Below are 57,671 nucleotides of genomic sequence, written 5' to 3' on the forward strand. Positions count from 1 at the left end.
CTCGCCTGAAATCTCGATCTCTTCCAGCGTCGTCGTGGTGAAGATCGCGGTGCGCGGGTCCTCGCCATAGGTCTGGGCAGCGAAGTCCTTGGCCTGCTTCAGCCACTCGTCGCGATAGGCGGGAAGATTGGGGAAGGCCAGCGTCCACTTGTCCGGATCTTCTTCGCGATTGCCGCTGATGCCGATGAAGCCGTCTTCGACAAAGTCCTGGGCAACCATGCTCCAGTCAGCGGCGAGAAAGGCATCGATATCGCGGGGGACAAGCATCTCCCAGATCGAGTGGCGGGTTTCGTCCGTTGCCGGAAACGGATTGTGGAATGGGTCGCGCATTTCTTCCCCGTTTTTAAATTCTTTTCATGAATGTCGATTTTGTCTGGTCAAAATCCGTTTTTTGTGGTCGCTTGTCAACGATCGAAGAAAATAATTTGCACGAGGGGTGTCCATGACGATCAAGCGTTACGGGGCCGAGAAGGCAGGTGCGGGTGGCCAGCGGCTGCCGTTCGCCCGCGCCGTCGAGGCCGATGGCTGGCTCTATGTCTCCGGCCAGGTGGCTATGGAAGATGGTGAGATCATCCCGGGCGGCATCATCGAGCAGACCCACAAGACGATCGCCAATGTCATCGCCATTCTTGAAGAGGCAGGTTACGGCCTCGAGCATGTCGTGCGCTGTGGTGTGTGGCTCGATGACCCCCGCGACTTCTGGACCTTCAACAAGATCTACCAGCAGTATTTCGGCGAGCACCCGCCGGCGCGGGCCTGTGTTCAGGCCTCGATGATGGTTGATTGCAAGGTTGAGATCGACTGCGTAGCCTTCAAGCCTTCGAAGTAACAGAGAGGGCAAGGCATTGGATATCTTCGCGCGCATTCAGGAAGAGGCAGGGCAGTTTTCGGCCTCCGAGCAACGCATCGCGGATATCCTGCTCAATTCCTTCGACTTTGCGGTCAATGCCTCGATCATCGAACTTGCCGAGAAGGCAGAGGTCTCACCGCCCACGGTGACGCGCTTCTGCCGACGTCTCGGCTGCCAGAACTTCGCCGATTTCAAGGTGAGCCTGGCGCGCACGGCCTATGTCGGGGTGCGCTATCTCAACCCGGAGGCCCAGAGCACTGAGCCGGCCGACGTGGCGAGTGATGTCATCACCAAGGCGCAGAACGCCATGTTCATGGTGCATCGGGCGCTCGATCCTGTCATCCTCGACAAGGTGGCGGACCGGCTGGCGCGGGCAGAGATGGTCTATGCCTTCGGCTCCGGGGGCAATTCCTCGATGATCTCGGGCGAGATCCAGAACCGGCTGTTTCGTCTGGGATCGCGGGTGACGGCTTCTGCCGACCACAACATGCAACTGATGCTGACGGCTGCTGCACGCTCCAACGATGTGCTGATCGGCTCATCGTTTTCGGGGCGCAATGCCGAGCTGGTGAAATGCTTCAAGCTTGCCCGCGAGAACGGCATCACCACGATCGCGCTCACCCAGAGCAACAGCCTGGTGGCCGAAGCGTCCGAACTCGTCATCGGTATCGACCTGCCGGAGGGTGAAAACATCTTCCGGCCGACCTCGACGCGCTTTGCCTATCTCGCGGTCGTCGACGTGATCGCGAGCCTGGTTGCCTATCGCAATCGCAAGCAGTCGCAAGTGACGCTGCGCCATATCAAGCAACAGCTGGTCGAACACCGCGATGGCGGGGACGACCGGCAACTTCTCGGAGACTGAGCCATGTCCGCATCGATGTCGGAGATCCGCCGTGACGCATAAGGTTGCCGTCGTAACGGGTGCTGCCGGAGATATTGGTCGGGCGATCGCCAAGCGTCTGGCCGACAGCCATGACGTCGTCGTGCTGCTCGATCTGGATTCGGCTGCATTGGACAAGGCAATCGTTGAGCTCGGAAGCGATCCGCGCTTCGTTCCGCTCACCTGCGATGTGACGGACGAGACGGATCTCGCCGAGACCGCTGCTCGCGTGGCCGGCCATGGCCTCGTCCATACGCTGGTCAACAATGCCGGTGCGGCGCGGGCCGTCAGCCTCGGCGATACCGATGGCGAGATCTGGCGCAAGGACAATGCGCTTAATCTCGAAGCGCCCTTCTTGTGCTTCCGCGCTTTTGAGGAGGCGCTGAAGGTGTCCAAAGGCGCTCTCGTCAACATTTCCTCGGTCAATGGGATGGCTGTCTTCGGTCACCCTGCCTATAGCGCGGCCAAGGCCGGGCTTATTCATCTGACCAGACTGATTGCCGTCGAATACGGCAAATACGGTATTCGCGCGAATGCGGTGGCACCCGGCACTGTGCGCACCCAGGCCTGGGAGGCGCGCGCTGCGGCCAATCCTCAAGTCTTCGAAGAGGCCAAGCGCTGGTATGCGCTGCGCCGGATCGCGACTGCGGAAGACATTGCCAATGCGGTGTTTTTCCTCTCGAGCGATCACGCGGCGGCCATCACGGGCGTGTGCCTGCCCGTCGATTGCGGGCTGACGGCCGGTCAGGCCGAACTCGCGCGAACCTTCTCGCAATCCGACAATTATTGATATCGTAAAGCCCGGAGCATTCCCCATGGCAACAGAAGTCCAGTTCCGCCTCGAAAACGCGTGGCATCCGGTGGAGGGCGACGCTTGCGGCGCCTTCGTCTTCACGCTGGTCAATCTCTCCGATGTCGCGCTTGCCGATTTCAAGCTCGCCTATACGTCGCTGACCCGCGTCAAGGACACCGAAGAGCCGATCCTCGAGAATGCCGTGTTCCTGAAGCGCAATGCCAATTTCCACCAGTTCGCGCCGCCGGCCGGCTTCGTACTGCAGCCGGGTGCCTCCTGGACGTTCCGGGTCGGTGGCCTCTGGCGCCCAGCCAAGCATCGGACGGATGGGGCGAAGTCCGCCTACATCACGCTCTCGACCGGCCAGCATGCGGCCGTTGCGGTCGCGGATTTGATGCTCGGCGGAGGCAACAGTGCCCCGCCGCCGGCCTTGTTGCCTGAGGGGAAGGTTTCCCAGCCCTTTGCCATGCTGCCCTGGCCGGCATCGGCCGAGCTGGTGGCCGGCGAAGGCTTCCCCGTCGCGCTTTATCCGACGGAAGGCGCCTCGCTGGTTGAACTGCGCACTGTCGAAAACGTGCTGCGTCTCTTCTGCCGCCTCTTCGCGGTCGGCCATGCGCCGCTGTCGCTGGCACCTGTGCATCAGGGGCGGGCGATCGTCCTCAAGTCCGACGAAGCGCTTGGCGCCTCCGCCTATCGGCTGGACTTTGCCGCTGATGGTATCACGCTCGCCTATGGCGATGTCGCTGGCCTGCAATATGCGCTGACCCTGCTCTCGCAGACGCTGCACGGTGCGCGCACGCAGCCGGAGACGTTCCGTTTCCCGATTTCCGGCACCATCACGGACAAGCCGCGCTACGACTGGCGTGGTTGCCATCTCGATGTCTCCCGCCAGTTCTTCCCCGTTGCCGACGTCAAACGTTTGATCGACATCCTCGCCTGGTTCCGGATGAATACCTTCCATTGGCATTTGTCCGACGACGAAGCCTGGCGCCTGGAAATCAAGGCCTTCCCGCAGCTCACGACCCTTGGCGTGTTGCGCGGCCCGGACGAACCGCTACTGCCGCAACTCGGCAATGGAGCCGAGCCGGTTGGCGGCTTTTACGCCCAGGACGAGGTGCGCGACATCGTTGCCCATGCCGCCGCCCTTCAGGTCGAGGTGGTGCCGGAGATCGATGTCCCCGGCCACAGCACCGCGATGCTGGTGGCCCTGCCTGAACTCGTCGACGGCCAGGAAGCGCCTGACAGCTATCGCTCGGTCCAGGGCTATCCGAACAATGCGCTGAACCCGGCGATCGAATACACCTACGAGGTGCTGGGCAAGGTCTTCGACGAAATGGTCGAGCTCTTCCCGTCGAAGCTTATCCATATCGGTGGTGATGAAGTGGCGGCCAATACCTGGATGGCTTCGCCACTTGCCCGTAAGCTGATGCAGCAGGAAGGCATCGAAGGCACCTTTGGGCTGCAGAGCTATTTCATGAAGCGGATCCAGAAGATGCTGGCCGAGCGCGGCCGCAAGCTCGCTGGCTGGGACGAGGTCAGCCATGGCGGCGGCGTCGATCCCGAGGGCACGTTGCTGATGGCCTGGCAGAAGCCGGAGGTCGGGCTGGAACTCGCCAAGGCAGGCTACGATGTCGTCATGACGCCGGGCCAAGCCTATTACCTTGATATGGTGCAGGACGAGGCCTTTCAGGAGCCGGGTGCAAGCTGGGCCGGCACCGTGCCGCCGCACCACACTTATACCTATGAGGCGGTCGCCGAGTTTCCCGCCGAACTTGCGGCCCGTATGCGCGGCGTGCAGGCCTGCATCTGGTGCGAACATTTCCTGACCCGCGACTACTTCAACCACCTCGTCTTCCCGCGTCTTCCGGCCATCGCCGAGGCCGCCTGGACGGCGAAGGAGAACAAGGACTGGCTGCGGTTTGCCGCCATCGTTCGTCTGAGCCCCCGTTACTGAGGATCTGAGGCCTATGAGTTTCCGCGTCGCCGTTGGCGGTATCCATACCGAATGCTCGACCTCGTCTCCCGTGCTGATGCAGCCCGAGGATTTTCGGGTGCTGCGCGGGGCGGAGCTGCTGGCGCATGAGTATTTCGACTTCCTCGATGCCGATGATATCGAGCATCTGCCGCTGCTGCATGCCCGTGCGGTTCCCGGTGGGCCCCTGGCGCGCGCTACCTATGAAGGTTTCAAGGCAGAGTTCCTTGAGCGGCTGAAGGCTGCACTGCCGATCGACGGGCTCTATCTCGCCATGCATGGCGCCATGAATGTCGAAGGCATTGATGATGCTGAGGGCGACTGGATTTCGGCAGCCCGTGCTGTTGTCGGATCGGATGTGCCGGTGGCGGCGAGCTACGACCTGCATGGCAATGTCACTCAGAAGATCGTCGATCAGCTCGATATCTTTGCCGGTTATCGGACGGCGCCGCATATCGATGTGCGGGAGACCATGGTCCGGGCCTGGTCGATGCTGGTTCGGGCGCTCAGGACCGGGGAGAAGCCGGGCGTCGCCTGGGCGCCGGTGCCGGTACTTCTGCCCGGTGAACGGACGTCAACCGAGGACGAGCCGGCAAAAAGCCTTTATCTGAAGCTTCCGGAACACGACGCCGTTCCCGGTGTCTGGGATGCCAATTTAATGGTGGGCTATGTCTGGGCTGACGAGCCGCGCGGCACGGCCTGCGCCGTCGTCACGGCCGTCGACAAGGCTGCGGCGGAAAAGGTTACGGCTGCCATTGCCCAATCCTACTGGGATGCACGCGAAGACTTCCGCTTCGGCCCGGTCACGGGACCGCTTGAGGACATGCTCGACATTGCCGAACGCACCGAGACACGGCCGATCATCCTCGCCGATTCCGGTGATAACCCGACCGGTGGCGGTGTCGGTGACCGGGCGGATGTGCTTGAGGCGCTTCTGGCGCGGTCGATCGATGATGTCCTGATTGCCGGCATTACCGATCGCCCCGCTGTCGAACGCTGCTTTGCAGCGGGTGCCGGCGCGCGGGTATCGCTCAAGGTCGGTGGTTCGCTTGATCCGTCAAGCCCCTCCGTCGAGGTGGAGGCGGATGTCGTCTTCCTCGACGATCCCGGCTCGGCGGGCGAGAGGCAGGCTGTCGTCAAGATCGGCGCCATCACGCTGGTGCTCGCAGCGCGGCGTCGGCCCTATCACAACATCGCGGATTTCACCCGGCTCGGTCTCGACCCGACCAAGGTGCGGCTGCTCGTCGTCAAGTCCGGCTATCTCTCGCCCGAGCTTGCGCCGATCGCCAATCCCAACCTGATGGCGCTGACGGACGGCGTGATCAACCAGGATATCGAGAACCTGCCCAGCCATCGTCGCCACCAGCCCAGCTATCCCTTCGTCAAGGATTTCAGCTATACGGCAAAGGTGTTCTTCTCGACGCGATTCCCTTGAGACATTGATGTCGGTGCCGCCCTTCCGGCGGCACGATCCCCAACCCGATTGTACCCTTGATGTTGTCCTCCTTTTCGGTGGTCTATCGCCACAAGCCGATCCGGGTCAGTGCGGCCGCGATCTTCTTCTTCGGCTTCTCTGGCGCTGCGACGTCACCCTACATGTCGCTGATCGGCATCCGTGAACTCGGACTGTCGGACGCCGTCTATTCGGTGCTGATCTTCCTGGCGGCGGTGGTGAATGTCAGCGCCAGCGTGACTGCCGGCATCGTGGCGGACCGGCTCGGACACTTCCGCTCGCCGATGATCCTGGCCGCCATCTTCGGCATTATCGGTTTTGGACTCGTTTATGTGGTGCCGACGCCGGTGATGTTTGCGATCGCGACGCTGGTGCTGATCCCGGTCTTCGGCACGATCAATTCGCTGATCTTCGCCAATATCCGCGCGGTTTCCTCCAGTATGGCAGTGCGCGAGTTGATGGCGGTGAACTCTGCTGTTCGTGCCATCCTATCCGCCTCCTGGGTGCTGGTGCCCGGGATCGTCGGTGCTCTTTTGATCGGACAGCCGAGCATGCTGCTGGCCTTCCTGCTGGCGAGCCTCGCCTGTGTCGTCTGCCTCCTGCTCTTTGTCTTCGGCCTGGATCGGCTGCCGCCGGTGCAGGAGGGGGAGCGGCAGCACTACTCCTTCTTTCGCTCCATCCGGCAGATCGGCTCGGCAAGCGTGTTGCCACGGCTTCTGGCGATTTCGCTGATCTCGGCGATGCTGCATGCCAATGGCACAGTCCTCCCCTTGATCGTCACCGGCAAGGCCGGCGGAACACCGGCGGATGTTGGCGTCATTGTCGGTATCGTCGCCTTCCTTGAGATCATCTTCATCCTCTTCTGGGGATGGGTCGAAGCCCGAACCTCCATCCTCTTCGCCATGGTGACGGCTGCGCTGATCTATTGCAGCTATCTCGTGTTCCTCGGTCTCGCCGACCGCCCGATGGACGTCTATCTTCTCACGATCGTTGCAGGCCTTGGAGCGGCCGGCATCATCGCGATCCCGATCACGTATCTGCAGAACCTGATCGCTGACCGGGCCGGTCTCGGCAGCTCGCTGATTGCGGTCAACATTTTCCTCAGCGGTGGAATGGCCTCGCTGATGTTTGCGCTGGGCACCAGCATAAGCGACTATGCGGGTACGGCGATCATCGCGTCGATTGCGGGCTTCGTGGGTGTCGGGCTCTTGTGGGTGCTCGACAGGACGCCTCGCGTAAAGATGGAAGGTTGAGGGAGGAGCATGGTGATATCTCGGCAGGAAGCCCCCGGACCGCTGCTCGAAATCTGCGTCGATGACGTTGCGGGTCTCGAGGCTGCCATTGTCGGTGGGGCAGACCGTATTGAGCTTTGCTCTGCGCTCGGCTCGGGCGGCCTGACACCGTCTCGTGGGTTCATGGCCATCGCTGCAAATGCACCGATCCCCGTCCATGCGCTGATCCGTCCGCGTGCCGGGCATTTCACCTATTCGAAGGATGAGATCGCCGTGATGGAGGCGGATATCCTGGCTGCGCGGGAGGCGGGGCTTGCCGGTGTGGTGATCGGCGCGACCACGATGGATGCCGCGCTGGATATCGACGCGATCCGTCGGTTGATCAAGGTCGCTGAATGCCTTGATCTGACCCTGCATCGGGCGATCGATGTGGTCGCCGACATGGAGGCCGCACTCGATCTTGCCATCGAACTCGGTTTTTCCCGCGTTCTCACCTCAGGCGGCGCGCGTCATGCGGAGGAGGGGCTGGCGGTGATCAAGCGCCTCGCCCGCCACGGCGCAGGTTGCATCTCGATCATGCCCGGTGGTGGCGTTCGGCCGGAAAATGCCGCCATTTTTCTCGCTGTCCCTGAAATCCGCGAACTGCATGCTTCGTGCAGCCAGGCTGACATGGGGCAGGATCGACTGGTCGAACTCGGTTTTGAGGATCAATCCGTCCGTCGCACGGATGCCGACACGGTTCGGAGGCTCAAGGTGTCGATGGGTATGCGCCCTTAGTGACGTCTTCAGGAAGCGAGGGCCTGGGCGTCCTGCAGGGCGAGCCGCTTCAACGTCTCCTCCGCTGTCATAGGTTTCCCAAAATAATACCCCTGGACCGCTCGGACACCGAGGTTTTCGAGGATGCGCAGTTCCTCTTCGGTTTCGACGCCCTCTACGATCGCTTCCAGCTCCATCTCGTAGCACAGCGCCAGCACCGACTTGACGATGTTGAAGCTTGTGCGGCGGGTGTGAATGTTGCGCACGAAGCTGCCGTCGATCTTGATCTTGGTGAGCGGCAGCTTGTGCACGTGGTTCAAGCTCGAATAACCGGTGCCGAAGTCATCCAGCGAGATGCCGGCGCCGAGCTCACGCAGCATCTGGATCGACGCGCTTGCCTGCTCGAAGTCATGCATGACGGCGGTTTCAGTGATTTCGAAATTGATGCGGCGTGGGTCGAAGCCGCTCTTCAGGACAATCGAGACGATCTTCAACGTGTTCTCCGGTGACGTCAGATCGTGCGGAGAAAGGTTGAAGGAGAGATAGACGTTGTCGGGCCAGAGTGAGGCGGTCTTCAGCGCCCGCTTCAGCAGCATGCGTGTCATCAGCGTGATGCGGCCGTTGTGCTCCGCAACGGGAATGAATTCCGCAGGTGATACCTGACCGATCCGCGGGCTTTCCCAGCGGGCAAGAGCTTCGAAGCCTATGCAGACGCGCCGATCGACGCAGGTGATCGGCTGGTAAACGAGCGAAAGTTCCTTGTCTAGGTCAGCAGAAACAAGGGCTTCCTCGACGATCTTCTGACGATTCAGTTCATTTGCCTGGATGGCATTGAAGATGACCGTGCCGGCACGATGACGTCGTTTGGCGGTATAGAGGGCGTAATCGGCGAGTTCGTAGATTTCCTGGCCGGTCGCGCCGACGTCAGGATAGAGCGCAAAGCCGACCGAGCCGGTCACCTGGACCATGCCGCTGCCAATATTGATGCGTTCGGCAATCAGTTCGCAGACCTTTTCTCCGAGCGCGACTGCATCGCTTTCGGCCACGCCGCCCTGCAGAAGCAGACCGAATTCGTCGCCGCCGAGACGGTAGACCGATAGCCGCTCGTCCGTGATCGTCGACAGGCGGTTGCTGATCTCGATCAGCACCTTGTCACCGGCCGAGTGACCGTAGAGATCGTTGACGGGCTTGAAACCGTCGAGATCGATAACACCCACAGCCAGCCTGCCATTGCTGCTGCTGGCGCGGCTGAAGGCCGTTTCGAGCATATGGAAGAAGCTGCGGCGGTTGGCGAGCAGGGTCAGGCTGTCGAGATTGGCAAGGCGCAGGTTCTCGTCCGAAAGCGCCTGCATCGCCTTGTTCTGCTCCTGGAGGGCGTGCTGCTGCAGCATCAGGACATTGCGGGATTCATGCAGTTGGCGAAAGTCGCGGTAATGCGAGACGAGGATCATGATCATCGCCATCGTCACCAGAATGACATTCACGCCGGTCGCAATGAAGGTCGGCTCGCCCGACAGGAGCATGACCACGAAAAAGGGCAGGTTGACCGTGACCGTGACTATCAGGGCTGCCGACCTCAGATGCATCAGGCAGAAGATGCAGCCGATGACGGTGATTGCCATGAAGAAGGCGACATGGGCCTTCTGGTATGGGTCGCCATAGGGCAGAAGCGAGACCGACCAAGCGGTGCAGAACACCGCGATCGGAAAGGACAGGATGTTCGTGGCCTTCAACTGTCGATAGGCCTGTTCTGGCGTGCGCTCACGTGTGCGCCCGCGCAGCCAGATCAGCGAGCGCAGTGCAAAGAGGCTCGCCATCACCACCGGCAGATAGACGACGAGATAGTCGGGCGCCGCACCCTGATGCGTCCAGGCCAGCGAGACCATGTTGGTCGCGAGAATAAAATACAGAAGCGGGACCTGCTTCGAAAAGGCTTCGAACTGAGCAGCGGTCAGCGCTGGATTGCCGTTCGGAACCTTGAGTAGGTCGAGCCAGCGTCCTGCATGTTTCCGGATGCCCTGTGTTGTCCCCTTGTCGTTCACGCTTGCAGCTTCTCCCCGTCGCTTCAAGTCGAATAACCTATATGAGATTCCGTTAAAATTACGGAAATTGCTGATTATCAAATTCCGGCGATGCGGCGCGCTTCAGGCCAGATGCTCGTTGCAGTTCCCATGTGCCGCAGATATCAGGATTGCTGATCCAGGGAGCTTTTTTGATCGTGACAGCAAGACTTCATGCGTTTGTTGGCCTTTTCGTGGTTCTCAGTGCAGCGATGCCGGCCGCCGCTCAGGAGTGGCAGGCGACGGAAAAGGTCGATCACTATAACGTCAATGGTGCATCGCCGATGGCGCTCTACCAGTCGATCGGCGAGCGTGGCCCGAAACTGAGCCTTGGTCGCGTAATTGCCCATACGACCTTCAAGCTCACCTGGCAGCGGGATTATCAGCAGCAGGGGCAGGCTTGCGTTCTGGCGTCTGCCAAGCCGAAGCTGATCATTACCTATACGCTGCCGAAGCCCGCTCAGAAGCTTTCTCCCGACGTGGCGGCAAAGTGGCAGGCCTTTTACGACGGCATCGTCGAGCACGAGAAACTGCATGGGCAGTTCATGAAGGACCTCACGCAAGCGATCCAGGATGTGTCCATCGGCCTGCGCAACGAGAACGATCCGGGCTGCAAGAAGGTCCGCGCGGCGCTGCAGGCCCAGCTGAAGCCGATATCGGATGCGCATGTGGCGCGCCATAGCGAATACGACCAGGTCGAGATGTCACCGGGAGGTGCTGTGCATCAGCTGATCCTGGCCTTCCTCAACCCTTGAAATGAAAAGGCGCCCACATGGGGCGCCTTCAATTCTCTATCAGACCCGTTCCAGGGCGATCGCGATGCCCTGGCCGACGCCGATGCACATGGTGGAGAGCGCATAGCGCCCGCCTGATACCTTCAGTTCCAGGGCTGCCGTTCCGGCGATGCGGGCGCCCGACATGCCGAGTGGATGGCCAAGCGCAATCGCGCCGCCATTGCGGTTGACGCGCGGGTCGTCGTCGGCGATGCCGAGATCGCGAAGCGTCGCAATGCCTTGGCTGGCAAAGGCCTCGTTCAGTTCGATCACGTCGATCTGCTGTTGAGTGAGACCCAGTCGGGTGAGGAGCTTTTTCGAGGCAGGGGCCGGGCCGAAGCCCATGATGCGCGGCGGGACGCCTGCTGTCGCTCCACCCAGGATGCGGGCGATGGGGTTGAGGCCGTATTTCTTCACGGCGGCTTCCGAGGCGATGATCAGGGCGGCGGCCCCGTCATTGACGCCCGACGCATTGCCGGCGGTGACGGTGGCACCTTCCATCTTGTTGACCGGCTTCAGCTTGGCGAGCGCCTCGACCGAGGTCGCGCGCGGATGTTCGTCACGGTCGACGATCACGGGATCGCCCTTGCGCTGCGGCACGGTGACGGCCACGATTTCCTTCGCCAGTCGGCCATTGGCTTGCGCTTCCGCCGCCTTGGCCTGGCTGCGAACGGCGAAGGCATCCTGGTCTTCGCGCCAGACCTTGAAGTCGATCGCCACGTTGTCGCCGGTCTCAGGCATGGAATCGACGCCGTATTGCTTCTTCATCAGTGGATTGACGAAGCGCCAGCCGATGGTGGTGTCGTAAATCTCGGCATTGCGGGAGAAGGCGGTTTCCGCCTTGGGCATGACGAAGGGCGCGCGGCTCATGCTTTCGACGCCGCCTGCAATCATCAGCTCGGCTTCCCCAGCCTTGATTGCACGCGCGGCGGTGATGACGGCATCCATGCCGGAGCCGCAGAGGCGGTTGATCGTGGTGCCGGTCACTGAGACGGGCAGGCCCGCGAGCAGGGCCGACATGCGGGCGACATTGCGGTTGTCTTCGCCGGCCTGGTTGGCGCAGCCGTAGATCACATCTTCCACGGCTTCCCAGTCGATGCCGGCATGGCGCTCCATCAGCGCCTTCAGCGGTACGGCGCCGAGATCATCAGCGCGGACGGAGGAGAGCGAACCGCCGAAACGGCCGATGGGCGTGCGGATATAGTCGCAGATAAAGGCTTCGGTCATCGGTTTTTCCTCACAGGGCCGGCACGACGAGGTCGGCGACCGGACCGTCGGTATGCAGCTTGCCGCCGGTCATGGCCTGCAGCTCGTCCATGGTCATTGCAGCCAGCTTTTCGCGCACGACGAAGCGGCCGTCGACGATGTCGATCACCGCATGGCTCGTATAGACGCGAGTGATGCAGCCGACGCCGGTCAGCGGGAAGGTGCAGCGCTCGACGAGCTTCGGCTTGCCATCTTTGGTCACGTGTTCGGTGATGACGACGACTTGTTTTGCGCCATGCACAAGATCCATTGCGCCGCCAACGGCAGGGACGCCCTTGGAGCCGACGCGCCAGTTGGCGAGGTCGCCATTTTCGGCAATCTGATAGGCCCCGAGAATTGCGACGTCGAGATGGCCGCCGCGGACCATGGCGAAGCTGTCTGCATGGTGGAAGAAGGCAGAACCCGGCTTCAGCGTGACCGCCTTCTTGCCGGCATTGATCAGGTCCCAGTCTTCCTCGCCCGCGGCTGGCGCTTCGCCGAAGTTCAGCACGCCGTTTTCCGTGTGGAAAATAGCTTCGCGTCCTTGAGGCTGGAACTTGGCCACCATTTCCGGGAAGCCGATGCCGAGGTTCACATAGGCGCCGTCTTCGATGTCCTGGGCCGCGCGCCAGGCGATCTGGGCGTTGGAGAGCTTGATGTCCTCGCGGGTGTCGATTGCAGCTGTCTCGGTCATGCGTATACCACTCCGGCCCGGATGAGCGCTTCTTCCTGTTGCGGGTTGGCGACTTCAACGACGCCATCGACAAAGATGCCGGGGGTGATCACCTGTTCCGGATCGATCTCGCCGGGCTTCACGATCTTCGAGACCTGGGCGATGGTCTTGGCGGCGGCCATGCACATCAGGGGATTGAAGTTGCGGCCGGCCATCCGGTAGGTCAGGTTGCCATGCGTGTCGCCGAGATGCGCCTTGACGATGGCGAAGTCGGCCTTCAACCAGCGCTCCTGCACGTATTTGCGGCCATCGAACTCGGCAATCACCTTGCCTTCGGCCAGTTCCGTGCCGAAGCTCGTGGGCGTGTAGAAGGCCGGGATGCCGGCACCGCCCGCGCGGATACGCTCGGCCAGAGTGCCCTGCGGCACCAGTTCCAGCTCGATCTGACCGGCGAGGTAACGGTCGGTAAAGGCGCGTGGATCGGAGGAGCGCGGGAAGGAGCAGATCATCTTCTTCACGAGACCCGCATCGATCATCGCGGCAATGCCGATGCGACCGTTGCCGGCATTGTTGTTGATGACCGTCAGGTTCTTCGGCCCCTTGTCGATCAGCGCGTGAATGAGCTCGATCGGTGCGCCGGAGCCGCCGAAGCCTCCGATCATGACGGTTGCGCCATCGCCGATCTCGGCCACGGCATCCGCCAGGCTAGCAATTCTCTTGTCCATGGGAACTCCCGTTTCCTCGAGCGCGGTCTGGCCGCTTTCTCCTGTCACCAAATATGATCGTGAAAACCTCGACAGCAAGCATTTTGTGCGATATTTGATATTTGTTCGATAATCGCACGAATATGGGTGGTGGGCTATGACGATCGGTGAGCGCGATCTGATGGGTGGTTTTGCCAAAGGCTTGAAGGTGCTGGAAGCTTTCGGGCCGGAGCGCCAGCGGCTCAGCATCACCGAGGCAGCCGAAACCAGCGGCCTCGACAGGGCGACGGCACGGCGTTGCCTGCTGACGCTCTCGGAGCTCGGCTATGCTGACTATGACGGCAAGTTCTTCTCGCTGACGCCGAAGATTCTCCGGATCGGTCATGCCTGGCTCTCCGCCACGCCGCTGCCGGTTCTGCTGCAGCCGCATCTCGACCAGTTGTCGGATCGTGTCGGGCATAGCGCCTCGGCCTCCATTCTCGACAATACCGAGATCGTCTACATCGCCCGCGCTGCACAGAAGCGGGTCATGTCGATCAACCTGATGCCGGGGTCGCGGCTGCCGGCCTATAGCGCTTCGATGGGGCGGGTGCTGCTGGCCGCGCTTTCGGATGCCGAGGTCGATGCCATCCTCGCCGCTTCGCAGATCAAGGCGCATACGCCCCGGACGTTGACCGATCCTCGTTTGCTGAAAGAGGAAATCGCCAAGGTGCGGCAGCAGGGATATGCAGTGATCGACCAGGAATTGGAGATCGGTCTCTGTTCGATTGCCGTTCCTGTCAGCAACGACCGGGGCCGTGTGGTGGCTGCCATCAATGTCGGCGCGCCGGCTGCAATTCTGCCCGCCGCCGATCTGGCCGCCCATTGCCTGGAGGCGATGCTGGAGATGCAGGCAAGGCTCAAGCCGCTGCTGCCCTGAGCGTCAGGCTTTTGCCGCTTCCGTTGCTGCCTCGCGGATCGTGCGCATCAGAAGCGCCAGCGGCATGGAGGGCACGGCATCTGCCCGAACCGTCAGACCGACCGGCCCCTTCGTTTCGCTGGTGTCGATCGGCAGGGCCGCCAGTGTGCCGTCGGCGAGGTCCGTTGCCACGACGCCAGCGGAGATGATCCAGACGGCATCCGTCTGGCGCACGAAGGCGCGGCCGAAGCTGTCGGACACCGTTTCGATCTGCGTGGGTATGCCGGAGATGCCGTTTGCGATCAGGAAGCGCTCGACGAAGGGGCGGATGATCGACGCCCGGGTCGGCATCAGCACGGGATAACGCTCAAGCTCGCCGAACAGGTCGGAGCCGGCCAAGAGGAGCGGATGACCAGCGCGGACGCAGAAGATCACCTGCTCGGAATAAAGATGCTCGAAGGAGAAGCCGGTCATCTGCTCCGGTGCCGCGAGACGGCCGACGACGAGGTCGAGATCGCCGACCCGCAACTGTTCGAGCAAAACGGCGTTTTCGCCGGTGACGATCTTGATGCGGGCGGGCACGTCCTCCTTGAGGAACAAGGTCATGGCCTGCGGCATGATGCGGGTGGAGACCGTCGGCAGGGCTCCGATCCGGATCGGCGGGGCGTCGGCATGCAGGGCATGGGAGACGGAATCGAAACCCTGGCGGAGCGCGGTGAGTGCTGCACCTGCGTGCTTCAGGAAGGCTTCGCCATAGCGGGTGATGCGGATGCCGCGTCCGTCCTTTTCGAACACCGCGACGCCCAGCACTTCCTCAAGTTCCCGGATGGTCTTGGTCACCGCAGGCTGGCTGACATGCAGGAGTTCCGCCGCCTTCATCACGCTCTTCTGGCGCGAAACCTCCACGAAGGTCTGCAGATGGCGAAACTTGATCCGGTTATCGATCATGGCAAAACATAACCCTATGGTTAGGTGTTTCGTGGAGAACATCATTTTACCTAACCAAATCGCGTGAGCAATATGGTGTCAACGGAGGAGGAACCCGTGCAGTTCGTTCAGGTCAACGGCGTCAGCCTGCATCACCAGATCATTGGTGGGCCGGGCAACAAGCCGGTCATCGTCTTCATCAATTCGCTCGGAACCGATTTCCGCATCTGGCGCGACGTGATCGTACGGCTTGCCGGCAGCTATCCGCTGCTGACCTATGACAAGCGCGGGCATGGGCTTTCGGATGTCGGGCAGGCCCCGTACTCGATCGAAGACCATGTCGATGACCTGATCGGTTTGCTGGAGCATCTGAAGGTCAGCAATGCCGTCATCTGCGGGCTTTCCGTGGGCGGTCTGATTGCGCAAGGCCTCTATGCCCGCCGGCCTGATCTGGTGAGGGCGCTTATCCTCTGCGACACGGCCCACAAGATAGGGACGGCGGAGATGTGGGCTGCCCGCATCGCAGCCATCGAGGAGGATGGTCTTGAGGGCATCGTGGATGGTGTTATGGAGCGCTGGTTTACGCCGGCCTTCCGCAGCAGTGACCCGGCCTTCCCTGGCTATCGCAACATGATGCTCCGCCAGCCGGTCGACGGCTACATGGGCACATGTGCTGCGATCCGCGATGCCGATTATACCGAAGTTGTCGGTCAGATCGCTGTCCCGACGCTCTGCGTCGTCGGCGACCAGGATGGGGCGACACTACCCGATCTCGTGCTGTCGCTTGCCAAGCTCGTCCCCGGCGCGCGCTATGAAATCATCAATGACGCCGGACACATCCCCTGTGTCGAGCAACCGGAAATGCTCACCACCATCATCGAGGCCTTTCTCGCGCCCGTTATTTCAGGAGAGGCAGCCCATGGCTGATGCCCGCAGTCCTTCAGATCGCTATCGGCAGGGTATGGCGACCCGCCGCCGTGTGCTGGGTGATGCCCATGTCGATCGCGCCTCGGCGTCGGCCACGCCGTTTGATCAGCCGTTCCAGGAGATGATCACGGAGGGGGCCTGGGGCACCGTCTGGTCGCGGCCCGGTATCAGCCCGCGCGAACGCTCGATGATCACCATCGCACTGCTCGCAGCCCTCGGCCACGACGAAGAAGTCGCCATGCATGTGCGCGCCACCGCCAATACCGGGGCGAGCCGTGAGGATATCACGGAAGCGCTGATGCATGTCGCGGTCTATGCCGGCGTTCCCGCCGCCAACAGGGCTTTCAAGATCGCCAAGCACGTGTTTGATAAGCTGGATGCCGGCGAGACCGGGGGAGGGAGCCATGACTGACCTTTCGAACAAGAAGCCGGAAACGGGCGCCTTCTTTGCGCGCGACCGCAACCTGCATCCGCCGGCCTATACCCCGACCTACAAGACCTCCGTCCTGCGCTCGCCGCAAAAGGCGCTGCTGTCGCTTGATGGCACCAAGTCCGAGATAACGGGCCCCGTCTTTGGCCACTCCATTCTGGGTGAGCTCGACAACGACCTGATCCACAACTTCGCCAAATCAGGCGAGAGCGCGATCGGCGAGCGCATCATCGTGCATGGGCGTGTGCTTGATGAACGCGGACGTCCTGTCCCCGGCGCGCTTATCGAGTTCTGGCAAGCCAATGCCGGTGGACGTTATCGCCACAAGAAGGAAAGCTATCTCGCACCGCTCGATCCGAATTTCGGCGGCTGCGGGCGCACCATCACCGACGAGAACGGCTACTATGCCTTCCGCACCATCAAGCCCGGTCCTTACCCCTGGCCGAACGGGGTCAACGACTGGCGGCCGGCGCATATCCATTTCTCGATCTTCGGCCATGGCTTCTCGCAGCGCCTGATTACCCAGATGTATTTCGAGGGCGATCCGATGATCTGGAAGTGTCCGATCGTGCTGACGATCCCGGATCGCGAGGCGATCGAGCAGTTGGTTGCTGCACTCGACTGGTCGGCGACGATCCCGATGGATGCACGTGCCTACAAGTTTGACATCGTCTTGCGCGGACGGCGTTCCACCCTGTTTGAAAACCGGATGGAGGGAAATTGATGGTCCAGGATCTCGGTTATCTCAAGGAAAGCGCCTCGCAGACGGCAGGCCCCTATGTGCATATCGGCCTCACGCCGAACTTCGCCGACATCAAGGGCGTCTATCCGGTCGATCTTGGTACAGCCATGGTCAACGACAAGACGCGCGGCGAGCGCATCACCGTGACCGGTCGTGTCATCGATGGCTCAGGCACGCCGCTCAAGGATGCGCTGATCGAAATCTGGCAGGCGGATGCCGACGGTCTTTATAACAGCCCGTCCGAGACGCGTGGCAGCGCCGATCCGAACTTCACCGGCTGGGGACGCTGCCCCTGCGATCTCACGACGGGTGAATACCGGTTCGAGACGATCAAGCCGGGCCGCCTGCCCTTCCGTGACGGACGCCTGATGGCGCCGCATATCTCCTTCTGGATCGTCGCGCGCGGCATCAATCTCGGCCTCAACACGCGCCTTTATTTCGGCGACGAAGAGGCGGCCAATGCCGAGGATCCGATCCTCGCGCGCATCGAGCACCGCGTGCGCGTGCCGACGCTGATTGCGCAGCGTGATGGTTCGACCTATCACTTCGACATCCACCTGCAGGGTGAGAAGGAGACGGTCTTCTTCGACATCTGAGAAGGGCCTCGATATCTGTATGACCGCATCCGCCTTCGACCATCCGATACTATCAGGCCTGTTGGGCGATGAGGAGATCGGCGCCCAGTTTACGGCTTCAGCCGAGCTTTCAGCCATGCTCGGTTTCGAGGTGGCACTTGCCGAGGCGGAGGCTGCGGAGGGTCTGATCCCTGCGGAGGCTTCACACGCAATCGCGGCTCTGCCGGAGGCGTTCCTCGCTGATCTTGATGCCCTGAAGCAGTCGATCGGCCGCGATGGCGTGGTCATTCCCGATCTCGTCCGGCAATGGCGGGCAGCCCTTGGTGAACACGGCAAACATCTGCATTTCGGCGCCACCAGCCAGGATGCCATCGATACCGGCCTGATGCTGCGGCTGACGACGGTACTTTCGATCCTTGATCAACGACTGGCAGCCGTGGCCGCAGCGCTCGATGCTCTGGATACGCGTTTCGGTGCCAAGCCGTTGATGGGGCGCACGCGCATGCAGGCTGCGATCCCGATCACGGTTTCGGACCGCCTGTCGAGCTGGAAATCGCCGGTCGTCGCCCAGAAGGCCGCTGTTCAGGATATGCTGAAATCGGGTTTGCCTCTGCAACTCGGCGGGGCTGCCGGCACGCTCGAAAAGCTCGGCGATAAAGCGGTTCCCGTGCGTGCCCGGCTTGCCGATCTGCTCTCGCTTGCCGACCGCCCGCAATGGCACAGCCAGCGCGGCATCATCGCCGAAATCGGCGGTCTTTTGTCTCAGATCAGCGGCAGCTTCGGCAAGATCGGCCAGGATCTGGCGCTGATGGCGGATAACGGCACGGCTGTGATCGGCGGCGGCGGAGCTTCTTCCGCCATGCCGCACAAGCGCAATCCGGTCAAAGCCGAAGTCCTCGTCACGCTTGCCCGGTTCAACGCCGTGCAGATCTCCGGACTGCATCAGGCGATGGTGCATGAGCAGGAGCGGTCGGGAGCTGCCTGGACACTTGAATGGATGATACTGCCACAGATGGCGATCACGACGGGCGCTGCGACACGACTCGCAACGGATGTCCTTCAGTCGATCGAAGACCTTGGCGATCGCTGATCAGCGTTCATCCGGATCAGAGGCGTCGGTCGCGACATAGCGGCGGGTCGCCTTGCGCATCATCCCGATCTGCCGGACAAAGCCCGAGCAGGCTTCACAGCCGAAGAGATGCAGCCGCAGCCGCAAGGTCTCGCCAATCGACAGGCGTCGATCGAGTTCATCCGAGGCGAGTTTCGTGGCATTTTCGCACATCATGACAGGCTCTCCTCCGGTGCAAACCAGTGCCCTTCGAGGCAATTGCGCAGACGCAGCCTGGCGCGATGCATCAGGACATGCATGTTGGTGGTGGTGATGCCGATCTCGGCACAGATTTCTGGTGTCTCCATCTCGACGAACTCGCGCATCATGAAGACGCGGCCCTGGTCGGGGGGCAAATGATCGAGGCAGGCCTCGAAGACTCGCCAGAAATCCTTGCCCAGCAATTCTACCTCCGGATTGCCCCAATCGCTCGGCCTGTTTTCCGGCACCCAGTGGCCCTTGACGTCGAAATAGCGGGGTTCGTCTTCATCGGGGAAATGCCCGAGCGGCATCGCGATCATCTGCGATTGCTTGCGCTTGAAGCGGATCTGGTCGGCGATCTTGTTGCGCAGGATGGCAAAGACCCAGGTGCGGAAGGCCGAGCGTCCGGCAAAGGCCTTGGCGTTGCGCAGCGCACCTGCCAGCGCCTCCTGTACCGCATCTTCGGCGAGGCCGGGATCGGCAAGCTGAAGGCTCGCAAATTTCAGCATGCGCTGGCGCAGTTCCGCCATGTAAACAGCATCGGCGAGAAATGGGGCCGCAGCACCGTATCCGCCGATCACTTCCTCATTACCCATATTCCCCATCATGATCCCCCGGACTTCGTCCGCGCTGCCAAGATCTCGAGCGCCACACCGCACGCTCCCATTTGTCGCGGCTTCCCGAGAGATCTTACAGCATGATACAAAAAAATCTCATGTCAGGATCATCACCACAGCATAGGCGGCAATCACCAGAAGCGTGACATTGCGCCGAAGCGCCAGATACCAATCGGGTTGGTCGCCTTTGCGGTGTATGGAAAGATCGCAGGCAAGGAGCGCGAGAAACACGGCCATATGCAGCGCCATCGTCAGAGCCGGGACATAGGCGTGGAGCAGTAGCGCGCCGATGGCTGCAAGGGCCGCGACATTGCTGATGACGAGCATCAACTGTGGTTTCTCTGCCTTTATCTGTGCCTGGCTCCAGAGCGTTCCGGCCATAAAGCAGGCGATACCCGTGCCGTAGGCGACAAAGGCATGAGCCGCGAGGGCCGGTTGGAAGCCCAGCACCTGGGCCAGCCCGAGCGCCCAGAAGGGGAGGGCGCCGGCATAGGTCAGAAGTTTGGTGAGCGCGGTGTCGCGGTACATCGGTCAGGCTCCTTGCAGACGGGCGATCAGCATTTCTGACAGGGCTCTTGCACTTTCGGCCGCCGCCTCGACGCGGTTGCCGAGGCACCAGTCGCCGCAGGCGCCGAGGCCAAGGTCATCATCGAAGAGGAAGGGTTCGCCGACTGCTTGTTCGACATTGGCGTAGCGCCAGCGGTGCAGGTCGATCCACGCCTCTGTCGACAGGTCTCGGCCGAGAAGCCGCTTGAGGGACTGGAGCATCTCGGCCTGTACCTCGCCGCGGTCGCGCTCGAGGTTGGCCTCGGCCCAATCGTTTCGGCTGTGGATGGTGAGCGCGGTCTTCTCGGATCGGCCCGGCTTGCTTGCCTCGACGGCAATCCAGCTGAGTACGGAATCTTCGATGCGCGCGGCGTCGAAGCCGAGGTCCAGCGGCACGTCGAGGCCGATCATCAGGGTGAAGCAGCCGCTCATCTCCACGGTCTTCAGGGCGGCATGGGCGGAAAAAGCCTCCGGCATCAGCCGGATGGTCTGGGGAGCGGGGGCGGTGGAGATGACAAGATCGAAACGGCCAAGATCTTTGTCCTCGTTGTCGGTCAGGACCCAGCCATCCCCGGAGGCAGCAAGGCGCGCAACGGTCGCTTCCTTGCGGATCTCAAGCTCCGCGGCCAATCCGTTGGCAAAACCGCTCATGGCGGGGAGGCCAATATAGCGCGGCTCGGGAGGGCGGCTGTCTGTCACAAGTCCGTCTGCTTTCAGCGTATGAACTGCCTGTGGCCACATGCCGGCATGACCCTGTGATACCGCCTGTTCCGCAGCCGCCTTGAAAGACGGCGAGCGGGCGGTAAAATACTGGGCGCCATGGTCGAAGGAAAACCCCTCGCGGCGGCGGTTTGCCATCCGGCCGCCAAGGCCCCGGCTCTTTTCAAACACGGTGATGTCGGCGTGAGCGGCGAGATTGCGGCCGAGCGTGATGCCGGCAATTCCGGCTCCGATTATGGCGATGGATGTCTTCACGCGGTCCCCTTCTCAAATGCTTGATGCGCTTGAGCTTTACGTTGTTCAGGCGCCAGCGGTTTTGCCGTCCTCGCTCGCTTCGAGCAGCGGCCGGATGAGCGGGTTCGGAAAACGCCGCTTCACGGTGACGGCAAAGAAGGATTCGATCATGCCGGGCAGGGCGTCGAACTCCACCAGCGTTCCGGCTTCGAGCTCGCCCTTGACGACAATCGGCGGGAGAACGGCAAGGCCCGCCCCTTCTCGCGCCAGAAGACGCATCATCGCCATGTCATCCACCTCAGCCGCAATCTGCGGCGTGATGCCGAGGCGTGCGACGAGGGCTTCGAATTGCGAGCGCACGCCGCTTTCGAGCGTCGGCAGGATGACGGGGTGCTCGGCCAGCAGGTCGGCGAGCTTCGCGCCCGGTTTGCCATAGGACGGTTTGCCGATCAGGCTGACCCGCTGCTGATAGACATGTTGGGCGATGAAGGGAGTTACGGAATCGGCCATCGGCGCCTGGTTGAGCAGGACGATGTCGAGGTTCAACGTTTCGAGCGCGCCGAGAAGCTCGCTGGTGCTGCCCGAGCGCAAGATCATGTCGACGTCGGAGCGTCCGAGGATCGGGCGCAGGAACTCCATCTGGAAGTTGCGCGACAGGGTGGCGAGCGCGCCGATGCGGATGGCGCGGCGTGTCCTTCCTGTCTCCTTCAAGGTTTCCACAAGTTCTTCGCCGGCTGAAAAGATCGTGTCGGCATGATCGAGCGCGATGCGTCCCGCTTCCGTGAGATAGAGCTGTCGACCACGACGCTCGAAGAGGGAATGGCCCAACCGCTCCTCCAGCTGCTTGATCTGGGTCGAGAGCGCGGATTGCGACAGGTTCAGCCGCTCGGCCGTGCGGGTCAGGTTGCCGTCATGGGCGACGGCGCGGAAATAGCGGAGGTGATGATAGTTCAGTTCGGACATTATTCTATTTTATAGAACGAATTTACAGAAACAATGAATTTTTCTTGCGATCACGCCGCTGATAACAGGTCCGTGAGATCGCCGCTGCCTCCTCCCAAGCAGCGGCCCAGACCGGAGACATCACGTGATCCACATGTTGCCGCTTCTTGCACCGCTGCTACTTGCCGGTGCCTCGCTCTATGCCTTTCAGGCGCCCGGCCTTCGCCCGCGTCAGGCGATCCGCATTGCCGAACTCGCGGCTCTCGGTTCGATCCTCGTCGCCGTGCTTTCCGCTGTCGTGCTGGTGCTGCAGGGGCCGGGCACGAGCCCGGCGATTGGATTTAGCTACTTTGCGCTTGCGTCACGGCTTGACCTTGTCAGCTTGGTGATGCTGCTGCTTGTATCCTTCATCGGCTGGGTGGTGCTGCGTTATGCCGGCACCTTCCTCGACGGGGAAGGGCGGCAGGGCCCGTTCACCGGCTGGATGACGGCAACACTTGGCGCCGTCCTTCTGCTCGTCCAGTCGGGCACGCTGCTGCAGCTCGTCGTCGGCTGGGTCGCCACCAGCCTGCTCCTGCATCAGCTGTTGCTCTTCTATCCTGAGCGGATCGTCGCCCAGCGCGCGGCGCGTAAGAAGTTCATCGTCTCGCGCATCGGTGATGCCGCCCTGATCGGTGCCGTCATTCTTCTCGCCATTTCCTTCGGAACCGGTGACATCGCGACCATTCTCGCCGCGGCCCGCGAGGGCGAGGGGTTGCCGCTGACAATCGCATCCGCCGCCCTGTTCGCCCTTGCTGCGCTTCTGAAGTCTGCGCAGTTCCCGACCCATGGCTGGCTAACCGAAGTGATGGAAACGCCGACCCCGGTTTCGGCTCTGCTGCATGCCGGCGTCGTCAATGCCGGCGGCTTCCTCTTGATCCGCTTTGCCGATGTCATGCTGCAGGCGCCGGTGGTGCTTGCGGTGCTGGTCATGGTCGGCGGCTTCACGGCGCTGTTCGGAAGTCTCGTGATGCTCACCCAGTCGGCGGTTAAGACCTCGCTCGCCTGGTCCACGGTCGCGCAGATGGGCTTCATGATCCTGCAATGTGGCCTGGCACTGTTCCCGATTGCGCTTCTGCACATCGTCGCCCATTCGCTCTACAAGGCACATGCCTTCCTCGCCTCCGGCTCGGCCATCGAAACGGTTGCCTCGATCAAGCGCCCCGGTCCGGTCGCGATCCCCAATGCCAAGGCAGTTGGCCGCGCCTTCCTGCTGGCATTGACGATCTATGCCGTGATCGGTCTGCTTTTCGGCTTTGCCGACAAGCCGCCGCAGGCGCTCGCGCTTGGGGCGATCCTGATCTTCGGCGTCGCTTACTTGATCGCTCAAGGGTTGGCGGATGCGGCTCCCCGGGCGCTGACCTGGCGGACCTCGCTCTACTCGATCTCGGCGGCGACGGCCTACTTCGCCCTGCAGCGCATTTCCGACAGTCTGATGCTTGGCACCTTGCCGGCGACCCCTCAGCCCGGGCCGCTTGAGTGGACGCTGATGCTGCTCGCCGTCGTCACCTTCGGCGTGGTGGCGGTCGCCCAGTCGCTCTTCCCGCTCTGGGCCTATCATCCGGCGGCGGCAGGCCTCAGGGTCCATCTGGCCAACGGCCTCTATGTCAATGCCCTCTTCGATCGCCTGCTCGGTGGCTGGACGCTTCCGCGCACCACCTCCGCAACGCCTGCTTCAGTGAAGGAGTGAACCCGATGACCGAGATGACCACAGTGGACACCCTGCATGGTGAAGCACTCGTGCTGGCGGCGGATCAGGCCGTGCGGGCCATCCCGCCGGCCTGGCCGCTGACAGCGACCGTTGCCGTCAACCCCTTCCTAGGCCAGATCACCGAGACGCTCGACCAGACGGCGGCCCGGCTCGCCCGGATCAGTGGCGTCAGGCTGGCATTGCCGCGCAAGCATTATGCCGACCAGATCGCCAAGGGCGAGATCACGGATGAGGATCTGGTTGCAGCGCTCCAGTCGAGCGCGCTTTTCAACCGCATCGACCTGCCGGCGCTCAAGGCTGCCGTTGGCGAGGAGCTGCAGCCGGTTGTGGCACTCCCGACGATCGCGGAGCTTGCCGCGCGGGCCACGGGCAAGGATTGGCCGGGCCTCGTCTCCGAGCGCATCGGCACCTTTGCGGCCGGTTTCTTCGATCAGGGGCAGGCCCTTTGGGCCGCTTCCCGGCGTAACGGGCTCTATGCCGCCTGGCGCGCCTTTGCGACCCACGACCTGACGCCGGAAATCCTGGGCCTGAAAGGCTTCAGCATCCATGTCGACGAAACGCCGGAGACACCATATGCGGCGATCGAACGGGCGGCTGTCTCCCTCGGCCTTGGTGCCGAGCCCGGCACCTATTTCCATCAGCTCCTGTTGACCGTCGGGGGCTGGGCGCAATTCGCGCGCCACATCCAGTTCAAGGCTGAGGTCGACGGCCGCACGGATACAACGGCGCTTGAACTGCTGGCGATCCGGCTCGTATTCGAAGAGGCGCTCTATGCGCGTCACAAGACGGATATCGAGAGCGAGTGGCAGCAGGTGCGGCGCGCCCATGTCGAGCCGGTCAGCCCGGATTTCGATACCGTCATCGACGGGTTGCTGCAGGTCGCTGCCGAGCGCGCAGCACAGCGGAAGCTCGCGGCCACGCTTGCTGCACCCTCATCTATCAAGGTTGCCGAGTTGCGGCCAGTCCTGCAGGCGGCCTTCTGCATCGACGTGCGCTCGGAAGTCTTCCGCCGCGCGCTCGAAAGCGTTGATCCTGCTGTTCGCACACTCGGCTTTGCCGGCTTCTTTGGTCTGGGTGCAAGCCACAAGGGCTTTGCCTCCGACGTATCAGAGCATCGCTTGCCGGTTCTCCTGAAGCCTTCCGTCTTCAGCTGCAGCGCCGTCGATCACGATGAGGATGCCGATCAGCAGGCGCGGTTCAGCGCCCGTGCCACTCGCGCCTGGGGCCGTTTCAAGCTGGCCGCCGTTTCCTCTTTCGCCTTCGTCGAGGCGATGGGCCCCGTCTATGCCGGCAAGCTGATGCGCGACGGTCTCGGTTTCGGCAAGGGCAAGGGTCCGGATGCGGCCAAGCCGCGCTTTGCCCCGAGCCTTGATCTCGACACGCGGGCGGTGGTTGCTGAAACCGTGCTCAAGGCCATGTCGCTCACCGAAGGTTTCGGCCGCTTCGTGCTGATCTCCGGTCATGGCGCGAATGTGGTCAACAACCCCTATGCCAGCGCCCTTCACTGCGGCGCCTGTGGCGGCTATGCGGGCGACGTCAACGCGCGTCTTCTGGCCGATCTGCTGAACGACCGGGCCGTGCGGGAAAAGCTGGCGTTGAACGGGATCACCATCCCGACCGATACCGTCTTCCTCGGCGGCCTGCATGATACGACGACTGATACGGTGACGCTGTTCGAAGGCGACCTGGAGAACGACCTCGCAGCGGAGGATATCGTTCGCATCCGGCAGTGGCTTGCCCAGGCCGGCCGCCTGACGCGCGCCGAGCGGGCGCGGCGTCTGCCTCGGGCTTCAGCGGAGAGCGTCATCGAGCGCAGTCGGGATTGGTCTGAAGTCCGGCCCGAGCTCGGGCTCGCGGGCTGCCGCGCCTTCATCGCGGCACCGCGCACAAGGACGGCAGGCCGGTCGCTGGAAGGTCAGGCCTTCCTGCATGACTATGTCTGGAAGAAGGACGAGGGCTTCAAGATCCTCGAACTGATCCTGACGGCCCCCGTCGTCGTTGCGAGCTGGATCAGCCTGCAGTATTTCGGCTCGTCGGTTGCGCCGTCGCTCTTTGGTGCTGGCAACAAGCTGTTGCACAATGTCGTCGGTGGCATCGGCGTCGTCGAGGGCAATGGTGGCAATATGCGGGCCGGGCTCCCCTGGCAGTCGGTCCACGACGGGGAGAATTTCGTCCACGAGCCACTGCGTCTGACGGTTGCCGTCGAGGCGCCCAAGGAGGCGATCGCCGACATCCTCAAGCGGCATGCCCAGGTGCGCGCCCTGTTCGACAATGGCTGGCTGCATCTCTTCACGCTCGACGAGCAGGGTCAGATGGCCTGGCGCTATGCCGGCAATCTCGGTTGGACGGATGTCCGTCCGGGTGCGGCATCGGATGTCGAGCAGAAGGCTGCGAGTTGAGCTTCAAGACAGGACCGTCGGCTCCCCCGCCGGCGGTCCATATGCTCCGCGTCAGACGGCGTTCACCGCCGGCGGTCGCCATCCCTCGCCTTTTTGGGCAAGGGCGGTGCCTTTTGCGAGTAGACGCTCGGCCTCAGCCATCATCAGCGGAGCAACACCCTTGATGTCGTCGGGGCGGATGGCTTCGGTGAGGTAATAGGCAACGCTGCCATCGCGATAGATACCGTGGAAGGGGCCGAGGCCCGCGACACAGCAGACATTCTGCAACTGCCGCCGCCCGCCCTCGACAGGTCTGACTTCGAGATCTGCAAGTGCTTGAAGCGCTGACCGCCCAAGGGCCGCATGTCGGTCGATGCCGAGGCGCTCGGACTTCTGCAGGGCGTAGGCGAACATGGCCGTTGCCGAACTTTCTGGGTAGTTGTCCCTCGTATCTGGCGCATCGATCACCTGCAGCCAGCGATGATCCTTTGTCATCAGGGCGGCGAGCCGATCGTTAAGCGCTTCCAACCGCGCCGACAGGTGGCGGCGTATATCGCCCTCCGGCAGATGCTCGATCACGTCGACAAAGGCCATGGCCAGCCAGCCGATGGAACGGGCCCAATGCGCCGGCGACAGGCCGGTATTGGGATCGGCCCAGTCCTGCAGTCGCGACTCGTCGTAGCCGTGGCGATAGAGGCCGGAGGCTGTGTCGAAAGTCAGGTCCAGCGCCGTGTTGAACTGGGCGATAGCGTCGTCCATGAGGCTTTGATCACCCAATGCCAGGCCAAGCTCGACCTTGAACGGCATGGCCATATAGAGGCCATCCAGCCAGACCTGATGCGGGTAGCGCAGCTTGTGCCAATAGGGGCCGCTTGCGATGCGGGGATGATGGGTCAACTGTCGACCGAGCTGTCGTGCTGCATCCAGATAGCTGGCCTGGCCGGTCAGCCGGTGGAGGTAAAGCAGTGCATGTCCAGGTTGAATGTTGTCGATGTTGAATTCGGTGATCCTGTAGTCGGCAAGACCGCCGTCGGCATCCACCTGGGCGTCCACCAGACGGGTCAGGTGGTCGAGCCAGCGCCGGTCCCCCGTCGCTTCGTGCAGCGTGATGAGGCCACGATAGAGGCAGCCGTCCTCATAACACCAGGCACCTGCCTTGTAGGGTTCGTAGTCGCGGGCGTAGTCGTCGAAATAGGAAATTAGCATCGGTCTTCATGGGTCCGGGTGAATGGAAGCGGGTGAGAGGCGCGTCAGACGACTGAACCTCGTGTTTTCGGCAATGATGCCGGCATGGCGCAGCTCCGGCAGATGACAGGCCATCTCCGGCACGGCGGGTTTTGCATCGGCGCTATAGGCGATGCGCATACCGTCGATCGACACTGCGTCGATCGTCGATTCCGGAAGCCCGTAGAAGACGGCTGCCGCTGTTTCGGCGCCTGAAACCTCGAGATTGCGGATGTCGATCCCCTCGATCTTCGGCGTGGTGGCCGAGACGGGCAGGGCGGCGCGGGATTGGACGTAGTCGGAGCGGCCATCGGCATCGCAGAAGTAGAAGGCGTTGACGGCGATCGGGGTCGCGACATCCTGCATGCGGCAGTCATGGACACGGATGTTGGAGACGCTACCGCCACGGCCACGCCGGGTCTTGATGCGCAGGCCCCGGTCCGTGCCGATGAAATGGCAGCGACTGATCGTGACGTCGCTGATCCCCTGGCTCATCTCGCTGCCCATGACCACGGCACCATGGCCACGCTGCATCAGGCAGTTGCGGATCTCGACATTGCGGGTCGGCCGATCCGGGCCGCCGCGCGGATCGCGCTTGCCGGCCTTGATCGCCACGCAATCGTCGCCGACGGATATATCGAGGCCAACCAGGCGAATGTTCTGGCTGGATTCAGGGTTCAGCCCGTCGGTATTGGGCGAGTCCGGGTGGTTGCGGATCGTCAGTCCCGCCGCGAGAACATCCTCGCAAAGCACCGGATGGACAGTCCAGGAGGGGGAATTCTGAACGGTGATGCCAGTCATGGTCAGATCGCGACAGCCCGACAGGAAGATCGTGCGCGGGCGCCGGGCTCCGTCGCGGGTTTCCTTCGGCCAGGTCCACCAGTCGCCGCGGTCGCCGCCGCCGTCTACGATACCTTTGCCGCAGATGGTGAGATTATCGCAATCGATCGCGTTGAGGAGGCTGGCGAAGCAAGCTTCCGCGACCCCTTCCCAGGTGCCGAGCACGCGTCCGTCCGGATGCCGGGCGGATAGGATCGTGCGCCCCTGGCGTGTGCCGATGTCCTGCAGAACCGCGCCGTCCTCGATCAGCAGCGTCATGTCACTCTTCAGGAAAAGCGGGCCTGAAGTCCAGGAGCCGGCGGGCAGCCGGAGTGTTCCACCCGCCGGCACCGCAGCGATCGCGGACTGGATCGCCGAGGTATTGTCGAGGCTGTCAGGGCTTGCGCCGTGGTCGCGGATATCGACCAAGGCCGGCTCGTCGGCTGTTCGGAAGGTCGTCCCACCGATCGCCGTCGAGAAGCGGTACTCGCTCTCCGATTCGAGACCGTCGAGGGACAGCACGACCGAGGTCGCGCTGCCGGTCTTGACCGTCGTGCCGTCTCCCAGCTGCAGCACCCAGGGCAACACCCGGTCGAGAGCGAACAGATGTGCGTCTGCCTCGATCGTGAGGGTTGCTGTCCTAGAAGTCCGGTGCAGCAGCTGGATAGGGCCGTCGGTCAAGATCGTCCTCCTCAGATGCCGGTCAGCGCGCTGTTGATGCCGTCGATGATCTCGGCGGCGGCGTCTTCGGCCGAAGCCTGGCCATAGGCGAAGGCTTCGAAGGTGCTGTCGAAGACATCTGTGACGCGCGGATGCTCGTTGAGCGGCGAGACGCCGACGCCAGCGCCTTCCAGCACGATCTTGTTGGCTTCGACCTGAACCGGCTTGATCGAGCCTGCCTTGGTCAGTTCGTCGAGCGCGATCTTGCTCGAGGGTACGCCACGGGTTGCTCCGAGGATCTTGATGGCTTCCGGATCGTTCAGCAGGCAGTTGACGATTTCGGCTGCCGCCTTCGGCTCCTTGCTGTTCTTCGAGATGGCGAAGAGCATGGAGGGCTTGCGGTAAACACCTTCGGTTGTTGCGCCTTCAACCTGAAGGAGCTTGACCGGCACGAGTTGCTGGCCGTCTTCCATCGGACCGGCGATCTTGCCGTAGGTGCTGTCCCACTGATAGGTGCCGGCGATCTTGCCGCTGGCCCAGGCCGGGTTTTCATGCAGTGGCGCATTGCCTCCGGCGGCGACGTCCTTCCAGGACTTGATGACACCCTGGTCGACCATGGTCTGGTAGAATTTCAGGCCATCGGCCAGCTCTTCTACCGTCCAGGCGACCTGGTTGGTGGCGGGATCGATCAGGTCCTTGCCGGTCTTCTGGGTGGTGCGCAGGATCACGACCAGACGGGCATCGAGGGCTGTGCCTTCGAAGGGATAGTAATCCTGGCCGAGCTTTTCCTTCATGACCGGGGCTGCGGCGAGCAGTTCGTCCCAGGTGGTGGGGATGGCAAGGCCCGCCTTGTCATAGGTCGTCTTGTTGAACATGAAGACGCGGCCGGTGGTCGAGACCGGCAGGCCGTTCAGCTTGCCGTCAACGCTGCCGCTCTTCAGATCCGCCTCTGCCCATTGGCTGAGGTCTATGACGTCCTTGAACTGGTTGAGATCGACGAAACCGTCGCCGTTCTTCGAGAAGATCGGCAGCCAGGGCCAGTTGATCTGCATGATGTCGGCTTCGGTGCGACCGGCGAGCTGGGTGGTGATCTTCTCCTGGTGGCCGGTCCAACCGGTGAATTCCGGCGAGATGGTATGGCCGAACTTGCCGCCGCAGAGCTTCAAGGCTTCCTGCGTTGCGATATGACGATCGTCGCTGCCCCACCAGGACATGCGAAGATCGGCAGCATAGGCAGTGCTCAGGCTGGTTGCCGCAAGAAGTGCGGCGGTCATGATCAAGGTTCTCATTCTGGCTCCTCCCAAGTTAGAACGATGACGGCTTCAGTCGGCGAGCGAGATGTTCTCGCCCGTCATTCGGTTGAAGATGTGCGTGGACCGGATATCCGGGCTCAGCCAGACGCGGTCGTCGCGGATGGCGGACCGGTCATATTGGCTGGAGGGCACGACGGCGATGAGACGTTCGCCGCCGATATCCACGTAGAGATAGACTTCGTGGCCCATGAACTCGACATGACTGATGCGCCCCGACAGCGTGCCCGGGGTCTCGGGTGGCGTGATGCGCAAGTGCTGCGGGCGAATGCCGATCGTCACTTCGCGTGGGGCGTCGGTGTGCAACCGCTCGCTGAGACCGTTGACGATGGAGAGTGTCTGCCCGGCCGTGACGAGTTCGCCGTTTCCAGAGAGCTCAGCCGAGATCAGGTTCATTTCCGGGCTGCCTATGAAGCCTGCGACAAAGGCGTTGGCCGGGCGATTGTAAAGGGTGACAGGATCGGCCACCTGCATGATGTGGCCGTCCTTCATGACACAGATCCGGTCGCCCATGGTCATGGCCTCGGTCTGGTCGTGAGTGACATAAATGACGGTCGCCGCCATGCCGTCGGCCTTCAACTGCTTGTGCAGATCGGTGATGCGCACGCGCATGGAGGCGCGCAGCTTGGCGTCAAGGTTGGAGAGTGGCTCGTCGAAGAGGAAGACCTGCGGCTTCTTGATTAGCGCACGCCCGACGGCGACCCGCTGGGCCTGACCGCCGGAGAGCTGCTTCGGCAGGCGGTCGAGCAGGGCGCCGATCTCCAGCGTGCCCGCCACCTTGTCAGTCGCCTCGTCGATTTCCGCCTGCGGGCGGCGCTTGAGGCGCATGGAGAAGGAGAGGTTTTTCTTCACCTTCATATGCGGATAGAGCGCGTAGTTCTGGAAGACCATGGAGATACCCCGATCGCCGGGGGCTCTGTCGTTGACAAGCTCTCCGCCGATGCGGATTTCGCCGCCTGTGATCCGTTCGAGGCCGGCGATCATGCGCAGCGTTGTCGACTTGGCGCAGCCGGAGGGGCCGACCAGGACCATGAACTCGCCGTCTTCGACTTCGAGGTTGATGCCATGCACGGCACGGAAGGCGCCATAGTCTTTTTCGAGGTTTTTCAGTTGCAACCGGGCCATGAGCTTATCCCTTGATGCCGCCGGCGGAGATGCCGTCGATGAAGTATTTCTGGGCGAGGAAGAAGACGGTGAGAGCGGGCAGAAGTGTCAGCACCGACATCGCCAGCACCCGGTTCCATTCGAAGGCCTCTGTCGTGTCGATCGAGAGCTTCAGCGCCAGGGAAACGGGGAACTTGTCGACCGAGGATATGTAGATCAGCGGTCCCAGAAAATCGTTCATCGTCCACATGAACTGGAAGAGGCAGACCGAAATCAGGGCCGGCATCAGCAGCGGAATGACGATGAAGACCAGCACCTGCCAGGTATTGGCGCCGTCGACGCGCGCTGCTTCCTCCATGTCACGAGGAATGGCGCGCAGGAACTGCACCAGCATGAAGACGAAGAAGGCGTCGCCGGCGAAGGCGGAGGGGACCCAGAGCGGCAGATAGGTATCCAGCCAGCCGAGATCGCGGAACAGCAGGTACTGCGGAATGCGGGTGACGACATTCGGCAGGAGTAGCGTCGCGATCAGGGTTGCGAAGAGCAGCTTCTTGAACGGAAAATCGAAGCGGGCGAAGCCATAGGCGACAGCGGTGCAGGATATCGCCGTGCCGATGATCTTCGGCAGCACGATCCAGAGCGTGTTCAGGAAGAAGGTACCGAAGGTGTAGGGCGTCGAGGTCTGCCAGCCCCTGATATAACCATCCGCCGTCGGGTTGTCCGGCCAGAAACCCGGGTTGGCGAAAATCTCCGAATTGGTCTTGAACGAAGCGCCGATCAGCCAGACCAGCGGATAGAGCATGATGAGGCCGACCAGTGTCAAAAGGGCATAACGGAACACGGTAGTCAGCTTCTGTCGGCGCAGATCGCGGCGATTGATTTTGTCGACTTCGTCGATGTCTGCGGTCACGTGGGGGAGGGCGTGGTCTGTCATGATCAGCTCCGCTTGTCGCCGGCGTAGTAGACCCAGTGGCGCGAGGACCAGAAGGCAATAAGGGTGAGCGCCATGATGATGAGGAAGAGCACCCAGGCGATGGCCGAGGCATAGCCCATGTCGAAGCGCAGGAAGGCCTCGTCATAAATGTAGATCGGCAGGAAATAGGTGGCTTTCAGCGGGCCGCCCTGTGTGATGATGTAGGGGCCGTTGAACTCCTGGAAGGCCTGGACCATCTGCATGATCAGGTTGAAGAATATGACAGGCGTGATCAGCGGCAGGGTGATGTAGACGAAGCTCTTCCACTTGCCGGCACCGTCGATCGCGGCGGCCTCGTAAAGGCTCTTGTCGATGCTTTGGAGTGCGGCGAGGAAGATCACCATGGCCGAGCCGAACTGCCATACGCGCAGCAGGGTGATCGTGAACATGGCATTGGTCGGGTCGCCGAACCAGTTGATCGGTTCGATGCCGATTGTTGCGAGACCCATGTTGATCAGGCCGACATCGGCGAACATGTAGCGCCATAGAACGGCAATGGCGATCGAGCCACCAAGGATCGAGGGCACGTAGAAGGCCGTGCGGTAGAGATTGATGAACTTCAGCTTGTAGTTCAGGATCACCGCAATGAAGAGTGCAAAACACAGCTCCAGCGGCACCGTGACAAAGACATAGAACAGGGTGACGCTGAGCGACTTGATGAAGGTACGATCGCTCGTGAAGAGCCTGATGTAGTTGTCCAGGCCGGTAAAGATCGGCGCGCTCATCAGATTGTAGTCGGTGAAGCTCAGGTAGAGCGAGATGACGAAGGGCAGCGCCGTGAAGATGAGCAACCCGATGATGTAGGGCGCCAGATAGAAGAGCCCGAGATAACGGCTGTCTCCGCTCATGCTGCACCTCCTGCTTTGGCCAAGGTTTCAGGCAGACGATGCTGGGTGGCGGCGACCATTTCGCGGAAGAGGCGGGTTGCCTTTCCCTGTGAAAGAGCGGCGACGAGCGGATCCGAGACAAAGAGCGGCAAGAGCGCGTCGACATCGTCAGCCAGTACCGCCTCGACAAGCGCGGTTTGCCGGTCGGCATGGGGGCGGGCGAGCAGCTCGAGTGCCTGCGGCAATCGTCCGGCAACGATGGGCTGGATGCCGAGTGCACTGAAGCGGGCGTTTGTTTCGACGATCGTGCCCTCTGCAAAGCCGGCGAGTTGCCCCCGGTTCGGCAGGTTGACGTTGCTCACATGCTCGGGGCCGCCCATCAGAGCCTTGATCTGCTCGACGATGGCCTCATCCGAGGCGCGGGCTGGCGGCAGGTCGGCGCCCTTGTCCAGAGCATCGGCATAATCGACCTTTTCCTTTCGCTCGCGCATGCGGAACTCCACCGGGGTCAGGCCGAATTTCCATGCGGCGTGATCATCGAGATACCACGACTGGGGCAGGAACTCGACGAGATGGCGGTCGCCGGCAGCTGCCGCTATGCCGAAGCGAAGCGAGAGATCGAACTTCACGAGGAAGCTGTCGGTGAAGTAGCGATCGTGTTCGTTTGCAGGATCGAGCGGCGACTCACGCCAGCCGGTCGCATGATGCTCTCTCGCGAAATCGAGATAGGCCGGCATCATGTCGATACCGCCAACAGCGGCCCGATCAACGAAGGTGAAGTGGTTGATGCCGAGCACGTTTACCTTGGCATCGCGGTAGCCGTAGAGCACGTCGCCGGCGCGGCGGTTGGCAAGATAGGCCATGATCTTGCGGGTCTTGATGACCTCGTGGCAGGACCCCCAGGCACGGATCTCCGGAAAGACCGCGTAGAGCGTACCCGTTAGCACGGACATCGGGTTTGTCAGATTGCAGACGTAAGCCTCAGGGCAGTGGTTGGCGATGGCGCGGCCGATTTCGGCGATCATCGGGATCGCTCGCATGGCGCGGATGAAGCCGCCGGGGCCGGCGGTGTCGCCGACCGACTGGCGGATGCCATAGCGCTCGGGGATCGCAATGTCGTTCGCCATGTCCTCGAAGGAGCCCGGCAGGATCGAGATGATGACGATGTCTGCACCGGTGAGGGCGGCTTCAAGCGTGCGTTCTGCCGTATAGGTGACGGGCGCCCCGGCCTCGCTGCGGGCGGCGTAGCGGGTGCCGATACGGGCGTTGCGCTCGGCGGCCGCATGGTCGAGGTCATAGAGCCGGACTGTCGCCGGCACCGTTCCATCCTGGGCGAGGTCGCCCATCAGTTTCGTCGCCCAATTGAGCGAGCCGCCGCCGACATAGGCGATGGTGACCGGGCGCGTGTATTCCGTTTTCTGCATCGCAATATGCAGGGTGGACGAGGCGTCGACCGGCTACCTCCGTGGCCCGTCCCGCCGTCTACCCTCCTCCTCCTGATATCCTCCCCGGTCTTCCCAAGTCGACCGGTCCTGTGTCTAATATCTCTTTAGACGTCTCGCGCGGAAATCGACAAATAGGGGAAAAATGATGGACGAAACTGAAGGTAGTGTTCTCAGCGGCATTCCGATGCAGGCGCTGGCGCTCAACCTGACACGTTCGACCATACGCATGCAGCATTCGCAGACCTGGTCGATCGACAAATCGAACCGGGTGCATGATCTCGTGATCTGTCTGAGCGGTCGCGGGATCTATGAAGTCGAGGGGAAGACGGTGGAGATGGAGCCGGGTTCGGCGATGCTTTTGCCGGCCGATACGCGGTTCGTCGGGCGGTCGGCTTCGGTTGAGCCCTATACCGGGGTTGCGCAGCATTTCACGCTGGATCTCTTCGGTCGCCTCGACCTCATCGCCCAGATGGATCTCGCCTTGTCGGTGAAGCTCGCGCGTTGGGACATGCTGGAAAAAGTGGTCCGGCACTTTCGCGAGACGGCGCCGCCCTATTCGACGAGCCTGCAGCAGCAGCATGTCTTCATGTTCCTGCTGATCGAATATATCGAACAGGCCTTCATCGGTTGGCGTGAGCAGTCGGTCGGGACGGTCGCCAATCCCGACCAGCTGTCGCTGGCGATCATGGTCGCCGCCAGCCAGATTGCCGCCGATCCGCTGAACGAGGCGATCACCGCCCAGGTTCTTGCGGCAGCACCCTACAATCCGGATTACTTCAAGCGCGAATTCCGCAAGCGCGTCGGCTGGACCATGGACAAGTTCCAGGAGTTCAAGCGCATGGAGCGCGCCATGGGGTTGCTAGCCGGTGGATGCACGGTGAAGCGGGCGGCCGCTCTCTCCGGCTATGCGGACGCCTATTACTTCTCCCGCATGTTCAAGCGCTATATCGGGATCAGTCCGCAGGGATACAGGGACGCCGAACGGCGCAACCGGGAGGGCGCCTTTCCCAGGGGCGAAGAGGATGGCCAGGTGGCCTATCCGTTGCCGCGTGGCTGACAACCTGTCTTATGACTTTCTCATGGCGCACACATAGTCCGCTGTCGCGTGTCGCCTGATGAACGATTTTCTCCCTTGCCGCGCGATACACAACATGTATGATAACTTCACATAACATGTATGGGAGGAATGATGTCGCACACCGATTTTACCAATCGCTTCGCCATCGATCCGTTGACCGCTGCCGGTTTCGGCACGGATGAATTGCGTTCGAATTTTTTGCTGCCGCCGCTCTTCGTGCCGGGCCGCATCCAGCTTCACTATACGAACTACGATCGCATGATCGTCGGTGGGGCCGTGCCGCTCGCCTTGGAACTGCCGCTCGAAACGATCAAGCCGGCTGGTACGCCGGAGCTTCTCGCGCGTCGTGAGATGATCGCCGTCAATATCGGCGGGGCAGGCGTCGTGACGGTTGACGGAGAACGGTTCGAAGCCGGCACCCGGGACATGGTGTATGCCGGTATGGGGTCGTCGGTCAGTTTCGCCTCCATCTCGGCTGATGAGCCAGCAAAGTTCTACCTGCTCAGTGCTCCGGCACATACTCGCCATCCGGCCCGCCACATCGGTATCGGTGACGCCAAGCGGCTCGATCTCGGCGCGCAGGAAACCAGCAACGAGCGCTCGATCTTTCAGTTCGTTCATCCCGAAGGCGTGAAGACCTGCCAGTTGGTGGTCGGGATGACGAGTCTGGCCAAGGGATCGGTCTGGAACACCATGCCCTGCCACATCCATGACCGGCGTATGGAGGTCTATCTCTATTTCGACATGGCGGAGAAGACCCGTGTCTTCCATCTGTTCGGCGAACCGGACGAGACGCGGCATATCATCATGAAGAACGAAGAGGCTGTCCTTTCCCCCGGCTGGTCGATCCATTCCGGGGCCGGCACGGCGAATTATTCGTTCATCTGGGCCATGGCCGGCGACAATGTCGACTATACCGATGTCGATGCGGTCGCCATCGAGGATATGCGCTGACATCCTCCTCTTATGGTCGGGAGACAGGCTTAAGTTGGGGCATGCGGGATCATCCATCTCGTGTGCCCCTCATTGTGTGCTCAATCTCTATTTTTGGTTGTGGTCTGGCGGGTCGTTCGGATCGGTCTCCAGCACTGCCCATGCGCCAATCTGAGCGGTCTTATTAAACTCATATTAGTCTTCCTTGCCCATGCTCCGTCCGATTCAGACATGGACTTCGACGACAGCAAACTTTGCTCGTCGCCGATGTCGGAGGAGACCAAGACCGTGTTCATTGACCGTATATTGTCGCGCTTTAACATCCAGACGAAGGTGCTGATTTTCATTCTGCCTTTCGTCATCAGCATTTCCGCCGTCGGCTTTACCGGGCTCTATGCATCGGGACTGCTGCAGGGCCGCATCGAAATCTCGAACAGCGTACTCCAGTCCTTAAGCGGTTTCCGCGACGTCTCCGCCTCCATGAGCAGCTTTCTCGCCAATACGACCGAAGAGGCCAAGGCTGATCTGACTGGTCGCCTCGAGCAGCAGCGACGTGATCTGGACAGCACGCTTGCGCAGCTTGCTCCCGACGCCGATGGTCGTGGTGAACTCGAAGAGGCCGGCAAGCTGATCGATCAGGTCTTTGTCCATATCGACGATCTCTGGAGGCTCCATGCGTCCGAGACCGCCCTTGTCGAGACCCTGCAGAAGGGTGGCAAACAGGTCGTCGTCGCTCAGGGACGCGTCACGGCCGCCATGGCCACCATGGAGCGCGCTGTGCAGGCGGATGATGCTTCGGCCAAGACCATGCTGCGAGACGCTGAAAGCATCCGCAGCACCGGTACCTTTCTGACGGAAACCAATTCCGCCTTCACCAAGGCCAAGACGCCGGATGAGAAATTCGCCGTTATCGGGGAGCGTATCGACGAAATCATTGCCCGCCAGCAGGTGCTGGTGGAGGTGCTGCCGAAGGCGAACCTGTCGGCCGCCAAGACGCTGGAAAAGATCGGCGGTGACCTCAAGGCAGCGCTTGCCACCAATGACAAGTCCGAGGATGCTCTCAAGAGAATGGCCGGTCAGCTGCGCAATTTCACGCAGCTCAACGCCTATCTCGGCCTCGCAGCACAGCAGAAGATGAAGGAAGCGACGATCAAGTTCGGCGAACTCGATGCGCCGCTTGCCAAGGCCCAGGCCGTCATCGAAGACGGGCGACAGGTCATGGCCGCCGGCTACGCCGTGCAGATCATGATGGCCCGTTTCCTGCTGGAGCCGACCGAGCAGAACCGCATGCTGCTGGAGCAGCAGTTCAACGCGGTGAAGAAGTTCCTTGGCGCACTGGACAAGACCGCTGCGGATCAGCCGATCCTGATGCAGGTGAAGAAGGATCTCGGCCCCGCTGTCGATACGATGATTGGCGCGAGTGCTGAACTCGTAAAGGTGAGCCAGGAACGGAAGGCAAGCTTCGAAGAGGCTGCCGCTGACCTCAACATCATCTGGCAGCAACTCACGACCTTCGCCGAAATGCAGAAGGTTTCGGCTGGGCAGGAACGTCAGGAAGCCAACTCGATTTCCATCAGCGCAACGGCACTCGGCATCCTGATCTCCATCTTCGCCGGCATCGGGCTTGTCATGACCTTCAAGGGGCCGATCGGCCAGATCACTGGCGCCATGCGTCGCCTGGCCGAAGGTGTTCTCGATACGAAGATCAACGGCGAAGCCCGTGTTGACGAGATCGGCGAGATGGCCCGTGCGCTCGGCGTCTTCAAGCAGAACGCACTCTCGAAGATCGAAATCGAGAGCCGCAGCGAAGCCGAGCGCGCTCAGGCGGAGGACGAGCGTCGTCGCAACGATCTCGAAAAGCAGGAGATCGATCGCCAGATCGACTTCGCCGTCAATGCGCTGGCCACCGGTCTCGGCCGTCTCGCCAAGGGCGACATCTCCGAAACCATCGACACGCCGTTCCACGGCCGTCTCGAGCAGTTGCGCAACGATTTCAACCAGTCGCTCGAGCACCTGCAGGATACGATGACGCAGATCCGCTCGAATACCTACATGATCCAGCGCAACGCCGCCGAGATGAGCAGTGCAGCCGACCAACTCGCCAAGCGCACCGAGCAGCAGGCGGCCTCGCTCGAGGAAACGGCCGCTGCCGTCGACGAGATCACGGTGACCGTCAAGTCGTCTGCGGAGCGGGCCGAGGAAGTGAACAACATCGTCGCTGATACCAAGGGCCGCGCGGACACTTCGTCGACGGTTGTCGGAAACGCCATCGACGCCATGGGCCGCATCGAGGATGCCTCGGGCCAGATCGTCCAGATCATCGACGTGATCGACGAGATCGCCTTCCAGACCAACCTGCTGGCGCTCAATGCGGGCATCGAAGCAGCGCGTGCGGGCGAAGCCGGCAAGGGCTTTGCTGTCGTCGCCCAGGAAGTGCGCGAGCTCGCACAGCGATCGGCGGGGGCTGCCCAGCAGATCAAGGACCTGATCCACAAGTCGAGCACGGAAGTCTCTTCCGGCGCCAAGCTTGTGCAGCAGACGGGTTCTGTGCTCGCCGAGATCTCGGCCAACATCATCACCGTCGCCGACCGCGTCTCGGTTATCGCCATGGCCAGCCGCGACCAGTCGAATGCGCTGGCCGAGGTCAACTCTTCCGTCAACGAGATGGACCAGATGACCCAGCGCAATGCCGCGATGGTGGAGGAAACCAATGCCGCGACCCGTCAACTAGCCGACGAGGCGGATGCGCTGATGCAGCTTGTCAACCAGTTCAAGCTGGCTCCCGAAGGCCGCCGTCAGCAGGCCACGCACACGCAGCATCGCGCCGCCTGATTGCCGTCGATCGCTGCAAGATCATGAGCCGCCGTTCCCTGTGGGTCGGCGGCTTTTTTGCGAGCAGACAGTCGCGCGTGCAAGCCGGCTTGGAAAGCTGCAGCCGGGCAGTTATCCTCGGGACGATGAGGAGCGCGCATTTGACGATCGGAATGGTACCACCCGCACGGCGATTGGCTGTGGCCCGGCGCATGATCATTGCGCTTGTCCTCGTATTGCTTGCCGCGAGCCTGGCGCTGATGACTGTCGGCAATCGGTTGATGACGCGCAAGGTCATGGACGAAGCGTCGCTACAGGCCAACAGTGCGCTGCGCCTGGCGACTTCGGCGCTATCGGGCCATCTCAGCCGCTATGAGACCCTGCCAGCGTTGATCGCCGACCATGACGACATGAAGGAGCTTGTGCTGGACCCGGGCAATCCGGCCCTTCGCGATGCGACCAATCGCTATCTCAAGGAGATCAACACGCTACTCGAATCCTCCGATATCTATGTGATGACGATGGATGGAAACACGATCGCGGCCAGCAATTTCGACGGTGAGGCGAGCTTCGTCGGCGAGAATTTCAGTTATCGCCCCTATTTTTTCGAAGCGGCTGCGGGCAAGCAGGCGCGTTTCTACGCGCTTGGCACGACATCGGCCAAGCGCGGCTACTATTTCTCCTCGCCGATCGAAGTGAATGGTGCAGTTCGCGGCGTCATCGCCTTCAAGGTCGACATCGAAGACATCGAAACGTCCTGGCGCGGCGGCGAATACAAGATCCTGGTGCATGATCCCGAGGGGATCATCTTCATGACCGGCAATCCGGAATGGCTTTATGCCTCGGTGCTGCCGCTGACACCCGAACGTCTTGAACGTACCTCGGCCTCGCGGCGGTACTCGGACGCCGTCCTGCGGGACCTGCCGATCAAGCGTGGCGCACTCGACGATCATGTGTTGATGACCATCAACCAGAGCGATGGGAATCGCGAATATCTCGTCCTGCAACACTATATGCCGGATGCCGACTGGACCGTGAAAGTGCTTTTCGACACCGGCACGATCCACGCCCAGGCGCGAACCATGCTGGTCGCCATCCTGCTGTTTCTCTGCCTCTTCGTTCTGGGGCTCGCCGTTGTCATCCAGCGTCGCGCACGGCTGCAGGAGCGGATGCACATGCAGATCGAGGCGCAGGCCGAACTGGAGCGGCGGGTCGAGGAGCGGACGGCCGATCTCGCGCGCGTCAACCTGCAACTGCGTCAGACCCAGGCCGATCTCATCCAGGCTGGCAAGCTCGCCGGTCTCGGCCAGATGTCGGCGGCTCTGTCGCATGAGTTCAACCAGCCGCTCGCGGCCGCCAAGACCTATGCCGACAGCGCAACGATGCTGATCGATCGCAACAGGATATCAGAAGCACGCGACAATCTCGGGCGCATCTCCAGCCTGATCGACCGCATGGCCTCGATCTCGCGTCACCTGCGCAACTTTGCCCGCAAGCCGAACGAGAAGCTTGGCCCGATCTCTATCGAAGAGGTGGTCCGCGAGACGCTTGAGATCGTCTCGGCCCGCCTCGGAACCGCCGATGCCAGCCTGTCTCTCAGTTTCGAGCCCGATCTGCCGGCCGTGCAGGGCGGCCCCGTGCGTCTGCAGCAGGTTCTGGTCAACATCCTCACCAATGCCTGCGATGCCGTGGAGGGGTTGGAGGACCGCAAGATCGAGCTTTCGGCGCGGAGCACACAGGGACGCGTGGTGATCGAGATCGCAGACCGCGGCCCGGGCGTCCCGTCGGCGATCGTCGAGCGCATCTTTGATCCCTTCTTCACCACCAAGGGCGTGGGCAAGGGGCTTGGTCTCGGTCTTTCCATTTCGTACAATATCATCAAGGATTTCGGCGGTAGCCTGACAGTCGGCAAACGGGAAGGCGGCGGCGCGTTGTTTCGGATCGAACTCCTGCAAGCGGAAGCATTGAACGAGGCGGCGGAATGAATTCAGGACAGGTCTTGCTCGTCGATGACGAGGAGGAGCTGCGCTTCTCCACCAGTCAGGCGCTCGAACTGCACGGCCTGCAGGTCAAGGCCTTCGCCTCCGGAGAGGAAATCCTCTCGCGGGTCGGCTTCGGTTTCGATGGTGTGGTCGTGAGTGACATCCGCATGCCGGGCATGGACGGGATGACGCTTCTCCATCGCATCCGCGAACTCGATCACGAGATCCCCGTCATTCTCGTGACCGGACATGGCGAGGTGCAGCTTGCCGTCAAGGCGATGCGTGAAGGCGCCTATGACTTCATCGAGAAGCCGTTTGGCAGCCAGGCGCTCGCCGGTGTCGTGCGACATGCACTCGACCGCCGGTCGCTGGTGCTTGAGAACCGGCGTCTGAGGGCGGTCGCGGGCAAGCGCGACGATATCGAGACGCGGCTTCCGGGGCGCACGCCCGTCATGGTCGACCTGCGCTACCGTGTCCGCGCCATCGGCGCCACCGAGGCGGATGCACTGATCATTGGCGAGACGGGTGCTGGCAAGGAGGTTGTGGCACGCAGCCTGCACGATGTCAGTGCGCGGTCAAGAGGACCCTTCATTGCGATCAACTGCGCCTCGCTACCAGAGACGCTGATCGAGAGCGAGCTCTTCGGTCATGAAGCGGGAGCCTTTCCAGGCGCGATCCGTGCGCGCTACGGCAAGTTCGAGCATGGTCGCGGCGGGACGATCCTGCTCGACGAAATCGGCTCCATGCCCTTCGACCTGCAGGCGAAGTTCCTGCGTGTCCTGCAGGAGCGGACCATCACGCGGCTCGGGTCCAACGAGGCCGTGCCGCTCGACGTCCGCTTCCTGGCCACCAGCAAGGTCGATCTCGAAAGCGAGGTGGCTGCCGGGCGATTTCGCGCCGATCTCTTCTACCGGCTGAACGTCGCGACGCTCAGGGTGCCGTCGCTTTCGCAGCGACGGGCAGATATTCCGCTCCTTTTCCTGCATCTGGTGCGCGAAGCATCCGCGCGGTACGGTCGCGATGACATGGAGGTCGAGCCGGAGATCCTGTCCGAAATCGCCGAGCGCGACTGGCCGGGCAATGTGCGCGAGCTGAGGAATGCTGCCGATCGTCTCGTTCTGGGCATTGAAACCGGGCTCGACGTCGCGACCGATCCTGATGCCGCGGCCACACGTCTTGCCGAGAAGGTGGCAGCCTATGAAAAGCAATTGATCGCCAGCGCGATTGCAGCCCATGGGGGTGCGTTGAAGCCTGTCTATGAACAGCTCGGCATCTCGCGAAAGACGCTCTACGAGAAGATGCAGAAACACGGGTTGGACAAGAATCTGGCTATCGACGGCTGAGGCTGAGGCCAAGATCGGTTCGGTTCCCGTCTGTGGGGACAATCAATGGGTGGCTTTCCACCCGTGGACTCTTCGAAATGTTACGATTTCCCCCCATGGGCGGCGTGAAAAGCGTCGGGCGCGGGTGAGGGGCGACCACGCCACGTTGCCTCCGGCTTAAGCCGGCGCTTAGCTCGCGGAAGGTCCGGCCCAGAGGAGGCGTCGGACTCTGTCACGTCATAACATGTAGGGAGGACTTCATGAAAAAGTTCATGATCGCTATGGCTGGGGCCATGGCACTGACGTTTGCTGCATCCGCGTCGGCTCAGGACAAAGCCGATTGGCCAGGTAGCATGACTATTGGCACCGCCAGCCAGGGCGGCACCTACTTCATTTACGGCACGGGTCTTGCCGGCCTGATCACGGAAAAGCTGGGTGTGAACGCATCCGCTGAAGTCACCGGCGGTCCTGTGCAGAATGCAACGCTTATCGAGACCGGCGACCACCTGATGGGTCTCGTGACCATGGGCCCGGCCTATGAAGCTTGGACCGGCAACAGCGAGCTCGCACCGGGCGTCGAACACAAGAACCTGCGCGCCCTGTTCCCGATGTACCAGACCCCGTTCCAGGTCGTTGCACTGAAGTCGTCGGGCATCACCTCCGTGGCTGACCTCGATGGCAAGCGCGTGTCGGTCGGCCCTGCCGGCGGCACTGCCGCGACCTACTGGCCGCGTTACTTCGAAAGCGTTGGCGTGAAGCCGGTCATCTCGTTCTCGGGTGCAAACGATGCGACGAGCCAGGTCAAGGATGGTTTGATCGACGCCTTCGCCTTTGCCGCTGGCGTTCCGATTTCGGCCTTCGCGCAGATCGCGGCTGAAAACGATGTCAACATCTTCGGCTTCAATGCAGACGAGCAGAAGAAGATCCTCGACGCCATGCCGGAACTGGCAGCCTTCGAGGTGCCCGGCGGTCTCTACCAGGGCTTCCCCGATCCGCAGAGCACCGTCAGCCTCTGGAACTTCGCGGTCGCCAATGCCGAAATGCCTGAGACTCTCGCTTACGAGATCACCAAGCTGGTGATGGAAAACAACGAACGCATGGTGCAGATCCATGCCACGGCCTCCGAGACCATTTCCGCGAACATCGAGAAGAACACCTTCTTGCCGTTCCACCCGGGTTCGGTGCGCTACTTCGAAGAAAAAGGCATCACCATTCCCGATGCTCTGAAGGGCCAGTAAAGCCCGGAACCTGCGCCTCGCAGTGCAGGCAATTGGCGGCAGCTCTGGCTGCCGCCGTCCTTCGTGCAAGATCCGGCTTCCTTATCGGGACACATAACCATGACACAAGCTGACAACATCTCAGCGCAGCAAGCCGCTGGGCCCATCGTGGCTCAAAACGTCGATGACGAGCCGGTTGCGAGCAACCAGCGGCTTCATGCAAACTGGACTAACAAGGCGATCATCGTCCTCTGCATCGCTTATACCGCCTTCCATATCGGGGTGATGAACCTCTATCCGCTCGAAACCTGGACCTATCGCCTGATCCATGTCTGCGGCGGACTGCTTCTGGGCTTCCTGATCTACTCGGCCGTGCAATTGCCGGTCACTGTGCCGGACCGGGTGCGGCGCAATCCAATCGAATGGCTGCTTCTTCTGGTGGGTGTCGGTGGCATCGGCTACGGCTTTGCCATGATCGCCTATGCCTGGGGCGCCTACTGGGTTGCCGGCACTGCTCGCCCTCCGGCCTTCGTCTTCTCAACCTATGGTCTGCCGCTCATCGCCGGCACTGCGGCCGCCCTCCTGGCTGCCTGGTTCTTCCCCAGCCGTGACCGTACCCGCGTCGACTGGGCTGACTACGCGCTCGGCATCGCCTCGATCGCGGTCCTTGGTTATATCCTGTTCAACGTCGGGCCGCTTCGTCTGAGGGCCGGGACTGCGATGGCCCAGCCGGCGGACTTCTATGCTGCCCTCGTTGGCGTCATTCTTATCCTTGAGGTGACGCGGCGTGTCGCGGGCCTCGCCCTGGTGGCGATCGCCTCGATCTTCATCCTGTATTCGTTTGCCGGTCCTTACCTGCCTGGCTTCCTGAACCATCGCGGCTACGATGCCAGCCGCTTCTTCACCTATATTTTCACCGACCAGGGCATCTTGAGCGATCCTGTCGCGGTGTCTTCGACCTACATCATCCTGTTCATCACCTTCGCGGCCTTCCTGCAGGCCTCGAAGGTCGGCGACTACTTCGTCAACTTTGCCTTTGCGGCAGCGGGTCGTGCGCGCGGCGGTCCCGCCAAGGTCGCCGTCCTCGCCTCGGGTCTGATGGGGATGATCAACGGCACCTCGGCCGGCAACGTCGTCTCGACGGGCTCGCTGACCATTCCGTTGATGAAGAAGGTCGGCTATCCGCCCAAGACTGCTGCGGCAGTCGAGGCGGCTGCGTCGTCCGGCGGCCAGATCATGCCGCCGATCATGGGGGCCGGTGCCTTCATCATGGCGGAAGTCACGGGCATTCCCTATACGGACATCGTGATTGCGGCGATCATTCCGTCGGTGCTCTACTTCGCATCCGTCTACTTCATGGTCGATCTGCAGGCGACGAAACTCGGCATGAAGGGTCTTCCGAAGGAAGAACTGCCGGTCTTCAAAGAGCTGCTGAAGCAGGCTTACCTGTTCATCCCGATCATCATGCTGATCTACACCCTGTTTGCCGGATACTCGGTCATCCGCGCCGGCACGGTGTCGATGATGGCCGCGGCCGTGGTCAGCTGGTTGACGCCGCACCGCATGGGACCGCGATTGCTGGCGAAGGCATTCGACATCGCAGCACGCATGTCGGTCCAGCTTGTCGCCGTCTGCGCGTGTGCAGGCATCATCGTTGGCGTCATCGCGCTGACGGGCGTCGGAGCTCGCTTCTCCAGCCTGCTCTTGGGTATTGCCGAGCAGAACCAGCTGCTGGCGCTGTTCTTCGCGATGTGCATTTCCATCGTGCTGGGCATGGGCATGCCGACGACTGCTGCCTATGCCGTTGCTGCAGCCGTGGTGGCACCCGGCCTCGTCAATCTCGGCATTCCGGTCCTCACCGCGCACTTCTTCGTCTTCTACTTTGCGGTGATGTCGGCGATCACGCCACCGGTGGCGCTTGCTGCCTATGCAGGGGCGGCGCTCGCGGGATCCGATCCAATGAAGACCTCCGTCGAGAGCTTCAAGATCGGCCTGGCGGCCTTCGTGGTGCCGTTCATGTTCTTCTATTCCCAGGCCATGCTGATGCAAGGTACCTGGCTGGAAGTCCTGCATGTGTTCGTGTCGGCAAGCCTTGGTATCTACATGCTGGCGGCTGCGGTCCAGGGATGGTTCTTCGGTGCACTCGGGGTGCCGCTGCGACTGCTCCTGCTCGTCGGGGCCCTCAGCATGATCAGTGGAGGCCTGATCTCCGATGTCATCGGACTGGTGGTCGGGGGCTCGCTCTTTGCTTACCAGCGTCGCTTCGTCACCACGGGCGCCATCGCTCGCGGGGCGGACTGAGCGTTCAGCCAGAAACACCGATTAGAGTTAATGAGGGCGGCGCCGACAAGGCGCCGCCCTTTTCATTGGGATGCTGCTGCTTTTAGGATCAAGGTACACCGGGCGCGAAGAGCGAGCTCCAGTTGCGAATGAACTCTTCCCGGGTCGCCCGATCCTGGGCTGCAAGCAGTGCGGGCCCAACGCGGATCGGTCTGCCAATGCCGGATTCGATCAGCGAGATCGGACCGTCCACACCCGGGGGCAGGGGGGCGTTTTCCGCAAAGTAGAAGGCTTTCTCCCGCGCCACCTTCTGGCCGCGCTCGGAAACCAGATAGTCGACGAAGCGGGCGGCGAGATCCGGCTGGGGCGACTGGGTCGGTATCATTGCGCCGCGGGTCAGGATCAGCGTGTAGTCGCGAGGGACGACCACGCGCATGTCATTGTTGCGCAGATAGCGTGCATAGGCATAGGAGCCGAGGATATTGTAGGCAATCTTCAGCCTGCCTTCCTCGATCAGATCGAGCACTTCCTTGTTGCAGCAGCTGGTCACCACCTGGGCGCGGCTAAAGCTTTCGAGAAGGCGGCCATAACTTGTCGGTGCCTGCTGGGCATCGTGGAAGGCGAGGAGATAGCCGACGCCTGACAGCTGAACATTGTAGGTGCCGATCCGGGTCCAGTATTCGTCCGGTTTGCGGCGCAAGAGTTCGGCGATCTCGACATGTGAGCGCGGCACGTCCTCCGGCGGCACCTGGGAGGCGTCATAGACGATGACGGCGGGCTCGAAGGCAAAGCCGAAGATTTCGTCGCGCCAGTTGGCCCAGGCCGAAACACGCTCGGTTTCCTCCGACTGATGGGACCTGGCGCAGCCGTCATTGGCGAGCTTGACGAGATGGTCGACCGACGAGGAAATCCAGAGGTCGCCGTGACTCGTTTGCTGCCGACAGGCCAGTTCTGCCTCGCGGAAGAGATCGTTGCTGACATAGTCGTTGAATTCGACGGTCACATCGCGCGCCGTTTCCTGGAAGTCCCGGATCAGCGGCGCAATGACGTCGGCGTCTGTCACCCCGTTGATCACAAGTCTTGTCCGCTCCTGTCCAGGTGCGGGGAAGACAGAGCGCTCCCCCTCAAGAGCGAGAGCCGAGGTCGAGGCCAGGGCCGCCGTCACAAAGCCCGACACCACGGCGTGGAACATCGTCGACAGGTTCATGCGCTTGGCCTCGCATCGATCAGGGGGAGTTCAAGGAAGGTGGTGAAGCCTGTCCCGGGCGTCCGTTCGCGGAAGGCCAGCGCACCGTTCAGCGTTGTGGCCACCTCAGAGGCGATGGCGAAGCCGAGGCCGGAACTGCCTTCGCCTGACTTTGACGAGACGAAGCGTCGGGTAACTTGCGTCCAGTCCTGGGCTGGGATGCCCGGGCCATCGTCTTCCACCTCGACGAGGACGAAATCGCCACGCCGGATCACCCGCACCGCAAGGCTCGACACCACACCATGGCGCAGCGAATTGTCGATGACGTTGACGATCGCTTCGCGCAGGCTCAAGCCATCGCCGAGCACCATCAGCGGCTCCGGCGGCGCCTCGAAGGAGACGACGATGTCAGGGTCGATGGTGATCGGGACGGCCGCGCGGAAGGCTTTGCGCGCGACATCGACGACGTCTATCGGCGAGAGTTGCACGGAATCGAACCGGTGGATGACCATGGCATGGTTGAGCAATTGCGTGGTGAACCGCGCAAGCTCCGATGCCCGGTTCTTCACCCGGTCGAGGTGACGGCGGTCATTCTCCGAAAGCGCTTCTTCGTTGATCAGGCTGACCTGGGCCGATAATGCCGTCAGTGGCGTGCGGATCTGATGGGCGCTGTCGGCGATGAAGCGCTGCAACAGCTGCAACCGGTCATCCAGTCGGCCCATGAAGTGGTTGATGGATTCCACGAAGGGGGCGAGTTCGCGAGGCACGTCGACGGCGAGCGGTGTCAGGTCCTGGCTGTCGCGGCGGCGAAGCGTGTCGCCGAGTACATCGAGCGGTCGCAGCGAGTAACGCACCGCAAGGATGGTTCCCCCGAGCGCAAGTAGGCTCATGACCCCGACCAGCGCCAGGGCACGCGTGGTCAATTCCGTTGTCAATTGCTGTCTCGCCTCTGTGGTCTGGGCGATGAGAACATTTGCCCAACCACCGATCGAGGGATCTGCAATCGCGCGGCTCGCGGCCACCATGCGCACCGGCTGATCGCGGAAGCGTGACGTCTGGAACAAGGCCTCGGTACGGGCATTGGCGATGTCGACCGGAAACTCCAGGTCTTCGTAGCCGGTGAGTGTCGAGGCGTCGGGTGCCATGACGCGGTAGAAGATCTTGTCCCTCGGTGCGAGGCCGAGCAGTTCGAAAGCGCTCGGCGGCAGGTTGACCGTGATGCGGCCTTCTTCGACCACCAGACCGTCAAGGATTTGGATCGCGGCACCCTGCAGGAGCCGATCATAGGCTTCGTCGGCGGCTGCACGGGCATAAAGCCACGCCGCTGTCATCAGCATCGCTGCGCCCCCCGCGAGCACCACGGCGACGCGGATGACGAGGCGCGCAAACAGGGAGCGCCTAGTCCTCTGCATCGGACACCAATTGATAACCCACGCCACGCACGGTCACGATGCGTGCCCTGGCCCCTTCGAGCTTCTTTCTCAGACGTCCGACATAGAGCTCGATGGCATTCGGACCTGCTGGTTCGTCGAAGCCGAAGAGCTGATCGAGCAATTGATCCTTGCTGAAGACGCGTCCCGGGCGGCTCGCAAGGATTTCGAGCAGGGTCATTTCGCGGCGCTTCAGCTGAACCTCGCGGTTGCCGACCTTGACCGTCCGCTGGGTGCGGTCGAGAAGCACATCTCCGCAGGCAATCACGTTGGTCGCCTCGCCACCGGCGTGTCGCCGCAGCAGCACACGGGCGCGGGCTTCCAGTTCGCGGAAGTCGAAGGGCTTTACCAGGTAATCGTCCGCGCCAAGATCGAGTGCGCCGACGCGATCGTCGATTTCCGAGCGGGCCGTCAACACGAGGACAGGCACGGTCGAGCCCTGGTCACGCATTCGCTTCAGAATTGAGAACCCATCCATGCCCGGCAACATGACATCCAGGATCACCAGATCATATTCGGTAAAATCGAGGATCTCGGAGGCCGCACGGCCGTTCGTCTCCCAATCGACCGTGTGGCCGATGGTTTCAAAGCGGCGAGAGATGGCCTCTCCGACGTCAAGCGTGTCTTCCACGAGCAGAATGCGCATGGCAGGACGCTCGCATGTCTGACTGCTGCGATCAAGGTGAGCCAGCACTTCCGTCGACCTTGGGGAAGCGAACTGAGTACGTTCCCATTCGGCTGCTCGGGCCTCGTCTCAGGCCTGTGCGTCCATGGATGCCATCGCGTCTGCAGACGGCGATTTCATGGCTTCGATCAGCGATGCCATGATCGCAGTCCGAAGCGCGTAGGTATTTGCGGTAGTCTTCTTGTGGTCCAGTCTCTGCGCCGCGACGACCAGATTTGCGCCGTGCTGCATGACGATCTGTTGAGCCCTGACCATCGCCCAGGTCTCGATATCGGTCTGTTCCCTCATGTCCGCATCCCCAGCTAAGTCATTTAGCTCGTGAGGCTTTTTCGAATCAGCCTCATGTTCGAAGATATTCGATTATCTCGATTGGTTAAATCAGCAATCCAAAAAAGGTCATGAATAACGGAGCAAGACGGTTGCTTCCTCGGAAACTGGTTGCGTAGCAGCTTTCAAGCTTCCTTAAGACGGTTGTGTTTTGGTTGAGAAGCATAATTCAGGAGCCGCGATGACCTGCCAGGGTTGCAAAAATGGGACCGCCTTCGAGTCGCGATTTTCGATGGCATTTCAGCCGATCATCGACACCCGGCGTCGTGAAGTTTTCGCCCATGAGGCACTCGTTCGTGGCCTTGATGGCAGCGGTGCCGTATCGGTGCTCTCGCTGGTCGATCCCGACAATCGTTACGCTTTCGACCAGCAATGTCGGGTACGCGCCATCGAATTGGCCGCGAGCCTTTTTCCTCGGGACCGGATGCCGCATCTGTCGATCAATTTCATGCCGAATGCCGTGTACGAGCCGCGTGCCTGCATTCGCCAGACGCTCGAGACCGCGCGGCGGACGGATTTTCCGCTCGACCGCATCATTTTCGAGTTCACCGAGGTTGAGAAACTCGACACGGCGCATCTCCTCAATATCCTGAGAAGCTATCGCGAGATCGGCTTCAAGACGGCGATCGATGATTTTGGTGCCGGTTATTCCGGCCTCAACCTTCTGACCCGATTCCAGCCAGATCTGGTGAAGCTCGACATGGATCTTATCCGCGGCATCGACACCGATAGCGTGAAGCAGATCGTTGTCAGCCGTACGCTCGACATGCTGCGCGAACTTGGCGTTACCGCCGTCTGTGAGGGGGTGGAGACTGCGGGCGAACTTCAGATGTTGACGGATCTCGGCGTGGATCTGATCCAGGGCTATTATATCGCTCGGCCGACCTTCGAGGGCCTCAGCCCCGTTCCGGCTGCGCTCGCGGCCTGAGCGTTCTCGCCCCAAATAGCAAAAGGGCCGCCCTCTGGAGCGGCCTCTTCCTCTTTCATAGATCTTCGAAAGCTCAGAAGTCCATGCCGCCTGCCGGCATCGCCGGGGCTGCCTCCTTCTTCGGCTTTCCGGCGATCATCGCCTCCGTGGTGATCAGGAGGCCGGCAACGGAGGCTGCATCCTGCAGCGCCGTGCGGACCACCTTGGCGGGATCAATGACGCCCTGCGCAAAGAGGTCGCCATAGTCGCCAGTCTGGGCGTTCCAGCCATAGGCGAAGTCGGGCTTCTCGCGCAGCTTGCCGACGATGATTTCTGGCGGACCAATTTGGATGGCGACCTGCATTCCGTGCGCTTCAGCCACAAGCGGCTGATCGGGCCGAACGAATGGCGCAAGGTGGACGGAGAATTCGACCTCCACTGAGGATCCCGGATCCACTGGGACGGCGGGAACAAGGCAGGCTGGCAGGCGTTGGTCCGGGTCGGACAAAGCCACTTCCCAAGGATGCCAGCATGCCTCTTCCCGTTTCGACCTACCGTTTGCAGTTTCGCGGCGGCATGGATTTCGACCGCGCCATCGGGCTCGTGCCCTATCTGAAGCGCCTCGGCATCACCCATCTCTACGCGTCGCCCGTGTTTGCCGCGACCGATGGATCGACACACGGCTATGACGTCACGGATGCCAATGTCATCGATCCCGTGCTTGGTGGTCGTGAGGGGGGCGAACGTCTGGTTGCCGCGTTGAAGGCCGAAGGTCTCGGCCTGATTCTCGATATCGTGCCAAACCATATGGCGGCCAGTCTCGAAAACGCCTGGTGGCGCAGCGTCATCGAATGGGGCGAGGCAAGTAATTATGGGCACTATTTCGACATCGACTGGAGCCAGCGGCTGACGCTTCCGTTTCTCGGCAAGCCTTTCGAGCAGGCGGTGGTGGATGGAGAGGTCTCGCTCGCGCTCGATCCTGTCCGAGGGGGCCTCGCATTCGCCTATTTTGACAGTCTCTACCCGCTGAACCCATCTACCTATCCGGCCGCTCTCGCCAATTGTGAGCATCCGCTGGCCGCGCCCCTCTCCGATCTTGGGCGCCAGGCGAAAGCCGGTGAGGAGGTCGAATTCCATCAAGCCGTCGTTTCGCTTTGCCGCGAGCATGGCTGCGATGGGTTGCTTGAGGAGCTCCAGGTGAAGGCTGAGGAGCGAGAGTTTCTGCTCTTTCTCCACGACCTTCAGCCCTTTCGCCTGATGCATTGGACGGAAGCCGCCAAGGGCCTCAGCTATCGGCGCTTCTTCGAAATCGCCGGTCTTGTCGGACTGCGTGTTGAGGCCCCGGATGTCTTTGAGGCTGCCCATCGGACGGTGCTTGAGCTGGTTGAAGCCGGCCAGGTCGACGGATTGCGCATCGACCATATCGACGGTCTCGCAGACCCCGGCCGCTATTTGCAGCAGTTGCGCGACGCTGTCGGGCAGGCCGTTCCAATCTATGTCGAAAAGATCCTGGCACCGGGAGAGGATCTGCCGAAGAGCTGGCCGGTGCAGGGCTCGACCGGCTACGAATTCATCGCGGCACAGGTGTCGGTTCTGCTCGATCCGGCGGGCTTCTTCGGCATGCGTCAGGCCTATGCCGCGATCGCGGGGCCACAGACGCCCGTTGCGGACAAGATGCGCGAGGCGAAGCTTCGTATGATACGGGTCAATTTCGCCGGCGAGGTAACGGCCCTGGTCAAACTTGGCAGCGAACTGCTCGGGCTCGACGAGGAGACGATAAGCCGGGCCCTGGAAGAGCTCCTTCTCGCCTTCCCCCGCTATCGGACTTATGCAGCGCAGGGAGACATGAGCGCCGAAGATCGGCAACTCGTTGATCAGGTGCTGAGCGAAGCAAAAGCTCGGCTGGACGAGACGGCGGCCGATGCGGCCTGGTCCATCGCCGATCTCCTGAAGGGCGAAGGGTGGTTTGAAGGTGGGGGCGTCGGATCCGATCTCTTCCGTCGCCGCTTCCAGCAGTTAACCGGGCCGCTGATGGCAAAGTCGCTCGAGGACACGCTGTTCTTCCGCCATGTCGAGTTCCTGGCCTTGAACGAGGTCGGCGGAGAACTGGAGCCGGAAGAGGGCGGACTCGAACACTTTCATGCCGAGATGCAGCGGCGTGCGCAGACGCAGCCATCGGGGCTTTCCGCATCCTCGACCCATGACACCAAGCGCGGCGAGGATGCCCGCGCGCGTCTCTTTGCGCTTGCCGAGGATGCGCCCCGCTTTGCAGGCCTGATCGACGGCTGGCGCAAGGCGCATCGGGGTGCCGTCGCAGAGGTAGATGGCAAGCCCGCGCCCGAAGCCGAGGTCGAGTGGATGATCTTCCAGGCATTGATCGGCCACTGGCCAGTCGATCTCACGGCGGACGACCGCGAAGGCATTGCCGATTTTGCCGAGCGTGTCTCGGCCTTCGTGGAGAAGTCCCTGCGCGAGGCAAAGCTCAGGACTAATTGGAACGCGGTGAACGAAGCCTATGAGACTGCCGTGAAGGACTATGTCCGGACGCTGCTTCTCGACAGTCCTCAATTCATCAACGAGTTCGTGCGCGACATCCAGCCGCTGATCTGGGCGGGTCTGATCAATGGCCTCACCCAGACCGTGATCAAACTGACCGCACCGGGCGTTCCCGACATGTATCAGGGAAGCGAAGCGCTCGATTTCAGTTTCGTCGATCCCGACAATCGGCGTCCGCCACATTTCGAAACCCTGTCCGCTTTCGATCCCACGGCGCCGATTTCCTTTGGCGACCCACGCGCACTGGCCGAGGGGTGGCTGAAACAAGCGGTCATCGGACGCGGTCTGTCGCTTCGCAACCGGTATCCCCAGTTGTTCCTGCAGGGGCGGTATCTGCCGTTGACGATCGCGGGCCCCCGCCAGTCGCAGGCCGTGGCGTTTGCGCGAGTGCATGACGGCGTCGCGGTGATCACCGTCGCCTGTCGCCTACCGGTCGCCATGCTTCAGCAGGGCGAGGGGGTGTCATCGGAGCAGTTCTGGGGGGATACCGTCGTGCAATTGCCTGAGGCGCTCGCAGGGCATGGCTGGACTGACGTTTTGTCTGATCGGCAGATTGTTGCCGCCGAAGGCATCCTGCTGCGGGAGCTGATGGAAGGGCAGACGATCGCGGTGCTGACCTCGGGAGCCGCCTGAGCGGCTCTGCCCTTCGAAAGGGATACCGAGCAGGGCGGATGCAACTGCCCGTCCCGCCCGCGCGCGTCATTCATTTGCTCCGGAATGTCAGGCGACGGCGGGTCTCGCTCTCGGCAGGAAGCTCACCATTTGCTTTTGCGGGTTTGAACACTGGCGCATGCCCGCTTCATCTGCCGCCGCGATGAAGGCGCTGCGTGCCAGCTCCGTTGCACGAGTGCCCCGCAGGGCCTTGCGGCAAAGCCGCAAGGCGCGTTCATAAGCAGGGCCGCGTCTCGTCGGCCACTCCGCATCGAGAAAATCGAGCGCATCATATGCATTGAGAAAACGGCGCGTCAGCCCACAGGGCAGTTCCAGTTCGACGGGCACGTTCCAGGTGAAATCGGCTTCAGTCATGCCTTCCTCCGTTTGGCGCCCCAGCAACTCGGAGGATGGTCAGGAAGTTCCCGCAGGACGGTCAAATAAAGATGTTATGATATTGATTTTTCTGTTGCAGATCGCGTCTAGGCTTCACGCTTCTCAAGCCATGCGGTTGTCTCGTCGCCGGCAAGCTGGCTCGCCTCAACGGCGTTTTTCCCGCCCAGCAGGGCGTGCATAAGACTGCCGCTGAAGGTGTCGCCGGCACCGATGGTGTCGCGAACGGTGACCCGGCGGCTCAGGGAAACCTGGGTCTCAATATTTCCGTCAAAGACCGAGATTGCGGCCGGGCCGTCCGTCATCACGAGATGGGTGAGCCGCTCTGTCGCGAGCCTGCGTGCCATGACCCAGACTTCAGCAATTGGGGTGCCGGGCAGGTCTGCTTTCGAACCGACCATGATATCGGCGGGACGGACCTCGCCCTCGCGGAGTGGAAACTGCGAGACGACGAGGGGCGCACGGTTCAGGGAGGTGAGGATGGCGTCTGGCAGTTTCGGCGCGTTGACGTAGAAGGCATCGGCCTTAATTGCGCGATCGAGCACGAAGGTCCGGGAGAGGCGTCGCTCGCTGGAAAGGATGGTCCGCTCGCCTGTGGGGTCGAGCATGATATCTGCGAAATCGGTTTGGCCGTCACGCCGCGCGATCAGCGTCGTGTCGAAGCCGGCTTCCTTCAATTCGGCAAGCGCGTCCTCCCCATGCGCATCGTCCATCAGGTTCGAAAGCAGCGCCACATCGTGTCCGAGATCGAGCAGCCTGCGAGCGGTGAAATATCCGCCGCCACCGAGGCGTGTCTCCCGCGATGACCAGGCAATCCGTCCACCGGCACGCAGTGGCTCAGTCAGTCGCCAGATGCGGTCATGGTTGATGTGGCCGATGACGACGATCCGTTTGCGGTGAGGACCGGTCATTCGGCTGCATCCTTCGGAACGGGCCGGCTGGTTTCGCGCAGGATCAGTTCCACCGGCCAGAGCTCCTTCACATCCGTTGCCTCGCATCCCGAAAGCATTTGCAGGAGGAGGTCCGTAATTCGACTTCCGGCGGCGCGGATCGATGAGCGGGTTGTCGAGAGAGAAGGGGCCATGTTCTCGGCGGTCAGATACGGAAAGACGTCGTCATGGGCGATGACAGAAATGTCCTGTCCAATGACAAGGTTTCTCGACCGGGCCGCGCGATAAACGCCGAGCGCCGTCATCATCGAACCCGCGACGAAGGCTGTAGGGCGCGGTCGCTGTTCGAGCGCGGAGCGGGCGAAGCGAAAACCGATCTCGTCCGTGAAGCTGCCATGGGTGACGAGCTGCGGATCATAGTCGATGCCGCGTTCGGCGAGGGCGGCTTTGTAGCCAGCCAGTCTATCCAGCGTGAACGTCAGGCCCTCTCGACCATTCAGGAGCGCGATGCGCCTGTGGCCGAGGTCAAGCAGGTGTTCCGTGCTCCGCCTGACTGCGCCTTCGTTGTCGATGTCGAGCCAGGCATGCGGGACCTCGGTGGCGGAGCGGCCATGCACGATAAAGGGGAGCTTCAATTGGTGCAGAAGCGCGATGCGGGGATCCTTGGAGCGTGGCGAGTGGACAACGACGGCATCGACGCGACGGCTTTCGGCAAGTCGCCGGTAAAGCTGCAGCTCGTCGCCGGGCGCATGCTCCGCCATGGGCGTAATGAGGATGTCGATATCCTCGCCGCTCAGGCGATCAGCCATGCCGCTGAGGAATTCGGAGAACTGATAGTCACCAGCCTTGGTCATCACCACGCCGATGGCACCGGCGCGGCCGGTCGCAAGGCGCACGGCATTGATGTTCGGCCGATAGCCGAGGCGGGCTGCCTCTTCCATCACCCGTGCGCGTGTCGCCTCGTTGACTTCCGGATAACCGCTCAAGGCGCGACTCACGGTCGTCGGTGACAGGCCGATCTCTTTGGCAAATTCCTTGAGCTTCATCCGTGTCGTTCACACCGTTACGGCAAGATCGCCATTTGTATGCTTATGTCATGCGATCCTGCATGCTGACAATTCTTGCAAGGCAATGTAAAAACGCTTCCAAAATTCAGCAATCGGAGTGCTGAACTTCCGCCGCTCGTTTTGGCACAAATTGCTCGAAGATACTCATAAATCTCTTTTGACACCGGGCCAAGCGCCTGCAAAAATCGTCGACCAAACCGCTTTCAAATATTCCTGATGCTGCCCTAGTTTTGTTCCGATTCCTTCTTACGTCTGACGGAACGATGGGCCTCGTTGAGGCTTTTCTGAAGGCCGGTTGGCTGGCTCTAACCAAGGAGAATGCAGATGACGATCAGAACGGTTGTCTGGGGCGAAAACATTCATGAGCGGGAAAACGCCATCGTCCGGGAGATCTATCCCGATTGCATGCATGCGACGATTGCCGCCGCGCTGAATACGGATCCGGATATCGAGGCGACGACGGCGACGCTGCAGGAGCCTGAGCACGGGCTTTCCGTCGAGCGGCTGGCCGAGACCGATGTGCTCGTCTGGTGGGGCCACAAGGCGCATGGCGATGTCTCCGACGAGATCGTCGAGCGGGTCGCAAGCCGTGTCTGGGAAGGCATGGGCCTTCTCGTCCTGCATTCCGGTCATTTCGCCAAGCCCTTCAAGCGGCTGATGGGCACGCCCTGCGCGCTCAAATGGCGTGAGGCGGGCGAGCGCGAGCGGATCTGGACCGTCAATCCCGGCCATCCGATCGCAGCCGGCATCCCGGAAAACTTCGTGCTTGAAAACGAAGAGATGTATGGCGAGTTCTTCTCGGTGCCGGAGCCGCTGGAAACGGTCTTCATCTCCTGGTTCGCCGGCGGCGAGATTTTCCGCTCGGGCCTCACCTGGCGCCGCGGTGCGGGCAACATCTTCTACTTCCGCCCCGGTCACGAAACCTATCCAACCTATCACGACGCGACCGTCCAGCAGGTCCTTCGCAATGGCGTGAAGTGGGCGTATAATCCGATGCCGCGCTACGTGGCAGTGCATGATGCGCCAAATGTCCCGGTCGAGCAGGCGCTGGAGCCGATCACGGAACGTGGCCCGCGCCTGCATCAGGCCGGTGAGGAAGGCTACAAATGAGCACTGCCCCGATACGCCTGCTGATCCTTGGCACGGGTGGCATGGCCAATACCCATGCCATGAACTTCTCGATCATCACCGATGTGCAGCTTGTCGCG

Annotated in this window: 52 protein-coding genes and 2 pseudogenes (2 of these 54 running past the window's edge); 28 read left to right on the plus strand and 26 right to left on the minus strand. The window is 61.8% G+C overall.

Translation table 11 applies throughout. From position 1 onward, the window contains the following. Positions 1-330, minus strand: the 5' portion of a protein-coding gene (locus IP85_RS01365) for a hypothetical protein (RefSeq protein WP_054147860.1). Its footprint begins 162 nt before the window's first position; only the first 330 of its 492 coding nucleotides appear in the window; its start codon is at positions 328-330; the stop codon falls past the left edge of the window. Positions 331-442: 112 nt separating this feature from the next. On the opposite strand from IP85_RS01365, the gene IP85_RS01370 reads away from it, so the two are divergent. The 7 genes from IP85_RS01370 to IP85_RS01400 are packed head-to-tail and all read left to right on the plus strand — an operon-like array spanning position 443 to position 7,957. Then, positions 443-829: a RidA family protein gene (locus IP85_RS01370; protein ID WP_054147861.1), complete on the plus strand. Its 387-nt coding sequence runs from the start codon at positions 443-445 to the stop codon at positions 827-829. Positions 830-845: 16 nt separating this feature from the next. Then, positions 846-1,712: a MurR/RpiR family transcriptional regulator gene (locus IP85_RS01375; RefSeq protein WP_054147862.1), complete on the plus strand. Its 867-nt coding sequence runs from the start codon at positions 846-848 to the stop codon at positions 1,710-1,712. A gap of 31 nt (positions 1,713-1,743) precedes the next feature. After that, entirely contained in the window at positions 1,744-2,520 is a 777-nt protein-coding gene (locus IP85_RS01380; RefSeq protein WP_054147863.1) for an SDR family oxidoreductase, read from the plus strand. 25 nt (positions 2,521-2,545) lie between these two features. Next, the gene (locus IP85_RS01385) at positions 2,546-4,477 is read left to right on the plus strand and encodes a family 20 glycosylhydrolase (RefSeq protein WP_054147864.1); all 1,932 of its coding nucleotides are present in this window, start codon (positions 2,546-2,548) and stop codon (positions 4,475-4,477) included. Between the two features lie 13 nt (positions 4,478-4,490). Continuing rightward, a complete protein-coding gene (locus IP85_RS01390; protein ID WP_054147865.1) occupies positions 4,491-5,930 on the plus strand; it encodes a M81 family metallopeptidase in 1,440 nt (479 codons plus the stop codon). A 59-nt stretch (positions 5,931-5,989) separates the two neighbouring features. Beyond that, positions 5,990-7,201, plus strand: a complete 1,212-nt coding sequence (locus tag IP85_RS01395; RefSeq protein ID WP_054147866.1) for an MFS transporter — start codon at positions 5,990-5,992, stop codon at positions 7,199-7,201. A 9-nt stretch (positions 7,202-7,210) separates the two neighbouring features. Then, positions 7,211-7,957, plus strand: coding sequence for a copper homeostasis protein CutC (locus IP85_RS01400; RefSeq protein WP_054147867.1), 747 nt, complete (start codon positions 7,211-7,213; stop codon positions 7,955-7,957). Positions 7,958-7,965: 8 nt separating this feature from the next. On the opposite strand, the gene IP85_RS01405 is transcribed toward IP85_RS01400, so the two are convergent. Then, positions 7,966-9,978, minus strand: coding sequence for an EAL domain-containing protein (locus IP85_RS01405; RefSeq protein ID WP_054147868.1), 2,013 nt, complete (start codon positions 9,976-9,978; stop codon positions 7,966-7,968). Between the two features lie 176 nt (positions 9,979-10,154). On the opposite strand from IP85_RS01405, the gene IP85_RS01410 reads away from it, so the two are divergent. Continuing rightward, positions 10,155-10,751, plus strand: coding sequence for a DUF922 domain-containing protein (locus IP85_RS01410; RefSeq protein WP_348625543.1), 597 nt, complete (start codon positions 10,155-10,157; stop codon positions 10,749-10,751). A gap of 39 nt (positions 10,752-10,790) precedes the next feature. On the opposite strand, the gene pcaF is transcribed toward IP85_RS01410, so the two are convergent. The 3 genes from pcaF to IP85_RS01425 are packed head-to-tail and all read right to left on the minus strand — an operon-like array spanning position 10,791 to position 13,412. Then, positions 10,791-11,996: a 3-oxoadipyl-CoA thiolase gene (gene pcaF, locus IP85_RS01415; RefSeq protein WP_054147869.1), complete on the minus strand. Its 1,206-nt coding sequence runs from the start codon at positions 11,994-11,996 to the stop codon at positions 10,791-10,793. A gap of 10 nt (positions 11,997-12,006) precedes the next feature. After that, positions 12,007-12,708, minus strand: coding sequence for a 3-oxoacid CoA-transferase subunit B (locus tag IP85_RS01420; protein WP_054147870.1), 702 nt, complete (start codon positions 12,706-12,708; stop codon positions 12,007-12,009). Beyond that, the gene (locus tag IP85_RS01425; RefSeq protein WP_054147871.1) at positions 12,705-13,412 is read right to left on the minus strand and encodes a 3-oxoacid CoA-transferase subunit A; all 708 of its coding nucleotides are present in this window, start codon (positions 13,410-13,412) and stop codon (positions 12,705-12,707) included. The genes IP85_RS01420 and IP85_RS01425 overlap by 4 nt, the downstream gene beginning before the upstream one ends. Positions 13,413-13,554: 142 nt before the next feature. On the opposite strand from IP85_RS01425, the gene IP85_RS01430 reads away from it, so the two are divergent. Next, the gene (locus IP85_RS01430; RefSeq protein WP_054148006.1) at positions 13,555-14,310 is read left to right on the plus strand and encodes an IclR family transcriptional regulator; all 756 of its coding nucleotides are present in this window, start codon (positions 13,555-13,557) and stop codon (positions 14,308-14,310) included. A gap of 3 nt (positions 14,311-14,313) precedes the next feature. Here IP85_RS01430 and pcaQ read toward each other — a convergent pair whose 3' ends face one another. Continuing rightward, positions 14,314-15,237 (minus strand): pca operon transcription factor PcaQ, encoded by a 924-nt coding sequence (gene pcaQ / locus IP85_RS01435; protein WP_054147872.1) that lies wholly within the window; start codon positions 15,235-15,237, stop codon positions 14,314-14,316. A gap of 96 nt (positions 15,238-15,333) precedes the next feature. Between pcaQ and pcaD the strand changes: the two genes are divergently transcribed. From pcaD to IP85_RS01460, 5 genes are read left to right on the plus strand one after another with little or no spacing between them, the layout of a single operon-like run. Next, on the plus strand, positions 15,334-16,143 hold the full coding sequence (gene pcaD / locus IP85_RS01440) for a 3-oxoadipate enol-lactonase (RefSeq protein ID WP_054148007.1): 810 nt from the start codon (positions 15,334-15,336) through the stop codon (positions 16,141-16,143). Next, a complete protein-coding gene (gene pcaC, locus IP85_RS01445; protein WP_054147873.1) occupies positions 16,136-16,555 on the plus strand; it encodes a 4-carboxymuconolactone decarboxylase in 420 nt (139 codons plus the stop codon). The genes pcaD and pcaC overlap by 8 nt, the downstream gene beginning before the upstream one ends. Then, positions 16,548-17,297, plus strand: coding sequence for a protocatechuate 3,4-dioxygenase subunit beta (gene pcaH, locus IP85_RS01450; RefSeq protein WP_054147874.1), 750 nt, complete (start codon positions 16,548-16,550; stop codon positions 17,295-17,297). The genes pcaC and pcaH overlap by 8 nt, the downstream gene beginning before the upstream one ends. Then, positions 17,297-17,911 (plus strand): protocatechuate 3,4-dioxygenase subunit alpha, encoded by a 615-nt coding sequence (gene pcaG / locus IP85_RS01455; protein WP_054147875.1) that lies wholly within the window; start codon positions 17,297-17,299, stop codon positions 17,909-17,911. Before pcaH ends, pcaG begins: the two co-directional genes overlap by 1 nt. A gap of 19 nt (positions 17,912-17,930) precedes the next feature. Beyond that, positions 17,931-18,980, plus strand: coding sequence for a 3-carboxy-cis,cis-muconate cycloisomerase (locus tag IP85_RS01460; RefSeq protein ID WP_054147876.1), 1,050 nt, complete (start codon positions 17,931-17,933; stop codon positions 18,978-18,980). On the opposite strand, the gene IP85_RS01465 is transcribed toward IP85_RS01460, so the two are convergent. From IP85_RS01465 to IP85_RS01485, 5 genes are all read right to left on the minus strand, one after another. After that, positions 18,981-19,175: a zf-HC2 domain-containing protein gene (locus IP85_RS01465; RefSeq protein WP_054147877.1), complete on the minus strand. Its 195-nt coding sequence runs from the start codon at positions 19,173-19,175 to the stop codon at positions 18,981-18,983. Next, on the minus strand, positions 19,172-19,795 hold the full coding sequence (locus IP85_RS01470) for a sigma-70 family RNA polymerase sigma factor (RefSeq protein WP_171901594.1): 624 nt from the start codon (positions 19,793-19,795) through the stop codon (positions 19,172-19,174). Before IP85_RS01470 ends, IP85_RS01465 begins: the two co-directional genes overlap by 4 nt. 117 nt (positions 19,796-19,912) lie before the next feature. Next, the gene (locus IP85_RS01475) at positions 19,913-20,344 is read right to left on the minus strand and encodes a DUF3429 domain-containing protein (RefSeq protein WP_054147878.1); all 432 of its coding nucleotides are present in this window, start codon (positions 20,342-20,344) and stop codon (positions 19,913-19,915) included. A 3-nt stretch (positions 20,345-20,347) separates the two neighbouring features. After that, entirely contained in the window at positions 20,348-21,337 is a 990-nt protein-coding gene (locus IP85_RS01480) for an FAD-dependent oxidoreductase (protein ID WP_054147879.1), read from the minus strand. A gap of 45 nt (positions 21,338-21,382) precedes the next feature. Beyond that, positions 21,383-22,279, minus strand: a complete 897-nt coding sequence (locus IP85_RS01485; RefSeq protein WP_054147880.1) for a LysR family transcriptional regulator — start codon at positions 22,277-22,279, stop codon at positions 21,383-21,385. Between the two features lie 133 nt (positions 22,280-22,412). Here IP85_RS01485 and IP85_RS01490 point away from each other — a divergent pair, with 133 nt between their 5' ends. Continuing rightward, entirely contained in the window at positions 22,413-23,987 is a 1,575-nt protein-coding gene (locus IP85_RS01490) for a proton-conducting transporter membrane subunit (protein ID WP_171901622.1), read from the plus strand. Positions 23,988-23,992: 5 nt separating this feature from the next. Beyond that, positions 23,993-26,407, plus strand: coding sequence for a DUF2309 domain-containing protein (locus IP85_RS01495; protein WP_156322695.1), 2,415 nt, complete (start codon positions 23,993-23,995; stop codon positions 26,405-26,407). 51 nt (positions 26,408-26,458) lie between these two features. Here the strand turns inward: IP85_RS01495 and IP85_RS01500 are convergent, their stop codons facing one another. The 7 genes from IP85_RS01500 to IP85_RS01530 all read right to left on the minus strand — a co-directional run bounded on the left by IP85_RS01500 (position 26,459) and on the right by IP85_RS01530 (position 34,727). Next, positions 26,459-27,592: a glycoside hydrolase family 88 protein gene (locus tag IP85_RS01500; RefSeq protein WP_054147882.1), complete on the minus strand. Its 1,134-nt coding sequence runs from the start codon at positions 27,590-27,592 to the stop codon at positions 26,459-26,461. Between the two features lie 6 nt (positions 27,593-27,598). Continuing rightward, a complete protein-coding gene (locus tag IP85_RS01505; RefSeq protein ID WP_054147883.1) occupies positions 27,599-29,110 on the minus strand; it encodes a glycoside hydrolase family 28 protein in 1,512 nt (503 codons plus the stop codon). Positions 29,111-29,121: 11 nt separating this feature from the next. Then, positions 29,122-30,378, minus strand: a complete 1,257-nt coding sequence (locus IP85_RS01510; protein WP_054147884.1) for an ABC transporter substrate-binding protein — start codon at positions 30,376-30,378, stop codon at positions 29,122-29,124. A gap of 33 nt (positions 30,379-30,411) precedes the next feature. Next, positions 30,412-31,524, minus strand: coding sequence for an ABC transporter ATP-binding protein (locus IP85_RS01515; RefSeq protein WP_054147885.1), 1,113 nt, complete (start codon positions 31,522-31,524; stop codon positions 30,412-30,414). Between the two features lie 4 nt (positions 31,525-31,528). After that, complete coding sequence (locus tag IP85_RS01520; RefSeq protein WP_348625547.1) at positions 31,529-32,305, minus strand: carbohydrate ABC transporter permease; 777 nt, start codon at positions 32,303-32,305, stop codon at positions 31,529-31,531. Between the two features lie 134 nt (positions 32,306-32,439). Further along, positions 32,440-33,324, minus strand: coding sequence for a sugar ABC transporter permease (locus IP85_RS01525; RefSeq protein WP_054147887.1), 885 nt, complete (start codon positions 33,322-33,324; stop codon positions 32,440-32,442). Further along, on the minus strand, positions 33,321-34,727 hold the full coding sequence (locus IP85_RS01530; RefSeq protein ID WP_054147888.1) for an alpha-galactosidase: 1,407 nt from the start codon (positions 34,725-34,727) through the stop codon (positions 33,321-33,323). Before IP85_RS01530 ends, IP85_RS01525 begins: the two co-directional genes overlap by 4 nt. A 166-nt stretch (positions 34,728-34,893) precedes the next feature. On the opposite strand from IP85_RS01530, the gene IP85_RS01535 reads away from it, so the two are divergent. The 7 genes from IP85_RS01535 (at position 34,894) to IP85_RS01565 (ending at position 46,392) form a co-directional block, all read left to right on the plus strand. Continuing rightward, positions 34,894-35,805 (plus strand): AraC family transcriptional regulator, encoded by a 912-nt coding sequence (locus IP85_RS01535; protein ID WP_054147889.1) that lies wholly within the window; start codon positions 34,894-34,896, stop codon positions 35,803-35,805. A 132-nt stretch (positions 35,806-35,937) separates the two neighbouring features. Next, positions 35,938-36,780, plus strand: a complete 843-nt coding sequence (gene kduI, locus IP85_RS01540) for a 5-dehydro-4-deoxy-D-glucuronate isomerase (RefSeq protein WP_054147890.1) — start codon at positions 35,938-35,940, stop codon at positions 36,778-36,780. 267 nt (positions 36,781-37,047) lie between these two features. After that, positions 37,048-39,591: a HAMP domain-containing methyl-accepting chemotaxis protein gene (locus tag IP85_RS01545; RefSeq protein ID WP_054148010.1), complete on the plus strand. Its 2,544-nt coding sequence runs from the start codon at positions 37,048-37,050 to the stop codon at positions 39,589-39,591. A 191-nt stretch (positions 39,592-39,782) separates the two neighbouring features. Continuing rightward, positions 39,783-41,555, plus strand: coding sequence for a sensor histidine kinase (locus IP85_RS01550; protein WP_054148011.1), 1,773 nt, complete (start codon positions 39,783-39,785; stop codon positions 41,553-41,555). Beyond that, complete coding sequence (locus IP85_RS01555) at positions 41,552-42,895, plus strand: sigma-54 dependent transcriptional regulator (RefSeq protein WP_054147891.1); 1,344 nt, start codon at positions 41,552-41,554, stop codon at positions 42,893-42,895. Before IP85_RS01550 ends, IP85_RS01555 begins: the two co-directional genes overlap by 4 nt. A 239-nt stretch (positions 42,896-43,134) precedes the next feature. Further along, a complete protein-coding gene (locus tag IP85_RS01560; RefSeq protein WP_054147892.1) occupies positions 43,135-44,112 on the plus strand; it encodes a TAXI family TRAP transporter solute-binding subunit in 978 nt (325 codons plus the stop codon). A 99-nt stretch (positions 44,113-44,211) separates the two neighbouring features. Further along, on the plus strand, positions 44,212-46,392 hold the full coding sequence (locus IP85_RS01565) for a TRAP transporter fused permease subunit (RefSeq protein ID WP_054147893.1): 2,181 nt from the start codon (positions 44,212-44,214) through the stop codon (positions 46,390-46,392). Between the two features lie 88 nt (positions 46,393-46,480). Here IP85_RS01565 and IP85_RS01570 read toward each other — a convergent pair whose 3' ends face one another. The 4 genes from IP85_RS01570 to IP85_RS01585 form a co-directional block, all read right to left on the minus strand. Then, a complete protein-coding gene (locus IP85_RS01570; protein ID WP_054147894.1) occupies positions 46,481-47,578 on the minus strand; it encodes an ABC transporter substrate-binding protein in 1,098 nt (365 codons plus the stop codon). Next, positions 47,575-48,969 (minus strand): sensor histidine kinase, encoded by a 1,395-nt coding sequence (locus tag IP85_RS01575; RefSeq protein ID WP_054147895.1) that lies wholly within the window; start codon positions 48,967-48,969, stop codon positions 47,575-47,577. Before IP85_RS01575 ends, IP85_RS01570 begins: the two co-directional genes overlap by 4 nt. Continuing rightward, entirely contained in the window at positions 48,956-49,633 is a 678-nt protein-coding gene (locus tag IP85_RS01580; protein WP_054147896.1) for a response regulator transcription factor, read from the minus strand. Before IP85_RS01580 ends, IP85_RS01575 begins: the two co-directional genes overlap by 14 nt. Positions 49,634-49,741: 108 nt before the next feature. Continuing rightward, positions 49,742-49,960 carry a hypothetical protein gene (locus IP85_RS01585; RefSeq protein ID WP_054147897.1) on the minus strand — a complete coding sequence of 73 codons (219 nt, stop codon included), beginning with the start codon at positions 49,958-49,960 and terminating at the stop codon, positions 49,742-49,744. A 271-nt stretch (positions 49,961-50,231) separates the two neighbouring features. Here IP85_RS01585 and IP85_RS01590 point away from each other — a divergent pair, with 271 nt between their 5' ends. Then, the gene (locus IP85_RS01590; RefSeq protein ID WP_335622522.1) at positions 50,232-50,927 is read left to right on the plus strand and encodes an EAL domain-containing protein; all 696 of its coding nucleotides are present in this window, start codon (positions 50,232-50,234) and stop codon (positions 50,925-50,927) included. 73 nt (positions 50,928-51,000) lie between these two features. Here the strand turns inward: IP85_RS01590 and IP85_RS01595 are convergent. Further along, a pseudogene (locus IP85_RS01595) lies at positions 51,001-51,237 on the minus strand (TCP-1/cpn60 chaperonin family protein); the annotation flags it as partial. On the opposite strand from IP85_RS01595, the pseudogene IP85_RS21810 reads away from it, so the two are divergent. Next, positions 51,235-51,348 (plus strand): annotated as a pseudogene (locus tag IP85_RS21810) (aspartate-semialdehyde dehydrogenase); the annotation flags it as partial. The pseudogenes IP85_RS01595 and IP85_RS21810 sit on opposite strands and share 3 nt — an antisense overlap. Before the next feature lie 89 nt (positions 51,349-51,437). After that, positions 51,438-54,095: a malto-oligosyltrehalose synthase gene (gene treY / locus IP85_RS01600; protein ID WP_054147900.1), complete on the plus strand. Its 2,658-nt coding sequence runs from the start codon at positions 51,438-51,440 to the stop codon at positions 54,093-54,095. An 87-nt stretch (positions 54,096-54,182) separates the two neighbouring features. Here the strand turns inward: treY and IP85_RS01605 are convergent, their stop codons facing one another. From IP85_RS01605 to IP85_RS01615, 3 genes are all read right to left on the minus strand, one after another. Further along, a complete protein-coding gene (locus IP85_RS01605; RefSeq protein ID WP_054147901.1) occupies positions 54,183-54,488 on the minus strand; it encodes a DUF982 domain-containing protein in 306 nt (101 codons plus the stop codon). Between the two features lie 107 nt (positions 54,489-54,595). Further along, entirely contained in the window at positions 54,596-55,417 is an 822-nt protein-coding gene (locus IP85_RS01610) for a PfkB family carbohydrate kinase (RefSeq protein WP_054147902.1), read from the minus strand. Further along, positions 55,414-56,442 (minus strand): substrate-binding domain-containing protein, encoded by a 1,029-nt coding sequence (locus IP85_RS01615; protein WP_054147903.1) that lies wholly within the window; start codon positions 56,440-56,442, stop codon positions 55,414-55,416. Before IP85_RS01615 ends, IP85_RS01610 begins: the two co-directional genes overlap by 4 nt. A gap of 345 nt (positions 56,443-56,787) precedes the next feature. Between IP85_RS01615 and IP85_RS01620 the strand changes: the two genes are divergently transcribed. Both IP85_RS01620 and IP85_RS01625 read left to right on the plus strand, forming a co-directional pair. Continuing rightward, positions 56,788-57,573, plus strand: a complete 786-nt coding sequence (locus IP85_RS01620; protein ID WP_054147904.1) for a ThuA domain-containing protein — start codon at positions 56,788-56,790, stop codon at positions 57,571-57,573. Continuing rightward, on the plus strand, positions 57,570-57,671 hold the beginning of the coding sequence (locus tag IP85_RS01625) for a Gfo/Idh/MocA family oxidoreductase (RefSeq protein WP_197277972.1). Its footprint extends 957 nt past the window's final position; the window shows 102 of its 1,059 coding nt (coding positions 1-102); its start codon is at positions 57,570-57,572; its stop codon lies off the right edge, out of view. The genes IP85_RS01620 and IP85_RS01625 overlap by 4 nt, the downstream gene beginning before the upstream one ends.

Source organism: Rhizobium sp. AAP116, assembly GCF_001295785.1.
GTDB lineage: Bacteria > Pseudomonadota > Alphaproteobacteria > Rhizobiales > Rhizobiaceae > Allorhizobium.

Coding starts and splice junctions, on each gene's coding strand:
- IP85_RS01370 (WP_054147861.1), top strand. CDS start 443: ATGACGATCAAGCGTTACGGGGCCGAGAAGGCAGGTGCGGGTGGCCAG.
- IP85_RS01385 (WP_054147864.1), top strand. CDS start 2,546: ATGGCAACAGAAGTCCAGTTCCGCCTCGAAAACGCGTGGCATCCGGTG.
- IP85_RS01390 (WP_054147865.1), top strand. CDS start 4,491: ATGAGTTTCCGCGTCGCCGTTGGCGGTATCCATACCGAATGCTCGACC.
- IP85_RS01395 (WP_054147866.1), top strand. CDS start 5,990: ATGTTGTCCTCCTTTTCGGTGGTCTATCGCCACAAGCCGATCCGGGTC.
- IP85_RS01400 (WP_054147867.1), top strand. CDS start 7,211: ATGGTGATATCTCGGCAGGAAGCCCCCGGACCGCTGCTCGAAATCTGC.
- pcaF (WP_054147869.1), bottom strand. CDS start 11,996: ATGACCGAAGCCTTTATCTGCGACTATATCCGCACGCCCATCGGCCGT.
- IP85_RS01420 (WP_054147870.1), bottom strand. CDS start 12,708: ATGACCGAGACAGCTGCAATCGACACCCGCGAGGACATCAAGCTCTCC.
- IP85_RS01425 (WP_054147871.1), bottom strand. CDS start 13,412: ATGGACAAGAGAATTGCTAGCCTGGCGGATGCCGTGGCCGAGATCGGC.
- pcaQ (WP_054147872.1), bottom strand. CDS start 15,237: ATGATCGATAACCGGATCAAGTTTCGCCATCTGCAGACCTTCGTGGAG.
- pcaC (WP_054147873.1), top strand. CDS start 16,136: ATGGCTGATGCCCGCAGTCCTTCAGATCGCTATCGGCAGGGTATGGCG.
- pcaH (WP_054147874.1), top strand. CDS start 16,548: ATGACTGACCTTTCGAACAAGAAGCCGGAAACGGGCGCCTTCTTTGCG.
- pcaG (WP_054147875.1), top strand. CDS start 17,297: ATGGTCCAGGATCTCGGTTATCTCAAGGAAAGCGCCTCGCAGACGGCA.
- IP85_RS01460 (WP_054147876.1), top strand. CDS start 17,931: ATGACCGCATCCGCCTTCGACCATCCGATACTATCAGGCCTGTTGGGC.
- IP85_RS01465 (WP_054147877.1), bottom strand. CDS start 19,175: ATGATGTGCGAAAATGCCACGAAACTCGCCTCGGATGAACTCGATCGA.
- IP85_RS01470 (WP_171901594.1), bottom strand. CDS start 19,795: ATGGGTAATGAGGAAGTGATCGGCGGATACGGTGCTGCGGCCCCATTT.
- IP85_RS01475 (WP_054147878.1), bottom strand. CDS start 20,344: ATGTACCGCGACACCGCGCTCACCAAACTTCTGACCTATGCCGGCGCC.
- IP85_RS01485 (WP_054147880.1), bottom strand. CDS start 22,279: ATGTCCGAACTGAACTATCATCACCTCCGCTATTTCCGCGCCGTCGCC.
- IP85_RS01490 (WP_171901622.1), top strand. CDS start 22,413: ATGTTGCCGCTTCTTGCACCGCTGCTACTTGCCGGTGCCTCGCTCTAT.
- IP85_RS01495 (WP_156322695.1), top strand. CDS start 23,993: ATGACCGAGATGACCACAGTGGACACCCTGCATGGTGAAGCACTCGTG.
- IP85_RS01500 (WP_054147882.1), bottom strand. CDS start 27,592: ATGCTAATTTCCTATTTCGACGACTACGCCCGCGACTACGAACCCTAC.
- IP85_RS01510 (WP_054147884.1), bottom strand. CDS start 30,378: ATGAGAACCTTGATCATGACCGCCGCACTTCTTGCGGCAACCAGCCTG.
- IP85_RS01515 (WP_054147885.1), bottom strand. CDS start 31,524: ATGGCCCGGTTGCAACTGAAAAACCTCGAAAAAGACTATGGCGCCTTC.
- IP85_RS01520 (WP_348625547.1), bottom strand. CDS start 32,305: ATGCTCTATCCGCTGGTCTGGCTGATCGGCGCTTCGTTCAAGACCAAT.
- IP85_RS01525 (WP_054147887.1), bottom strand. CDS start 33,324: ATGAGCGGAGACAGCCGTTATCTCGGGCTCTTCTATCTGGCGCCCTAC.
- IP85_RS01530 (WP_054147888.1), bottom strand. CDS start 34,727: ATGCAGAAAACGGAATACACGCGCCCGGTCACCATCGCCTATGTCGGC.
- IP85_RS01535 (WP_054147889.1), top strand. CDS start 34,894: ATGGACGAAACTGAAGGTAGTGTTCTCAGCGGCATTCCGATGCAGGCG.
- kduI (WP_054147890.1), top strand. CDS start 35,938: ATGTCGCACACCGATTTTACCAATCGCTTCGCCATCGATCCGTTGACC.
- IP85_RS01550 (WP_054148011.1), top strand. CDS start 39,783: ATGATCATTGCGCTTGTCCTCGTATTGCTTGCCGCGAGCCTGGCGCTG.
- IP85_RS01555 (WP_054147891.1), top strand. CDS start 41,552: ATGAATTCAGGACAGGTCTTGCTCGTCGATGACGAGGAGGAGCTGCGC.
- IP85_RS01560 (WP_054147892.1), top strand. CDS start 43,135: ATGAAAAAGTTCATGATCGCTATGGCTGGGGCCATGGCACTGACGTTT.
- IP85_RS01565 (WP_054147893.1), top strand. CDS start 44,212: ATGACACAAGCTGACAACATCTCAGCGCAGCAAGCCGCTGGGCCCATC.
- IP85_RS01570 (WP_054147894.1), bottom strand. CDS start 47,578: ATGAACCTGTCGACGATGTTCCACGCCGTGGTGTCGGGCTTTGTGACG.
- IP85_RS01575 (WP_054147895.1), bottom strand. CDS start 48,969: ATGCAGAGGACTAGGCGCTCCCTGTTTGCGCGCCTCGTCATCCGCGTC.
- IP85_RS01580 (WP_054147896.1), bottom strand. CDS start 49,633: ATGCGCATTCTGCTCGTGGAAGACACGCTTGACGTCGGAGAGGCCATC.
- IP85_RS01585 (WP_054147897.1), bottom strand. CDS start 49,960: ATGAGGGAACAGACCGATATCGAGACCTGGGCGATGGTCAGGGCTCAA.
- IP85_RS01590 (WP_335622522.1), top strand. CDS start 50,232: ATGGCATTTCAGCCGATCATCGACACCCGGCGTCGTGAAGTTTTCGCC.
- treY (WP_054147900.1), top strand. CDS start 51,438: ATGCCTCTTCCCGTTTCGACCTACCGTTTGCAGTTTCGCGGCGGCATG.
- IP85_RS01605 (WP_054147901.1), bottom strand. CDS start 54,488: ATGACTGAAGCCGATTTCACCTGGAACGTGCCCGTCGAACTGGAACTG.
- IP85_RS01610 (WP_054147902.1), bottom strand. CDS start 55,417: ATGACCGGTCCTCACCGCAAACGGATCGTCGTCATCGGCCACATCAAC.
- IP85_RS01615 (WP_054147903.1), bottom strand. CDS start 56,442: ATGAAGCTCAAGGAATTTGCCAAAGAGATCGGCCTGTCACCGACGACC.
- IP85_RS01620 (WP_054147904.1), top strand. CDS start 56,788: ATGACGATCAGAACGGTTGTCTGGGGCGAAAACATTCATGAGCGGGAA.